General features: G+C 62.0%; 37 protein-coding genes and 1 pseudogene (1 of these 38 only partly in view). 26 read left to right on the top strand and 12 right to left on the bottom strand.

Annotated elements, in window-relative coordinates:
- From speA to HX812_RS13375, 4 genes are all read right to left on the bottom strand, one after another.
- Positions 1-236: the 5' end (the start) of an arginine decarboxylase gene (gene speA, locus HX812_RS13360; RefSeq protein ID WP_033897339.1), read on the bottom strand. 1,678 nt of this gene lie to the left of the window's left edge; only the first 236 of its 1,914 coding nucleotides appear in the window; the start codon lies at positions 234-236; its stop codon lies off the left edge, out of view.
- Positions 237-379: 143 nt separating this feature from the next.
- Positions 380-751, bottom strand: a complete 372-nt coding sequence (locus HX812_RS13365; protein ID WP_012722004.1) for a translation initiation factor Sui1 — start codon at positions 749-751, stop codon at positions 380-382.
- Between the two features lie 182 nt (positions 752-933).
- Positions 934-1,470, bottom strand: a complete 537-nt coding sequence (locus HX812_RS13370) for an NUDIX hydrolase (protein ID WP_038844722.1) — start codon at positions 1,468-1,470, stop codon at positions 934-936.
- A gap of 2 nt (positions 1,471-1,472) precedes the next feature.
- A complete protein-coding gene (locus HX812_RS13375; RefSeq protein WP_370468598.1) occupies positions 1,473-2,450 on the bottom strand; it encodes a DUF2333 family protein in 978 nt (325 codons plus the stop codon).
- A gap of 324 nt (positions 2,451-2,774) precedes the next feature.
- Between HX812_RS13375 and HX812_RS13380 the strand changes: the two genes are divergently transcribed.
- From HX812_RS13380 to HX812_RS13440, 13 genes are all read left to right on the top strand, one after another.
- On the top strand, positions 2,775-4,445 hold the full coding sequence (locus HX812_RS13380; protein WP_038844720.1) for a PleD family two-component system response regulator: 1,671 nt from the start codon (positions 2,775-2,777) through the stop codon (positions 4,443-4,445).
- A gap of 971 nt (positions 4,446-5,416) precedes the next feature.
- Complete coding sequence (locus tag HX812_RS32405) at positions 5,417-6,460, top strand: methyl-accepting chemotaxis protein (protein ID WP_371318430.1); 1,044 nt, start codon at positions 5,417-5,419, stop codon at positions 6,458-6,460.
- Between the two features lie 145 nt (positions 6,461-6,605).
- Positions 6,606-7,061, top strand: a complete 456-nt coding sequence (aroQ, locus tag HX812_RS13390) for a type II 3-dehydroquinate dehydratase (protein ID WP_010213488.1) — start codon at positions 6,606-6,608, stop codon at positions 7,059-7,061.
- A gap of 24 nt (positions 7,062-7,085) precedes the next feature.
- On the top strand, positions 7,086-7,547 hold the full coding sequence (accB, locus tag HX812_RS13395) for an acetyl-CoA carboxylase biotin carboxyl carrier protein (RefSeq protein WP_017136744.1): 462 nt from the start codon (positions 7,086-7,088) through the stop codon (positions 7,545-7,547).
- A gap of 17 nt (positions 7,548-7,564) precedes the next feature.
- On the top strand, positions 7,565-8,926 hold the full coding sequence (gene accC / locus HX812_RS13400) for an acetyl-CoA carboxylase biotin carboxylase subunit (protein ID WP_010213490.1): 1,362 nt from the start codon (positions 7,565-7,567) through the stop codon (positions 8,924-8,926).
- A gap of 249 nt (positions 8,927-9,175) precedes the next feature.
- Positions 9,176-10,054: a 50S ribosomal protein L11 methyltransferase gene (prmA, locus tag HX812_RS13405; protein WP_038844717.1), complete on the top strand. Its 879-nt coding sequence runs from the start codon at positions 9,176-9,178 to the stop codon at positions 10,052-10,054.
- Between the two features lie 30 nt (positions 10,055-10,084).
- Complete coding sequence (locus HX812_RS13410) at positions 10,085-11,317, top strand: DUF3426 domain-containing protein (RefSeq protein WP_038844716.1); 1,233 nt, start codon at positions 10,085-10,087, stop codon at positions 11,315-11,317.
- 185 nt (positions 11,318-11,502) lie between these two features.
- A complete protein-coding gene (gene dusB / locus HX812_RS13415) occupies positions 11,503-12,516 on the top strand; it encodes a tRNA dihydrouridine synthase DusB (RefSeq protein WP_038844715.1) in 1,014 nt (337 codons plus the stop codon).
- The gene (gene fis, locus HX812_RS13420) at positions 12,513-12,833 is read left to right on the top strand and encodes a DNA-binding transcriptional regulator Fis (protein WP_002555375.1); all 321 of its coding nucleotides are present in this window, start codon (positions 12,513-12,515) and stop codon (positions 12,831-12,833) included. Before dusB ends, fis begins: the two co-directional genes overlap by 4 nt.
- Positions 12,834-12,914: 81 nt before the next feature.
- Positions 12,915-14,522 carry a bifunctional phosphoribosylaminoimidazolecarboxamide formyltransferase/IMP cyclohydrolase gene (gene purH / locus HX812_RS13425; RefSeq protein WP_038844713.1) on the top strand — a complete coding sequence of 536 codons (1,608 nt, stop codon included), beginning with the start codon at positions 12,915-12,917 and terminating at the stop codon, positions 14,520-14,522.
- 20 nt (positions 14,523-14,542) lie between these two features.
- A complete protein-coding gene (gene purD / locus HX812_RS13430; RefSeq protein ID WP_038844711.1) occupies positions 14,543-15,835 on the top strand; it encodes a phosphoribosylamine--glycine ligase in 1,293 nt (430 codons plus the stop codon).
- A gap of 100 nt (positions 15,836-15,935) precedes the next feature.
- A complete protein-coding gene (locus HX812_RS13435; RefSeq protein WP_038844710.1) occupies positions 15,936-18,707 on the top strand; it encodes a hybrid sensor histidine kinase/response regulator in 2,772 nt (923 codons plus the stop codon).
- A 165-nt stretch (positions 18,708-18,872) separates the two neighbouring features.
- A complete protein-coding gene (locus HX812_RS13440; RefSeq protein ID WP_003171467.1) occupies positions 18,873-19,469 on the top strand; it encodes a MarC family protein in 597 nt (198 codons plus the stop codon).
- On the opposite strand, the gene HX812_RS13445 is transcribed toward HX812_RS13440, so the two are convergent.
- From HX812_RS13445 to cobG, 5 genes are all read right to left on the bottom strand, one after another.
- Positions 19,466-20,245 (bottom strand): hypothetical protein, encoded by a 780-nt coding sequence (locus tag HX812_RS13445; protein WP_038842879.1) that lies wholly within the window; start codon positions 20,243-20,245, stop codon positions 19,466-19,468. The two genes, HX812_RS13440 and HX812_RS13445, sit on opposite strands and share 4 nt — an antisense overlap.
- Positions 20,246-20,481: 236 nt before the next feature.
- Positions 20,482-22,119 (bottom strand): precorrin-3B C(17)-methyltransferase, encoded by a 1,638-nt coding sequence (gene cobJ, locus HX812_RS13450; protein ID WP_038842881.1) that lies wholly within the window; start codon positions 22,117-22,119, stop codon positions 20,482-20,484.
- Positions 22,119-22,850 (bottom strand): precorrin-2 C(20)-methyltransferase, encoded by a 732-nt coding sequence (locus tag HX812_RS13455; protein ID WP_038842884.1) that lies wholly within the window; start codon positions 22,848-22,850, stop codon positions 22,119-22,121. Before HX812_RS13455 ends, cobJ begins: the two co-directional genes overlap by 1 nt.
- Positions 22,850-23,476 (bottom strand): precorrin-8X methylmutase, encoded by a 627-nt coding sequence (locus HX812_RS13460; protein WP_038842886.1) that lies wholly within the window; start codon positions 23,474-23,476, stop codon positions 22,850-22,852. Before HX812_RS13460 ends, HX812_RS13455 begins: the two co-directional genes overlap by 1 nt.
- Positions 23,469-24,815, bottom strand: coding sequence for a precorrin-3B synthase (cobG, locus tag HX812_RS13465; protein WP_038842887.1), 1,347 nt, complete (start codon positions 24,813-24,815; stop codon positions 23,469-23,471). The genes HX812_RS13460 and cobG overlap by 8 nt, the downstream gene beginning before the upstream one ends.
- Positions 24,816-24,853: 38 nt before the next feature.
- On the opposite strand from cobG, the gene HX812_RS13470 reads away from it, so the two are divergent.
- The 13 genes from HX812_RS13470 (at position 24,854) to HX812_RS13530 (ending at position 37,722) form a co-directional block, all read left to right on the top strand.
- Positions 24,854-26,059, top strand: a complete 1,206-nt coding sequence (locus HX812_RS13470) for a bifunctional cobalt-precorrin-7 (C(5))-methyltransferase/cobalt-precorrin-6B (C(15))-methyltransferase (RefSeq protein WP_038842890.1) — start codon at positions 24,854-24,856, stop codon at positions 26,057-26,059.
- Positions 26,056-26,775 (top strand): cobalt-precorrin-6A reductase, encoded by a 720-nt coding sequence (locus tag HX812_RS13475; RefSeq protein WP_038842893.1) that lies wholly within the window; start codon positions 26,056-26,058, stop codon positions 26,773-26,775. The genes HX812_RS13470 and HX812_RS13475 overlap by 4 nt, the downstream gene beginning before the upstream one ends.
- Before the next feature lie 348 nt (positions 26,776-27,123).
- Positions 27,124-27,426 carry a type II toxin-antitoxin system RelE/ParE family toxin gene (locus HX812_RS13480; RefSeq protein WP_038842896.1) on the top strand — a complete coding sequence of 101 codons (303 nt, stop codon included), beginning with the start codon at positions 27,124-27,126 and terminating at the stop codon, positions 27,424-27,426.
- A gap of 3 nt (positions 27,427-27,429) precedes the next feature.
- A complete protein-coding gene (locus HX812_RS13485; RefSeq protein WP_038842899.1) occupies positions 27,430-27,720 on the top strand; it encodes an addiction module antidote protein in 291 nt (96 codons plus the stop codon).
- 97 nt (positions 27,721-27,817) lie between these two features.
- Complete coding sequence (locus HX812_RS13490) at positions 27,818-28,213, top strand: DUF2946 domain-containing protein (protein WP_038842900.1); 396 nt, start codon at positions 27,818-27,820, stop codon at positions 28,211-28,213.
- A 47-nt stretch (positions 28,214-28,260) separates the two neighbouring features.
- The gene (locus HX812_RS13495) at positions 28,261-28,743 is read left to right on the top strand and encodes a copper chaperone PCu(A)C (RefSeq protein ID WP_038842902.1); all 483 of its coding nucleotides are present in this window, start codon (positions 28,261-28,263) and stop codon (positions 28,741-28,743) included.
- Positions 28,744-28,754: 11 nt separating this feature from the next.
- A complete protein-coding gene (locus HX812_RS13500; protein WP_016976979.1) occupies positions 28,755-29,144 on the top strand; it encodes a DUF2946 domain-containing protein in 390 nt (129 codons plus the stop codon).
- 93 nt (positions 29,145-29,237) lie between these two features.
- Positions 29,238-31,298, top strand: a complete 2,061-nt coding sequence (locus HX812_RS13505; RefSeq protein ID WP_038842905.1) for a TonB-dependent copper receptor — start codon at positions 29,238-29,240, stop codon at positions 31,296-31,298.
- 43 nt (positions 31,299-31,341) lie between these two features.
- Positions 31,342-32,724 (top strand): PepSY domain-containing protein, encoded by a 1,383-nt coding sequence (locus tag HX812_RS13510; protein WP_038842908.1) that lies wholly within the window; start codon positions 31,342-31,344, stop codon positions 32,722-32,724.
- Positions 32,725-32,874: 150 nt separating this feature from the next.
- A complete protein-coding gene (locus tag HX812_RS13515) occupies positions 32,875-34,983 on the top strand; it encodes a TonB-dependent siderophore receptor (protein WP_038842911.1) in 2,109 nt (702 codons plus the stop codon).
- Positions 34,983-35,771, top strand: a complete 789-nt coding sequence (locus tag HX812_RS13520; RefSeq protein ID WP_038842914.1) for an ABC transporter ATP-binding protein — start codon at positions 34,983-34,985, stop codon at positions 35,769-35,771. Before HX812_RS13515 ends, HX812_RS13520 begins: the two co-directional genes overlap by 1 nt.
- A complete protein-coding gene (locus HX812_RS13525; protein ID WP_038842917.1) occupies positions 35,768-36,715 on the top strand; it encodes an ABC transporter substrate-binding protein in 948 nt (315 codons plus the stop codon). The genes HX812_RS13520 and HX812_RS13525 overlap by 4 nt, the downstream gene beginning before the upstream one ends.
- Positions 36,712-37,722, top strand: coding sequence for an iron ABC transporter permease (locus HX812_RS13530; RefSeq protein WP_038842920.1), 1,011 nt, complete (start codon positions 36,712-36,714; stop codon positions 37,720-37,722). The genes HX812_RS13525 and HX812_RS13530 overlap by 4 nt, the downstream gene beginning before the upstream one ends.
- Before the next feature lie 2 nt (positions 37,723-37,724).
- On the opposite strand, the gene HX812_RS13535 is transcribed toward HX812_RS13530, so the two are convergent.
- The 3 genes and pseudogenes from HX812_RS13535 to HX812_RS13545 all read right to left on the bottom strand — a co-directional run.
- Positions 37,725-42,326, bottom strand: a complete 4,602-nt coding sequence (locus HX812_RS13535) for a DUF4329 domain-containing protein (RefSeq protein WP_038842923.1) — start codon at positions 42,324-42,326, stop codon at positions 37,725-37,727.
- A gap of 95 nt (positions 42,327-42,421) precedes the next feature.
- Complete coding sequence (locus HX812_RS13540) at positions 42,422-46,159, bottom strand: hypothetical protein (RefSeq protein ID WP_152514686.1); 3,738 nt, start codon at positions 46,157-46,159, stop codon at positions 42,422-42,424.
- A gap of 988 nt (positions 46,160-47,147) precedes the next feature.
- Positions 47,148-50,540, bottom strand: a pseudogene (locus HX812_RS13545) (DUF4329 domain-containing protein); the annotation flags it as partial.

Here is a 50,540-nt window from a genome sequence, read left to right on the forward strand (position 1 = left end):
AGGATGTCGGGGAAGCGCACCAGCAGCGGCAACGACAGGCCGCTCTTGCGCAGCTCATCGACCTGTTCGTACAGGTCGACCGGCGTGCTGTTCGGGCCGTTCGGACGGACTTCAACGCGACCGGCATCATTGATCGCGAAATACCCGGCCCCCCAATGGCGAATCCCGTAAACACTGCGGCTGTCCGCAACTGTCCATTGGCTGCCATCGTCTTTGCGTGTGCGTCGTACGGACATCGAAGTCCCCTATAAATGAAGTCGAAGGCACCGCCCCTATCTGAGGCTGGCGCAGTCTAAAGAATGAAAATGACGATTTGCCTGCGTGCAAGGTAGGACCCCACGCGCAGGACAGAGTTTAGACACAGGTCGGGAAGAGGCTTTCAGCCGCCGGACTTCTTGGCCTTGTACCCGAGCTTGATCAGCTCGGCCAACAGCAACTCGACGTGATCGCCCTGGATCTCGATGACGCCGTCTTTCAACGCGCCTCCGGTGCCACAGCGTTTTTTCAGCGTCGTGGCCAGTTCCTTCAGGGCTTCTTCGGCCAACGGCACGCCGGTGATGGTGGTCACCGTCTTGCCGCCACGGCCTTTGCTCTCGCGGCGTACGCGGGCAATACCATCGCCTTCAGGGATCAGGGTCTGTTTGCAGGTACACGAATCCACGGGCTGACGACAGTCCGGGCAGTGTCGACCTGCGTCGGTGGAAAATACCAGGCCACCAAGGGCGGCGAAGGATGCGGCTTTTTTGGCCACCGGCAATCCTCTTGGGAGGATGAAGACTGATCGGCACCCGCAAAGCGGTGAACCGACCGCGAAGCCCCACTCAGGCAGGGGCAGCGCTACCGGACCGCCAAGGCGGTTCGGGTGAAAAGTCGCGCAGTGTAACCACAAAAAGCCGACTTGCTAAGAGTCAAATGGCGCCAATTTATGCAACTTTAGCGACGCGAGGCCAGATAACGCCGCAACCCTTCCTGGGCATCCGGGCAGTAAGGCTTTTGCCCAGCTTCTTGCAGGACTGTTTCAAGGGGTAAAAAGCGCGCCTCCATGACCTCTTCCGGCTGTAGGCGCAGTGGCCCGTCCCAGACAGCAGAGTAGGAAGTGCACCAGAGACGGCTTTCGCCATCTTCGAAGTAGAAGTGGTCATGTTCGACCAATTCCACGCCACCGACACCCAACTCCTCTTCCAGCTCGCGCGCTGCCGACACGGCATACGACTCTCCCTGCGCCACCATGCCGCCCGCCGCCGTGTCCCAGAAACCGGGGTACAACGCCTTGCTCAGGGTGCGCCGATGCACACACAGCTCACCCTTGGAGTTGAACAGGAATATGAAGGTGCAACGGCCAATCAGGCCGCGCTGGCGAAGGTCGGACCGCACGAGATGACCGAGCAGGTGGTCCTGCTCGTCGACCCAGCAGATCAGTTCAGCATCGGAAGCCGCGCGGTGTGCGGCCTCCTTTTGAGTAGCGTCCATCATCAACCCTGGTTGAGGAGCTGACGCAAGTCGATCACTGCAGCGTTTGCCCGGGAAATGTAGTTGGCCATCACCAGCGAATGGTTCGCCAGTACCCCGAAGCCACTGCCGTTAAGAATCATAGGACTCCAAACCGGTTCTTGCGAGGCTTCCAGCTCACGAATGATCTGGCGCACGCTGACCGTGGCGTTCTTCTTGGCCAGTACATCGGCAAAATCGACTTCAATGGCGCGCAGCAAGTGCGACAACGCCCAAGCCTGGCCACGGGCTTCGTAGAACACGTTGTCGATCTGCATCCATGGGGTTTCCACCACTTCTTCATCGACCTGCGGCACTTCACCCGGCGCCAGGGCTTCGGTTTTCAGTGCGGTGTTCAGTTTCACCCGGCCGACGCTGGCCGACAGGCGTTGCGACAACGAACCCAAGCGCGTAGCGACGTCGCCCAGCCAGTTGTTCAGGTTGTCGGCACGCGCATAGAACAGCGCGCCGCGCTGGTTCGGGTCGGACAGGCGTGCTTCGTAGCGGCTCAGGGAATTGATGCCTTCCTGGTATTCCGACTCACTGGATGGCAGCACCCAGCTCTTGTTGTCGAAGTTGAAGCGTGGCTCGGCCTTGGCCAAGTCCGCGTCTTCGGCTGACTGCGACTGCGAGCGGGCGAAGTCTTTACGCAGGGCGCGGGTCAGGTCGCGCACCTGCACCAGCACGCCGTATTCCCAGCTCGGCATGTTGTCCATCCACAGGCCCGGCGGGAAGCGGTCGTTGGAGATGTAGCCACCGGGCTTGTTCAGCAAGGTGCCGACCACGGTCTTGAGGGTTTCGACGGTGGTGTAGCCCACCACCATCTGCTTGCCTTCCTTCTCGGCGGCCAGCTGCGCATTTTGCTGCACCGGAAACAGCGCCGGCTCTTCGCTCCAGTACCAGCCCAGGGCGCCGGTGACCAACAGGTACAGGCCGAGCACGCTGAGCACGGCGCGGCTCATCAGCACGGTACGAAAATAGCCGCGGTTGGCCGACTTGGGCTCAGGCGCGGGGCCTTTGGCGCTGCCTGCACGGTTTTTCCAGTCCAGCATGGCGATATCCTTTCAATCACTTGAGTTCAGGGCGTACGTTCAAACACTCCGACCATAACCCTACCGCATCGTGCCCACCCGTGCGGGGCTTTTTACCGTGCGCGACCACCCAGTCAGCAACTGAATACTACCCAGACGCAGTTTATTGACGTATGACACTCATCCTATGGAAAAGAGGTGCTAGCATAGAGCCATCAGTCGACCTCAGCATGCACCCTAACTAGTAGTCAGGATATGACCGAGCCAGAAGACCCCAGCCGTGAGCGTCTCAAGCAGCATTTTGCCCAGCGGGTAATTCATCAGGCACGTCAAATTCTTGAGATCTGGCAGCGCCTGCAACGCAGCGAATGGTCCGGCGCCGACCTCTCGGAACTCAGCGAAGCCAATTTGCGCCTGCTGCGTTTTGCCGAGCGCTTCGAACAGCCGGAGCACAGCCAGTTGGCGCGACACATCGGCGACTCCCTCAGGGCGGTGGACGAGAACCGTGGCCGCCTGAGCAGCCACCTGATCACCGAACTCAACCGCTTGATGCAGCGCCTGTCCCGCACCGGCCTGCGCCAGGGCGACCAGCTCGAACAAACCTTCCTGCCGCCGATGCGCAAGCCGATCTACGTGATGCTGGCCGATCACGACCGCGCCGAGCGCCTGGCCAAGCAGCTGGAATTCTTTGGCATGAGCGCTCAGTCCCTCGACAGCGTGGCGGCATTTCGCGCGTCGATGGCCGAGCGCCTGCCTTCGGCGATTGTGATGGACGTAGACTTCTGCGGCGCCGGTCTGGGCCTCAAGCTCGCCGCCGAAGCCCAGGAAGGCCTGGAGCAAAAGCTGCCGCTGCTGTTTTTCAGCCTGCACGAAACCGATACCCCGACCCGCCTCGCCGCCGTACGCGCTGGTGGCCAGGAATTCCTCACCGGCACGCTGGAAGCCTCCAGCCTGCTGGAAAAGATCGAAGTGCTGACCTGCGTCGCCCAGTACGAACCGTATAAAGTGCTGATCATCGACGATTCGCGGGCCCAGGCGCTGCACACCGAGCGCCTGCTCAACAGCGCCGGCATTGTCACCCGCACGCTGATCGAACCGATCCAGGCCATGGCCGAGCTGGCGGATTTCCAGCCCGACCTGATCATCCTCGACATGTACATGCCCGCCTGTACCGGCACGGAACTGGCCAAGGTCATCCGCCACAACGATCGTTATGTGAGCGTGCCGATCATTTACCTGTCGGCCGAAGACGACCTGGACAAACAGTTGGACGCCATGAGCGAAGGCGGTGACGACTTCCTCACCAAGCCGATCAAGCCGCGCCACCTGATCACCACCGTGCGCAACCGCGCGGCCCGCGCACGCAACCTCAAGGCGCGGATGGTGCGCGACAGCCTGACTGGCCTGTACAACCACACCCATATCCTGCAATTGCTCGAAGACTGCAGCTTCCGCGCGCGCCGCGAGAACAAGCCGCTGAGCTTTGCCATGCTCGATATCGACCACTTCAAGCGGGTCAACGACAGCCACGGCCATCCCATGGGCGACCGTGTGATCAAGAGCCTGGCGCTGTTTCTCAAGCAGCGCCTGCGCAAGACTGACTATATAGGGCGCTACGGCGGCGAAGAGTTCGCCATTGTGATGCCCGATACCGACCTGGAAGCCGCGTGCAAGGTGCTAGACGAGATCCGTTGCCGCTTCGCCGAAATCCACTACCCCGCCCAGCCCCAGGATCTGTGGTGCACCTTCAGCGCTGGCCTGGTGGAGCTGCATGATGGCTGCGACAGCCTGATGATGGCGGCCCAGGCAGACGAGGCGCTGTACCGCGCCAAGGACGCGGGACGCAACCGCGTGCAAGCCGCGCGCACGTCAAAGCAAAGTGCCATCTTTTCACCGGAATTCACTGATTCGGTCATAACCCTGTAACGAAAACGCAATAACTTCAGGCACTTATCTTTTGCCGTCGGTTGAAACCCCGCATGCGCCTGAAGCTGCTGACCAATCTCAACACCCTCCTACTGGTGGCCGTATGCCTGGCGCTGGGCGCGACCCTGTGGTGGTCGCAACGCGCGCTGGAACGGCCGTATTTGCTGATGGAACGCTACCTGGGTTTGTCCCAGGCTTTCCAGAACCAGGCCGCGCGCAATATCGACGACTACTTGGCCAGCGGCGACGCCCTGCGCTTGAGCAGTGCCAGCCAGAGCCTGGAAAGCCTGTTGCAGCATTTGGATGAGTTGCCGGCGGACCTCGCGCAAAACCTGCGCCCGAGCCTGGTGGACCTGGATGCGTTCAGCAAGACCGACTTGCTGGCGGCCGGCAAACTGGCGGGCGACCCGCAAGCCCTGTTGCTGCAGGCCGAGCGCGAATTGGGCGCGAACCTGGAGCAGTTGAGCCAGTACGCCATTGGCGTGAATACCCCGGAGGCCGCCCGTTATCTACCGCCCTTGCTGGCCGCGTCACAACACCTGGGCAAACTGTCCCTGGCCCGCGACAAATTGGTAAGCAGTGGGCGCGCAGAGCTGGCCAATGACGTTGAGCGCGAAGTCGGCAACATTCGCAGTCAAGCCGATGCGCTGGAACAGCTGCCGTTGCTGGGTGTGAAAGCCAGCGCCGAATCCAGCGCCGACGACTTTTCCGCACTGATGGGCCTGGAGAACACCGAGAAAACCGAAGCCCAGGACACAGGCGTCGACCTCAAGCGCGAACTCAACAGCCTGCTCACCCGCTACCCCGCCGAACTCAAGCGCACCCGCGAACAGATCCAGCAACGCACCGACCTGGCCGCCAAGACCCACCAGAAAATCGACACCGTGCAGCAAGCCATCGCCGGTCTGGAACCCGTGGTGCGCGCGCAGCACGGCAAGATCCAGAGCGAAGTGCGTCTGATGCAAGGCGTGATGATCGGCCTGATCCTGCTGATCGCGCTGCTGATCGACACCCTGCAACGCCGCCTGGCGCGGGTGCTGACCAACCTGGCACCGGCCCTGTCGACCTGGGCCGAGGGCGATTTCAGCCAGCCGATTGCCTTGGGCAAGACCAACCGCGAGCTGCACGACATCGAAGCCTCCCTGAACCGCCTGCGGGCTTATCTGGTGGATTTGGTCGGCACTATTCGCGGCAATGCCGAGGAAGTCGCCGGCAGCAGCCGTGCGCTGGCCGAACTGAGCAGCGGCCTGCACGATGGCGCCGAACGCCAGGCCGGGGATACCGCGCAGATCCGTGATTCGCTGGGTGAGCTGGAAGCGACCATCCAGCAAGTGGCGGGCGATGCCAGCCAGGCGGCGGGTGCCAGTCGCAGTGCTGGCCAGGCAGTGGAGCAAGGCCAACGCGTGATCGGCCTGAGCCTGACCGGGCTGCATGCCCTGGTGGGTGAAGTGCAGCAAAACGCACAGATGATCGAAAAACTCGCCGAAGAATCCGCCACCATCGGCGGCGTGCTGACGGTGATCCGCTCGATTGCCGACCAGACCAACCTGCTCGCCCTCAACGCCGCCATCGAGGCCGCTCGCGCCGGTGAAGCCGGACGTGGTTTCGCCGTGGTCGCCGACGAAGTCCGCTCCCTGGCCCAACGCACCGCCGGCGCCACCGCAGAGATCCAGACCCTGATCGCCGGCCTGCAAAGCGCCGCCCATCAATCGGTGCAAGGCATGCGTGCCCAGGTCGAACACGCCGAAGCCACCGCCCAGCAAGCCCAGGCGGCGGACGGCGCGCTGGATGAAATCGTCGGGGCTATCCAGACCATTTCCGACACCGCCGTGCGCATCGCCGATGTGACGGCACAGCAGAGTGGCGCCGTCAGTGAGATTCGCGACAACAGCGAGCGGATTCACCAATTGGGTGAGGATAACTTGCTGCGAATCGGCCAAGGCCGCAGCCAAGGTGAGCACTTGCTGGTGCTGGGTGGGCAGCTCAACACCGCCGTGCAGGCGTTTCGTGTGTAACTGACCGAATCCGGCCTCACAGTCACAAATTTCGCGCTATCCTCGCTAATCGTGCTGCCTACTGCATAGAACTGGACAGTCACAAAGGCTTTGCGGCATAGTCGCCGGGTTCTGCCGTACCCACATCAATAACAAGGAACAGCCGATGGCGACCTTACTGGTTCTTCACGGACCCAACCTGAACCTGCTCGGCACCCGTGAACCGGGCGTCTACGGGGCAGTCACCCTGGACCAGATCAACCTCGACCTGGAACGCAGGGCGCGTGAAGCCGGCCACCATCTGCTCTACCTGCAAAGCAATGCCGAGTACGAATTGATTGATCGCATCCATGCCGCGCGTGGCGAAGGCGTGGACTTTATCCTGATCAATCCCGCCGCTTTTACACACACAAGCGTTGCATTACGTGACGCATTGCTGGCGGTGAGCATCCCATTCATCGAAGTGCATTTGTCGAACGTGCACAAACGCGAAGCTTTCCGCCATCACTCCTACTTCTCCGACGTAGCGGTAGGTGTGATCTGCGGCCTTGGCGCCAGCGGTTACCGACTGGCCCTGGAGGCCGCCCTGGAACAACTTGAACAACCGGCCAAGCGCCCCTGACCGACCCTTGGGAGTTGATGATTCATGGATATCCGTAAAGTTAAGAAACTGATCGAACTGCTGGAAGAATCCGGTATCGACGAGCTGGAAATCAAGGAAGGCGAAGAGTCCGTACGGATCAGCCGCCACAGCAAGACCCCGGCCCAGCAGTTCTACGCGCCACAGATGCAAGCACCGGCGCCGGCTGCTGCTCCAGCCGCCGCACCTGCTGCTGCCGCTGCACCTGCCGCTCCAGCTGCTCCTGCGCTGAACGGTTTCGTGGTCAAGTCGCCAATGGTCGGTACCTTCTACCGCACCCCGGCACCGACCTCGCCTGCCTTCGTTGAAGTCGGCGCAACCGTGAAAGTGGGCGACACCATCTGCATCGTTGAAGCGATGAAGATGATGAACCACATCACTGCGGAAAAAGCCGGCGTCATCGAATCCATCCTGGTAGAAAACGGTCAGCCGGTTGAGTACGACCAGCCGCTGTTCACCATCGTTTGAACCGCGGAGCGCCTTCGATGTTGAAACCTGCGAAGAAACTGCAAAAAGTCCTGATCGCCAACCGCGGCGAGATCGCGCTGCGTATCCTGCGCGCCTGTAAGGAAGAGGGCATCAAGACCGTCGCTGTTTACTCGACGGCCGATACCGAATTGATGCACGTGAAACTGGCGGACGAAAGCATCTGCATCGGCCCGCCACTGGCCACGAACTCGTACCTGAAAGTCTCGAACATCATCGCGGCCGCGGAAGTGACCGGCGCTGATGGCATCCACCCTGGCTACGGCTTCCTCGCGGAAAACGCCGACTTCGCCGAACAGGTGGAAAAATCCGGGTTTGCCTTCATCGGCCCGAAAGCCGAAACCATTCGCCTGATGGGTGACAAGGTTTCGGCCAAGGACGCCATGATCGCGGCCGGCGTGCCAACCGTTCCAGGTTCCGACGGCCCGCTGCCGGAAGACGAGGAAACCGCCCTGCGCATTGGTCGCGAAGTCGGCTACCCGGTGATCATCAAGGCCGCCGGTGGCGGTGGTGGTCGCGGCATGCGCGTGGTGCACAAGGAAGAAGACCTGATCGAAGCGGCCAAGCAGACTCGCTCCGAGGCGGGCGCCTGGTTCGGCAACCCGATGGTCTACCTGGAGAAGTACCTGACCAACCCACGTCACGTGGAAGTGCAGGTGCTGTCCGACGGTCAAGGCCACGCCATCCACTTGGGCGACCGCGATTGCTCGCTGCAACGTCGTCACCAGAAGGTTCTGGAAGAAGCACCAGCACCGGGCCTGGATGAAAAAGCGCGCCAGGAAGTACTGGCTCGTTGCGTCAAGGCGTGCATCGACATCAACTACCGTGGCGCGGGCACTTTCGAGTTCCTGTACGAGAACGGTCGTTTCTACTTCATCGAGATGAACACTCGTGTGCAGGTAGAGCATCCGGTGTCGGAGATGGTCACCGGTATCGACATCGTCAAGGAGATGCTCAGCATCGCCGCCGGCAACCCGCTGTCCTTCACCCAGGACGACGTGAAGATGCACGGCCACTCCCTGGAGTGCCGCATCAACGCCGAAGACCCGAAAACCTTTATCCCAAGCCCTGGCCTGGTCAAGCATTTCCACGCGCCCGGCGGCAACGGCGTACGTGTGGATTCGCACCTGTACAGCGGCTACAAGGTTCCGTCCAACTACGACTCGCTGATCGGCAAGCTGATCACCTGGGGCGCCACCCGCGACGAGGCCATGGCCCGTATGCGCAACGCCCTGGACGAAATCGTGGTCGACGGCATCAAGACCAACATCCCGCTGCACCGGGACCTGGTCCGCGATGAAGGCTTCTGCGAAGGTGGTGTGAACATTCACTACCTGGAACACAAGCTGGCTAACCAGTAAGTGCTCCACCCAACAAAGCCGCCTTCGGGCGGTTTTGTTGTTTTTGGCCGCCGATAACTCAAAGGCCACTGTGGCGAGGGAGCTTGCTCCCGCTGGACTGCGCAGCAGTCCCATTCTTTTAAACAGAGCGGGGCCGCTTCGCGCCCCAGCGGGAGCAAGCTCCCTCGCCACACACTCCGCTCTCGCGTAAACTCCCGCGCTTTCGCGACAGATGTAGTCGCACATTCAATTTTTTCAAAGGTGCCCGCCATGCCTTGGCTGCAAGTCCGTCTCGCCATCAGCCCAGAACAAGCCGAAACCTACGAAGACGCTTTCCTCGAAGTAGGCGCCGTCTCGGTGACCTTCATGGACGCCGAAGACCAGCCGATCTTCGAACCTGAACTCAACACTACCCCGCTGTGGTCCCACACCCACTTGCTGGCCCTGTTCGAAGACGGCACCGATGCCGCCGCCGTGCTGGCCCATATGGAGTTGCTCACCGGCGGCCCGCTGCCGGAGCATCACAGCGAAGTCATCGAAGACCAGGACTGGGAACGCAGCTGGATGGACAACTTCCAGCCGATGCGCTTCGGCCAGCGCCTGTGGATCGTGCCGAGCTGGCACGCCGCGCCTGAGCCAGACGCGGTCAACCTGCTGCTCGACCCAGGCCTGGCGTTCGGCACCGGCACTCACCCCACTACCGCGCTGTGCCTGGAATGGCTGGACGGCCAGGACCTGACCGACAGCCACGTGCTGGACTTCGGCTGCGGCTCGGGGATCCTGGCGATCGCTGCGCTGTTGCTGGGCGCCAAGGAAGCTGTGGGCACCGACATCGACGTGCAGGCCCTGGAAGCCTCCCGCGATAACGCCGGGCGCAACAATGTCCCTGAAGGCAAATTCCCACTGTATTTGCCTGAAGACCTGCCCCAGGTGCAGGCCGACGTGCTGGTGGCCAACATCCTCGCAGGCCCCTTGGTGTCCCTGGCGCCGCAGCTGTCGAGCCTGGTCAAGCCGGGCGGACGCCTGGCGCTGTCGGGCATCCTGGCCGAGCAAGGCGAAGACGTCGCTGCCGCCTACGCCAAGGATTTCGAGCTGGACCCGATCGCCAACCGCGATGGCTGGGTACGCATCAGCGGTCGTCGGCGCTAGAATGAGCGCTTGCCTGAATCGGATAGCCGCATGACCGACAGTTTCGTCACCCAGTGCCCGCACTGCCAAGCACGCTTTCGCGTCAACCACGCTCAATTGAGCGTGGCCCGTGGCGTGGTGCGCTGCGGCTCGTGCCTGCAAGTGTTCAATGCCGCTCGCCAGTTGCTGGAGCAGCGCGACCAGGTGTCCGCGCCTGAACCGCAAGTGCCAGACGTGCCGGTAGAGGTGACGCTTGAGCCAGCGCGAGCCATCAGCCAGAAGCAGTGGACTGCCGAAGAGCTGGACCTGGACAACCTGGACCTGGACGAAGAACTGGCCAAGCTGGAACGCCGCGAGATTCAGCACACGTTGCCGATGGGCGCAGATCGTCGCCAGCCCGGCACTGACCGCCGCCAAAAGGAAGAATCCTTCAGCGCCAGCCGCGACACGGTCAAGGCCGAAGAGGAAAAATGGGCAGCGAGCCTGTTCAGCGAGCCGCCTGAAGAGCGCCTCCACGTCACAGAGGACGAACCGGAACCTGCGATTCAGCAGCGCACCGAACCCTCCATGTCGTTCCACACCGACGATATCGACGATGAGCCGCCACTGCGTTCAACGCCCGACGATGACGACATCGACCCGCCGTTTACGCCGCTGACCCAATCGGCCGATGACGTAGAACCCGAAGAACGCCCCAAACCCCGTCGCAAGCGCTCGCGCGCCGAAACGAGCGTGCAAGACGACCAACTGCTGGACCTCGAAGACGACCCGCTGCACCTCTACGCGCAAAAACGCCCGTCGGGCTGGGGCCGCCGGCTGATCTGGCTATTGCTGGTCCTGATCGCCGCCGCCGGTCTGGCAGGCCAGTACATTGCCTATCAATTCGACGACCTGGCCCGCCAGGACGCCTATCGCCCGTGGTTCCAGCAACTGTGCCCCACACTGGGCTGCACGGTGCCATCACGGGTCGATATCGCCCACATCAAGAGCAGCAACCTGGTGGTGCGCAGCCACCCGGATTTCGCCGGGGCACTGGTGGTGGACGCGATCATCTATAACCGCGCGACCTTCTCCCAGCCCTTTCCGCTGCTGGAGCTGCGGTTTGCCGATTTGAATGGCAGCCTGATTGCCAGTCGTCGCTTCAAGCCCGCCGAATACCTCAGCGGTGAGTTGGCCGGTGTTAGCGAAATGCCATCGCAAACCCCGATCCATATCTCCCTGGACATCCTCGATCCCGGCAACAAAGCCGTGAATTACAGCCTGAGCTTTCACTCGCCCGAGTGAATCGGTGCATGGGTTGAGATTTGACGGCAGGTTATTGACTTTGCCCTGCGCAACCAAACCGGTGGCGATAAAGAAATAACTGTTCAGATTTTATCCAATTCAGCCTTTATCCAGTCATCGAGAGCGGGTATCATGCCAACCCTTTTTCGAACTCTAATGATCCGGCCCCACAACAGGGAAGTCCTATGTCGGCGGTACGCATCGGCCCATATACATTGCAGAACGGCTTGATCCTCGCCCCGATGGCGGGGGTTACCGACCAGCCCTTTCGTCAGCTGTGCAAGCGTTTGGGCGCAGGTCTTGTAGTCTCGGAAATGGTCACCAGCGACATGAGCTTGTGGAACACCCGCAAATCGCGGATGCGCATGATCCACGAAGGTGATCCCGAGCCGCGCTCGGTACAGATCGCCGGTGGCGATGCACAGATGCTGGCGGATGCGGCCCGGGCCAATGTGGAGTTGGGGGCGCAGATCATCGACATCAACATGGGCTGCCCGGCCAAGAAGGTCTGCAACAAGGCCGCCGGTTCCGCCCTGTTGAAAGATGAGCAATTGGTTGCCGAGATCCTGCAGGCCGTTGTCGCCGCAGTGGATGTGCCGGTCACCCTGAAGATCCGTACCGGCTGGGACCGGGACAACAAGAACGGCCTGACGGTGGCGAAGATCGCCGAACAGGCAGGCATTTCAGCGCTGGCGGTGCATGGCCGCACCCGCGCCGACCTTTACACAGGTGAAGCCGAGTACGACACCATCGCCGCGATCAAGCAGGCGGTGTCGATGCCGGTGTTTGCCAATGGCGACATCGACTCCGCCGAGAAAGCCCGGCGCGTGCTGCACGCGACCGGCGCCGATGGCTTGTTGATTGGCCGGGCTGCCCAGGGGCGGCCGTGGATTTTTCGTGAGATCGAGCATTTTCTGCGTACCGGTGAAGTGTTGCCGGCACCGGAGCTGATCGAGGTGGAACGTATTCTGCTAGAGCATCTGGCCGCCCTGCACGCCTTCTATGGAGACGTGATGGGAGTACGCATTGCTCGCAAGCATGTCGGCTGGTATCTCGCAACCCTGCCGGGCGCCAGGGAGTTTCGCGCCCACTTCAATCGTTTGGATGATACGGAAGCACAGTGCGCCAACGTTCGTGAGTTTTTCAGCGAGCGTTACAAGAGCCTGGGGACAGGGGACGGAGAGGGGGTGGCCGCATGACGATGATGACCGAGACTTTAGTGAGTGGAACAACACCCGTGAGCGACAACGTCAATTTGAAACAGCACCTCAACACGCCGAGCGAAGAAGGCCAGACCCTTCGCGGGAGTGTCGAGAAGGCGCTGCACAATTATTTCGCCCACCTTGAGGGCGCTTCCGTCACGGACGTGTACAACCTGGTGCTCTCCGAAGTCGAGGCGCCCTTGCTCGAAAGCGTGATGAACTACGTCAAGGGCAACCAGACCAAAGCCAGTGAGCTGCTGGGCCTCAACCGTGGCACCTTGCGCAAAAAGCTCAAGCAATACGATTTGCTGTAAGCATTCAATCAAACCAGAAAGGCGCCCGCGTAAAACCGGTCGCCTTTTTTGCTGACTCCTTTGCTTTTGATGGAAATTGAAATGACCGACCAGACTACCCGCCTGCCGATCCGCCGCGCCTTGATCAGCGTTTCCGACAAGACCGGCATCCTCGAATTTGCCCGGGAGCTGGAAGCCCTGGGCGTGGAAATCCTCTCCACGGGCGGGACCTTCAAACTGCTGCAGGACAACGGCGTGGCCGCAGTGGAAGTGGCGGACTACACCGGTTTCGCAGAAATGATGGACGGTCGGGTCAAGACCCTGCACCCGAAAATCCACGGCGGCATCCTCGGCCGTCGCGGCACCGACGACGCGATCATGGCCGAGCACGGCATCAAGCCGATCGACCTGGTGGCCGTTAACCTCTACCCGTTCGAAGCCACCATCAGCAAGCCAGGCTGCGACCTGCCGACCGCCATCGAAAACATCGATATCGGCGGCCCGACCATGGTGCGCTCGGCGGCCAAGAACCACAAAGACGTGGCCATCGTGGTCAACGCCAGCGATTACGCCAACGTGCTGGAAAGCCTTAAAGCCGGTGGCCTGACCTACGCCCAGCGCTTCGACCTGATGCTCAAGGCCTTCGAACACACCGCCGCCTACGACGGCATGATCGCCAACTACATGGGCACTGTTAACCAGACGGCTGAAACCCTGTCGACCGAAGGCCGCAGCCAATTCCCGCGCACCTTCAACAGCCAGTTCATCAAGGCCCAGGAAATGCGCTACGGCGAGAACCCGCACCAGAGCGCGGCGTTCTACGTGGAAGCCAAGCCGGCCGAAGTGGGCATCGCCACCGCGACCCAGCTGCAAGGCAAGGAGCTGTCCTACAACAACGTGGCCGACACCGACGCCGCGCTGGAGTGTGTGAAGAGCTTCGTCAAGCCAGCCTGTGTGATCGTCAAGCACGCCAACCCGTGCGGCGTGGCGGTGAGCCCGGACGCTGAAGGCGGTATCCGCCAAGCGTACGAACTGGCCTACGCCACCGACACCGAGTCGGCGTTCGGCGGCATCATCGCCTTCAACCGTGAGCTGGATGCCGAGACCGCCAAGGCGATCGTTGAGCGTCAGTTCGTTGAAGTGATCATCGCCCCAAGCGTCAGCGAGGAAGCCCGCGCCATCGTGGCGGCCAAAGCCAACGTGCGCCTGCTGGCCTGCGGCGAATGGTCGGCTGAACGCGCCGCTGCCTGGGACTACAAGCGCGTCAACGGCGGCTTGCTGGTACAGAGCCGCGACATCGGCATGATCGGCAGCGAAGACCTGAAAGTGGTGACCCAGCGCGCGCCGACCGAGCAAGAGATCAACGACCTGATCTTCGCCTGGAAAGTGGCTAAATACGTTAAATCCAACGCCATCGTCTACGCCAAGAACCGCCAGACTATCGGTGTCGGCGCCGGCCAGATGAGCCGCGTGAACTCGGCGCGTATCGCCGCGATCAAGGCTGAACATGCTGGTTTGCAAGTGGTGGGTTCGGTGATGGCTTCCGACGCATTTTTCCCGTTCCGCGACGGCCTGGACAACGCCGCGAAAGCTGGCGTGACCGCCGTGATCCAACCGGGTGGCTCGATGCGTGATGCAGAAGTCATCGCCGCCGCTGATGAAGCCGGCATCGCCATGGTCTTCACCGGCATGCGCCACTTCCGCCACTGACAGAATTTGAGGTTTTTGACATGAATGTTTTGATCATTGGCAGCGGTGGCCGTGAACACGCCCTGGCCTGGAAAGTTGCCCAGGACCCGCGCGTCCAGAAAGTATTCGTAGCACCCGGCAACGCCGGTACCGCCATTGAAGCCAAGTGCGAGAACGTCGCTATCGACGTACTGGCCCTTGAGCAGCTGGCAGATTTCGCGGAAAAAAATGTATCCCTGACCATCGTCGGTCCGGAAGTGCCATTGGTTGCCGGCGTGGTGGACCTGTTCCGCAGCCGTGGCCTGGATTGCTTCGGCCCAACCGCGGGTGCCGCCCAACTGGAAGGCTCCAAGGCATTCACCAAGGACTTCCTGGCGCGCCACAAGATCCCGACTGCCGACTACCAGAACTTCACCGAGATCGAGCCGGCCCTGGCTTACCTGCGTGAAAAAGGTGCGCCGATCGTGATCAAGGCCGATGGCCTGGCCGCCGGCAAAGGCGTGATCGTCGCCATGACCCTGCAGGAAGCCGAAGACGCCGTGCGCGACATGCTCGCCGGCAACTCATTCGGTGACGCCGGTTCCCGTGTGGTGATCGAGGAGTTCCTCGACGGTGAAGAAGCCAGCTTTATCGTGATGGTCGACGGCAAGAACGTTCTGCCGATGGCCACCAGCCAGGACCACAAACGCGTCGGCGACGGCGACACCGGCCCGAACACCGGCGGCATGGGTGCCTACTCCCCTGCCCCGGTGGTCACCGCCGACGTGCACCAGCGCGTCATGGACCTGGTGATCTGGCCGACCGTGCGTGGCATGGCCGACGAAGGCAATGTGTACACCGGTTTCCTGTATGCCGGCCTGATGATCGACAAAGCCGGTAACCCGAAAGTCATCGAGTTCAACTGCCGCTTCGGCGACCCGGAAACCCAACCGGTGATGCTGCGTCTGCAATCGAGCCTGGTATTGCTGGTGGAAGCTGCCCTGGCCCAGGCCCTGGACAAGGTAGAAGCCCAGTGGGATCCACGTCCGAGCGTCGGCATTGTGCTGGCAGCCGGTGGCTACCCTGCCGATTACGCCAAGGGCGACGTGATTGAAGGTCTCGACGCGGCGGCTACGCTGGAAGGCAAAGTGTTCCATGCGGGCACTGCGCTCAAGGATGGCCAGGTCGTGACCGCCGGTGGCCGTGTGTTGTGCGCCACCGCCATGGGCGCCAGCGTCGACGCCGCGCAGCAACAGGCTTATAAGCTGGCTGCAAAAATCGACTGGAAAGGCTGCTTCTATCGCAAGGACATCGGCTATCGCGCCATTGCGCGGGAGCGTGGCGAAAGCCAGTAAGTCGCTATCCGTTCGGCTAGGCAAGGGCCTCTGGCCCTTGCCGTATGCAGGCCTACCCGCGCATAGTTAACCGTGCATCAACCTACGAAGGGATTTCGCCGTGCGCTGGCTCAGGATCGCCATAGGTTTCACTGTCAGTCTGCTGACACTGCTCTGCTTGTTCCCGGCCCAGGCCGCCGCGCAAGGCAGTGGCTGGGCAGTATTGCTTGATGAACAGGCCGACCTGCAACTGAGCGACATCCGTTCCTCGCGCTACACCAATCAATTCAGCCCCATCGAACTGGACCGCATTACCGCCGCGGAACCGGACGGTGCGTTGTGGGTGCGTTTCAAGCTGCAACCCGGCAGACACGAACAAGTGCTGCGGGTCTTTGCTCCGGATTTGTCCCACCTGAGCCTCTATGTACTGGACGGCGACACCCTGGTGGAGCAGCAGAGCACCGGCACACGCCAGCCCCAGGCGGAGCGCCCATTGCCGAGCAGCGACTTCATGCTGCCGATGCCCCAGAGCCAGAAGCCCCTGGAAGTTTACCTGCGCCTGGTCTCGGAACATGAGCTGCGCCCGTATATCACCCTGGAACCGGCCGTGCTCGCCGCCGCCGACCAGACCCAGACGCTGATCTACGGCCTGCTGTTCGGCTGCCTATTGATGCTGATCCTGCACAACCTCACACGCTTCGCCTACCACCGCTCGCGCAGCAGCCTGTGGCTGGCGGCCTGCGAGATCCTGCTGATGCTCAGCCTCGCGCTGCTGCTGAACCTGATCGGCCCTTGGCTGCCGAACTGGCACGCTATCCAGACCCCAGGCGCCTACCTGGCCCTGCTGCTGACCGCGCCGTGCGGGCTGATGTTTGCCTACCGGTTCTTCATGCCTTTGGGCCCACACCCGCTGAACAAGCTGTTGATGGCCGACATCCTGTTTATCGTGCTGTGCGGCCTGCTGCTGTTGTTCGTCAACACCCTGCCGCTGAACATCATCACCTATGCCCTGGTGGCCCTGGCCGGCTTGAGCATGCTGTTCGTCTCGGCCTACCACTGGCAGAAAGGCTACCGTCCGGCCCGCCTGTTCGTGGCGGCGATGGTGGTGTTCAACATCGGCACGCTGATCATTTTGCCGGCGCTACTGGGCCTGACGATGGTCACGCCCCAGGGCCTGATCGTCACACTGCTGGCGTTTATCTGCCTTAGCGGTCTGTTGATGAGCCTGGCGCTGGGCGAACGCCAGCGTGCGATTGTCGAAGCGCGCTTCAGCCTCAGCCGCGACCTGGCGGCAAGCAATGCCGAGATTGCCGCCAAGGCCGAGTTCCTGGCCAAGATCAGCCATGAAATCCGCACGCCCATGAACGGCGTGCTGGGCATGACCGAACTGTTGCTGGGCACGCCGCTGTCGGTAAAACAGCGCGACTACGTGCAGACCATCCACAGCGCCGGCAATGAACTGCTCACGCTGATCAACGAAATCCTCGACATCTCCAAGCTGGAGTCCGGCCAGATCGAATTGGATGACGTGCAGTTCGACCTCAATGCGCTGATCGAAGATTGCCTGAGTATCTTCCGCGCCAAGGCTGAACAACAGAACGTCGAGCTGATCAGCTTTATCCAACCCCAGGTGCCCCGCGTGATCAGCGGCGACCCGACGCGCCTGCGCCAGGCCATGTTGAGCCTGCTGGAAAACGCCCTGCAGAAGACCGACGAAGGCGAAGTGCTGATCGTCGTCGCGCTGGATGATCGCAGCACCAAGCCGCGTCTGCGCATTGCCGTGCAGGACAGCGGCCTGCCGATGGAAGCCGCCGAACGTGACGCCCTGCTGCACAGCGAACTGCACAGCAAGAACTTCTTCTCCGCCACCCGCCTGAACGGTCACCTGGGCCTGGTCATCGCTCGCCAACTGATCCTGCTGATGAACGGCGAGTTCGGCATCAAGAGCGGCAGCCACCAGGGCAGCACCTTGTGGCTGACCCTGCCGCTGGACCCGGAACGCCTGGAACACCCGACCTCCGACCTCGACGGCCCACTCAAGGGCGCACGGGTGCTGGTGGTGGACGACAACGACACCTGCCGTAAAGTATTGGTGCAGCAATGCTCGGCCTGGGGCCTCAACGTCAGCGCCGTGCCATCGGGCAAGGAAGCCCTGGCGCTGTTGCGCACCAAGGCGCACCTGCGCGATTACTTCGACGTGGTGCTGCTGGACCAGAACATGCCCGGCATGACCGGCATGCAACTGGCGGCGAAGATCAAGGAAGACCCGAGTCTGAACCACGACATCCTGCTGATCATGCTCACCGGCATCAGCAACGCGCCGAGCAAGATCATCGCGCGCAATTGCGGGATCAAGCGCATCCTCGCCAAACCCGTGGCCGGCTACACGCTCAAGACCACCCTGGCCGATGAACTGACCCAACGCAGCAAGGGCAACGTTCCACCTCGCCCGGTCCTCAATACGCCGGCGGCCATCACCGTGCCGACGGATTTCCGCATCCTGGTGGCCGAAGACAACAGCATCTCCACCAAAGTGATCCGCGGCATGCTCGGCAAGCTCAACCTCAACCCCGACACCGCCAGCAATGGCGAAGAAGCGCTGGAAGCGATGAAAGCCCAGCGCTATGACCTGGTGTTGATGGACTGTGAAATGCCGATCCTCGATGGTTTCTCGGCCACCCAACAGCTGCGCGCGTGGGAAGTCAGCCACCAGCGTATTCGCACACCGGTGGTGGCGCTGACGGCGCACATCCTGTCGGAACATAAAGAACGCGCACGCCAGGCCGGGATGGATGGGCATATGGCCAAGCCGGTGGAGTTGTCGCAGTTGCGTGAGCTGGTGGAGTTCTGGGTGGCGCAGCGTCAGCAACGCCCGGAACACGCACCTTCTTGACTTGAAATACAGTCCCCATGTGGGAGCGGGCTTGCTCGCGAATGCGGTGGATCAGTTAAAGATGCATTGACTGACACACCGCATTCGCGAGCAAGCCCGCTCCCACATTTGTTCTCTGTCGCCTGATAGACTTCCCCGACTCTTTCTCTGCCGCGAGCCACTCACATGCTCCACGTGTTATTCAGTGTCTACCTGAAAATGCTGGTGCTCTACAGCCCGTTCTTTGTGCTGTCCTGCTTTATCAGCCTGACCCGTGGCTACTCCAGCAAAGAACGGCGGCGCCTGGCGTGGAAGGTGGCGTTGGCGACCCTGGTATCGAGCGTGTTGCTCTACTTGTTCGGCCGCGTGATTTTCAGCGTGTTCGGCATCACCGTCGACGCCTTCCGCATCGGCGCCGGCAGTGTGCTGTTTATCTCCGCCCTGGGCATGGCTCAGGGCAAGTCGGCGGTGCAGACCGACAACGTGCAGCAGGATGTGACCATCGTGCCGCTGACCATTCCCCTCACCGTCGGCCCCGGCACCATCGGTGCGCTGCTGGTAATGGGGGTGAGCCAGCCGCACTGGGATGACAAGCTCACCGCCATCCTCAGCATCGCCCTGGCCAGCCTCACGGTGGGCGTGGTGCTGTACCTGTCCAACCGTATCGAACGCATTCTCGGTGACCAGGGTTTGCAGATTGTCAGTCGGTTGATGGGGTTGTTTGTGTGCGCCCTGGCCGCGCAAATCATCTTCACCGGTGTGCGCGGTTACCTGGTGCCTTAGATCCGGTACTTGGCGATCGCCAACTGCACTTTGTCGCCCGCACTCTCGCGCATCAGTTGGATCGTCTTTTCGTTGACCACCGAGGTATTCAGCACCAGGTACGTCTGCCCGCTGAAGGCCTCGAACGAGGAGCTGTCCCACTCCAGGAAGGGCAGCCCTACCTGCTTGCTAACGCCATGGCTGCTGTAGGTCACCAGCACCATCATCAGTTCACCGTCCGTTTCGGCACAGGACGCCAGGCCGAAGTCGCCGCCTTGGTGTACCGCGCTGTTGCGTTTGAACAGTTCGAACGTCCCGGGCGCCTGCTTCAATGCGTCCAAAGCATCGGCCGCCAGTTTCGGCAAGGTGCTCAGCAAGTGCCCGGACAATGAGGTCGACGCCAGCAGGGTGGTGATGATATTCAGCGCCGCCCATTGCACGGTCAGGCCCTTGCCGGAACGTGAAACCCGTTCGAAGCGGCTGCGCACCGGCAACCACCCCAGGCTGACCATCACCTTGATGAACTCGTCGTACCAATCCTCGGTACCGCGCTGTACTTTCAACACATCGCTGACGTAGCTGCTGGCCAGCAAATAGCTCTTGCGCACGTATTCCCGATTCAAGCCGGACAAGCCTTCGGCAAACGAGATGACGCCGTTGTTGACCACGGCGGCGTTGAAGTCGTCCTCGATGTCCAACGGCAAAGCCTTAAGCGCTCCAGACGCTCCCGGCAACTTGTAGGCGGCAATCAGCTTGCGCCTTTTTTTATTGTTGATCCTTCTGTGATGTCGCTCCATTTTGGTTCTCCACAAGCACCCCAACTCGGGGCTTATGTCCACCCTAGTCCACTGGCTGGAGCGTTTTCCAGACGACAAACATCCCTTGGCGCACGCCGTCAAACCGTCCCGCCCAGCAATCACGCGGCATGCCTGACAGGCTTCCGGATTTCGTCGCAGAAAAAAGAAAAAGCCCCGGACAACGCCAGGAAAATCCCTGGGTCATTCGGAGCTTTCAGGCCCCCGAGGGGCCCTTTTCAGGAGGCGGGTTTCTCGCCGTACCAGCGCGGCGTGTACACCCACTCACCGCCACCGGCCCGCGGGAAGGTGACGGTGGTGGACGAGCCGATCAGCACCATGGTGCGCATGTCCACCTGCTCCGGCGTCAGTTGCCCCAGGGTAGTGACGCGCAGGGTCTGGCCTGGCCGGCCAATATCCCGGCCCAGCACCACCGGCGTTTCAGGCGTGCGATGAAGTGCGACGATTTCCAGCGCACGTCCCAGTTGCCACGGCCGCGAGCGCGAGATCGGGTTGTAGAACGCCAGCGCCAGATCGGCCTGGGAGGCCAGGTCCAGGCGCTTTTCGATGATCGACCAGGGCTTGAGGTTGTCTGACAGCGACATCACGCAGAAGTCATGACCCAACGGTGCACCGGCCTGGGCGGCGGTGGCGAGCGAGGCCGAAACACCCGGCAGGATTTCCAGGTCGACCTGATGCCAGGCCGGATCACCGGATTCGTGCAGGGCTTCGATCACAGCAGCAGCCATGGCGAACACACCGGGGTCGCCAGACGACACCACCACCACCGAACGACCTTGGGCCGCGAGTTCGAAGGCGTGGCGGGCACGCTGCATTTCTTCGCGGTTGTCGGTGCAGTGCTGCACCTGATCGTCCCGGAAGGGCCCGGCCATGCGCACGTAGGTTTCGTAACCGAGCACGTCGGTACAGCGTGCCAGTTCAGCCTTGACCGCTGGCACCATCAACTCGGCAGCGCCGGGGCCCAGGCCGATCACGGCCAGGCGACCACGCACGCGGCCGACTTGCGACAAGTCCAGGGGTTGCTCGGCAACGTTGATGACGATATCCGCGTCCTGGATCACGCTGGCAAATCGCAGCGGTACTCCCAACACCAACGCTGCCTCATGCAACGACGCTTCGGCCATCTGCGTATCACTGGCCAGCAGGCACGCCAGGGACTGCACGGCGATGCCCGCCTCATGCAACGCCGTGCGTACACGCTCAGCCAGTTGCGCGCCGGGCTTGCAGGTCACGCTGACGTTCTTCGGATAGATCAGCAATTCATCGGCGGCAGGCATGCGCGCGTTACTGCCCACATGAATCGCCAGGCGTGCCTGTTGGTCCTGGGGCAGGTTGACCTGGTCCAGCCACGGCGCGGCGCCTTCAATGCGCACGCTTTCGCCGGCCAACAGGTCGGAGACGAAACGCTTGCCCAGCTCCAGGTCGCCCAGTTCATAACCCGCTGGCGGATTAAGCAGGCAGGTGCCGAAACGCAGTTCGCCACTGGTGGTGATCGCAGCGGCCACGTTCAATGCAGCAGCGATTTCGCGCGCCATCACGTTCACGCCGCCGAGGCCGCCAAGCAACGGCACCACCGCGCTGCCGTCTTCGGCCACGGCCAGCACGGCGGGCTCTTCGCCTTTTTCCAGCAGCAGCGGCGCCAAGGTACGAATAACGATACCGGCCGCGCACAACGCAATCAGCGGCGTACCTTGCTGATACAGCTGGCGCAGGGTCGCGCCGAATTCACTGTAGGCTTGGTCCGCACCGTCGACCCGTCCGGCCAGGCCGTGGATCAACGCGCCGGGGTAGACCTGCTGGATCTTGCGCGCTGTGGCCAGGCTGCCCTGGCCCAAAATAACAATCGCCGGGCTCATCAACCTTGCCACCGTTCACCGGGCACGATGATCAGCGAGAAGTAAGGGGACGACGACGGGTCGACCTGTTCCAGCGGCACGATCTTCTGGTTGGCCATGGTGGCGCGCTCCACATACAGCGCCCGCCCGGCCAGGCCGAGCTCTTCCAGCACCTGGCGCACTTTCGGGAAGTTGCGACCCAGCTTCATGATCACGGCCGCATCGGCATCCGCCAGGCGGCGCTTGAGGTCGTCATGGGGCAACACGCCCGAAAGCACCGACAGGCTCTGGTTGCGATACACCAACGGCGCGCCCAGCACCGAGGCACCGCCGAGCATCGAGCAAACACCTGGAATCACCTGCGCTTCATAGCGCTCGGCGAGGCGGTCGTGCAGGTACATGTAGGAACCGTAGAAGAACGGGTCACCTTCGCAGATCACCGCCACGTCACGGCCGGCGTCCAGGTGTGCGGCGACGTCAACGCTGGCGGCGTCGTAGAAATCGCTGATCACCTGCTCGTAGGACATCGGCGCCGGCAACACTTCGGTGGTCACCGGGTACACCAACGGCATCAGCGTCTGTTGCGGCACCAGGTGGTCTTCGATAATGCCAAAGGCGTTGCCCTTCTTGCCCTTGGCCACGAAGTACGCCACCACCGGCGATTCGCGCAGCAGGCGCAGGGCCTTGAGGGTGATCAGTTCCGGGTCACCGGGGCCCACGCCCAGGCCGATCAAACGTCCACGTGTCTGCATTATTCGACCTCCGTGGCCAGGGCATTCACCGCAGCGGCCGCCATGGCGCTACCGCCCAGGCGGCCCTGCATGATCACGAACGGCACGCCACGGCTGTCGGCGGCCAGCATCGCCTTGGACTCGGCGGCGCCGACAAAACCCACCGGGAAGCCGAGGATCAACGCCGGTTTCGGCGCGCCCGCATCGAGCATTTCCAGCAGGTAGAACAACGCGGTCGGTGCATTGCCGATCACCACCACGCTGCCTCCCAGGTGCGGGCGCCACAGCTCCAGTGCGGCAGCGGAACGGGTGTTGCCCAACTCCCGCGCCAGCTCCGGCACGCTGTCATCACGCAGGGTGCAGATCACCGGATTATTGGCCGGCAGGCGTGCGCGGGTCACGCCTTCGGAGACCATCCGCGCATCGCACAGGATCGGCGCGCCCGCAGCCAGCGCATCGCGCCCGGCCTTGCCCGCCCCTTCGGAGAACTGCAGGCCGTCGATGGCGTCGACCATGCCGCAGGCGTGAATCACCCGCACCGCGAGTTTTTCCAGATCGGCCGGGATGCGGTCCAACTTGGCTTCCGCGCGAATAATGGCGAAGGAGTTGCGATAGATCTCCTGACCGTCGCGGATGTAATCAATCATCGGTGTTGCTCCGTGGGCGGGCGCGCAGCAGGGCGCCCGTCGCTTCAATAGAAAGGTTGCGTGCGTGCAGCCGGCCGAAACCGGGGTGGGCTGCCTCGCGAAAATAGAGGTCGTAGTGGCCGGGGCTCACGGCCAACAAGGTCACCGGCGCAACGTGCGCAGCGGCACAGGAACGCGGGCAGCCGGACAGGTGCACGTTGTGGTCAGTGCTCAAGGCAGCGAGTTGCACCGCGTCGGCCTTGGTGTCGGCCAGGGCCTTGCCGCAACCGCTGGAGCCGGTGCAGGCGATCATGCGCGCCAGGGGCTGGTCGATTGAACACAGAAAGCCAAGCTGCGCCAGGTGTTCGGTCACAGCGTGCGGTTTTTCGACGTTGGGCAGCAGCACGCCCTGCCAGGGGGTGAAACGCAGCGTGCCGTCGCCGTATTCGCTGGCCAGGTGCGCAGCGCCCTTGAGCATCGTCGCATCCAGGCGACCCAAGGGGGCGATGGCGGCGATGTAGAGCTTGTTATTTTGATGCTGTGGATAAGTGCCCAGGTGCAGCAAAGCGCCACTGGGCGGGCGGTTGAAGCCATCGGAGGGCAGCAGCGGCAGTGTTAGACGACTCAATAAGTTATCCACAGACAGATGCCGCATACGCGTCTGTTCCGGCGTGGCGATGTCCAGAAATGCTTCCAGCACGGCCACCACCAGTGCATGGCCCTGGTCCAATGGCACGGCGGCCAGCGGCGCATCCAGCCCCGGACAACCCGCCAGGCCAAAGGCCAGAAGCGTCTCGCCCTCCCGCACGAACGCCGACAGCCACAGGTCATGGTGATGTTCGAGCATCGCCAACGCCTCACCGCCATCCAGTTGCACGGCGAACTTGGCCGACAGCTCATGGAAACGCGGGTGGCTCTGCAGGGTATTCAGGATCTGTTCGGCCAGCGGGCGCGTATCGAAGAGCATCTGCGGATCGATCCCGGCGCTCGGACTGAGCATCAGGTTGCGCACGTCGTCGCCAGCCGCGTTATTGGGGCCGAGGTCGGCCGCCAACAGCATCGCAATCAGCGCGCTTTCTTCAGTGCCAATCCCACGAATCTGCAGATTGGCGCGGTTGGTCGCCTCGATCACCCCGCCCGCATAGGCCTGGGCGGCATCCGCCACCGCGTGGGCTTGGGCGGCAGTGATCGAACCACCGGCCAATTTGATCCGGCAGATGCCGCCGTCCAGCGCCTGGACAATACGCAGCAACCCCGGACAAGCCGAGGGGCGCAAGGTATTCACAGCGGGCGTTGGGTTCACGGGGCTACCGGTTGATGGGTAAAGGCGCGGTATTATGCCTGCTTTGTCCGGCGGCATGAAAAGCCTGCCCGTCGGATGTCGTTCAAGGAATCTTTATGTCGCCCTGGCTGACGGTTGTAGGCATCGGTGAAGACGGCTTCAAGGGGCTGGGCAGGAATGCCCGGCATGCCCTGTTGCGCGCCACGCGGATTATAGGTGCTCAGCGCCAGTTGGACCTGTTGCCGGTGTGTATTCGCGGCGAGCGGGCGTTGTGGCCGAGCCCGTTTTCCCTGGAGCCGGTGCTGGCTCGGCGTGGCGAGCCGGTCTGTGTGTTGGCCAGTGGGGACCCGATGTTCTATGGCGTAGGCGCTAGCCTCGCGCGACAGGTGGCAGCTGAAGAGTTGCTGATTTTGCCGGCGCCTTCGTCGGTGTCGCTGGCAGCGGCTCGCTTGGGCTGGCCGTTGCAGGACGTGGTGACGTTATCCGTGGTCGCCCGGCCGCTGTCGGCGCTGAATGCGCATCTGGCCAGTGGCGTGCGGATGTTGGTGTTGAGTAATGACGGGCGCAGTCCGGCGTTGATTGCCGCTTTGTTGGCTTCGTGCGGGTTTGGGCCGAGCCGCTTGAGCGTGTTTGAACATTTGGGCGGCGCGCATGAGCGGCGCATCGACGGGCTGGCTACGGATTGGCAACACGCGTCAGTCGCCGATTTGAATCTGGTTGCCATTGATTGCGTAGCCTCCGGCGAAACACCCCGTCTGTCGCGCCTGGCGGGCCTGCCGGATTCAGCCTTCAAACACGACGGCCAACTGACCAAACGCGATGTACGCGCCATGACCCTCGCCCGCCTCGCGCCAATGCCTGGCGAACTGCTGTGGGACGTGGGCGCGGGCAGCGGTTCCATCGGTATCGAGTGGATGCGTGCGCACCCGAGTTGCCGCGCCCTGGCGATTGAAGCCAATGAGGGCCGCCAAGGACTGATCGAACACAATCGCGACGCCCTTGGCGTGCCCGGGCTGCAATTGGTTCGCGGCAAGGCGCCCGAGGCGCTGAACGGACTGGAAGCCCCGGACGCCATCTTCATCGGCGGCGGCGTCACCCGCGACGGCGTACTCGACACCTGCTGGCAACACCTGCGGCCGGGCGGGCGCTTGGTCGCCAACGCCGTGACCCTGCAAAGTGAAATGACCTTGATGGAGTGGCGCGCCCGGCATGGCGGCGAACTGACGCGTATCCACGTGGCCCAGGCGCAGCCGCTGGGGGAATTTGACACGTGGCGCCAGGCGTTGCCGATCACCTTGCTGGAAGTGGTCAAGCCACTATGAAGCGCATCCTTCTGCTGGGCGGCGTGACTGAGGCGCTGGCTATCGCTCGCACATTGGGCCCGGAACATATCTACAGCCTCGCTGGCGTTGGCCGCGTGCCCACCGACCTGACCTGCCAAGTGCGGGTCGGTGGTTATGGTGGCGCTGAGGGCTTGGCGCAGTTTGTTCGGGATGAAGGGATTAGCCTGATTCTCGACGCGACCCATCCGTATGCCGCGCAGATCAGCCGCAATGCTGCCGAGGCCGCGCAGTTGAGCGGCGTGCCATGTTGGGCCTTGCGCCGCCCGGCGTGGCAGCCGCAGGCGGGAGATGATTGGCGCGAGGTCAGTGATTGGGCCGCGTTGATTGAAGCGCTCAAACCCTTCAAGCGTCCGCTGTTCACGCTGGGGCGCGAGCCGTTGCAACACCTTGATGAGATCCCGCCGGAGCAGTTCTGGACGCTGCGTGCACTGGATGTTTATCCGGGCAATGAACGCTGCGAAGTGATCGGCGCGCGCGGGCCGTTTTTGATCGAGGATGAGCGGGCGTTGTTCGAGCTGCGTGGGATTGATGTGCTGATCAGCAAGAACAGCGGTAGTACGGCAACGGAGCCGAAGCTGGAGGTAGCAAGGGAGCTTGGGGTGCCAGTGTTGGTGTTGAAGCGGCCCGTTCTGGCTCAGGTAGATCGAGAATTTACCACCATGCCTTCTCTACTACAGGCAATCAACACTCTCTAACCACCACAAATCCCTGTGGGAGCGGGCTTGCTCGCGAAGGCTGTGTGTCAGTCACCAAATCTATTGGCAGACACTCCGCCTTCGCGAGCAATTGCGCCAGCTCAATCAATTGCGCAACGCCGAGCAATTCCTCTCGTTTCAAATAACCCGAAAAATGACCAACCATTTGGCCTTCTCATAAAAGCCGAATCCGCCTACAAACACTTCCGAACCAGCTGGCTGGCTCAGCCAAAAGCCCCCGCCCTAACCTCTCTCCTCGCGAATTCGCACCAGCATCCGCGATGGAGATGCACTGTTTTCACAGTGCGTCGCACTTGCCACGATGTATCCCAAGGAATACGATCCGAGATGATTGATTTCAATGAAACCATTGAGTTTGTCCAATGGCTGGAGGCCGTTCGGGATCCATTCGCAAAAGTGCGTGTTGTGAAGAGAATACGAATGGCAGAAGCCGGAAACTTCGGTGACTGTGAGCCTGTAGGTGATGGAGTGTCCGAGATGCGAATCCACTACGGTCCTGGGTCTCGCGTTTACTTCACTCGTCGAAACAAGGCGGTTTATCTGCTGCTAGTCGGTGGTGACAAATCAACACAAAGCCGGGACATCAAGCGTGCAAAGCAAATTGCATTAAACCTTGGCAATGAGGAATGACTCATGAGCGAATCCTATACTCGCTTCGACGCGGCAAAATATTTGAAAACCCCTTTGGAAATGGCCGCCTACCTGGAGACCTGCTTTGAAGACGATGCAGGCGATGGTCTTTTGATTCGCACCGCTCTCAACGATATCGCCCGCGCCCAGGGCATGACCCAAATCGCCCGCGACGCCGGTCTCGGCCGCGAAAGCCTATACAAAGCCCTCTCCGCCACTGGCAATCCCGAATTCACGACTATCATGAAAGTCATGAAAGCGTTGGGCCTGAAGCTTCACGCCACAGCGATCTGATAGCACTGCGACACCAAACCACACCAGCCCTTTTTACTTATCCCCTACGATCAGGCTAAATACCCGCCTGATCGTTTAACCCTACGGATTGTCCGCCATGGCCCGTCAACGCTTTGCAATCGCCTGGATCGCCTGCCTTGCAGTGCTGTTCAACGCCTTTGCCATGCCGCTGGCCAGCGCGATGCAGCAATCCCAGGACCCGGTGCAGCAATTGTTGTGGGGCAGTTTCTGCTCGTCCAATGGTGCGACGCTCAAGACCATCGCCCTGGGCCAGCTGGAGATTCCGGCGCCGCAGCAGGATGACCACTCCACCATGCAACATTGCTGGTGTTGCTCGGGCTCGGCGCCATTGGTGGCGTTGCCGGGGCATGTGCCGCAGTTGTACCTCACCCCATTCAGTACCTCCCAGAGCTTGCCGCCGCCCCGGCTGCAAAGCCCGACCCCGCGCCAGCAATGGCCGAGCCTCAACCCCCGCGCCTCTCCAGCGGTCTGATTTTCTTCGCAAGTGAACTGCGTTTAGAACCGTTCTGGAGAACTGCCATGCTCAAATCTTCCCTGCTTCTGGCTGCGTTGCTGCTGCCGGTGTTCAGTGCTGCCAATGCCGAGGACTACAAGGCCGGCGACCTGGTGGTCAGCGAACCCTGGTCCCAGGAGTTGCCGCCGAATGCGCCCACCGTCGCCGCGTATTTTGTGATTCATAACACCGGCGAATCCCCGGACCGCCTGCTCAGCGTCGAAACGCCAGTGGCGGAAAAGGCCGAGCTGCACGAACACGTCATGCAGGGCGACCTGATGAAGATGCAACAAGTGCCCAGCGTCGCCGTGCCGGCCAAGGGTGACCTGACCTTCGCGCCCATGGCGTACCACGTGATGCTGTTGGGCCTCAAAGACCGCAGCCTGTTGGCCGACGGCAAGCAATTCCCGCTGACCCTGACCTTCGAAAAAGCCGGCAAGGTCGAGGTGGACGTGTCGGTGCAGAAAGTACCGCCGATGGCCGGCCACGCGCACAAGCACCCGCAATAGGCTGACATTCGATGGGCGCCCCTCGCGCCAGGCTCTCCCCGCACGCCCGCGTAAGGCGCGGCGGTTGGATCAGCCTGTTCGCCATGCTGATGATTTTTATCGGTCCGCTGATTTCCCAAGCGATGCCGATGGATCATCACGCCGGTATGTCGATGGACATGCCGATGGACCACGGCGACTCCCATCACCCCAAAGCCCCTGACGAACACCACGCCCTCTGGTCCAAGTGCGGCTATTGCGACCTGCTCTACAGCTGCCCCGCCCTGCCCGGCGGCGTTTCAACCTTCACCCTGAGCAGTCCGCCACCCGCCAACGCCCTCACCCCCGCCACGCGCCTGGGCCATGCCCGGCAGAGCATCTTCCCCGGCGCCCGCAGCCGCGCGCCGCCCATCGCTTCGTAAGCACTTCACAGCGTTACTTCACCCCGGCCGACTTTAGACAGACAGCCGCAGGCTGCTGGCCGTGTTGTTTACGATTGATTGATGGAATTTGTCATGTCCAGGTTTTCTGCTGACACCCGTTTGGGACGTACTCCCGTGTTCGCCGTTCTGTGCGGCGCACTGCTGGCTCCGCTGGCTCACGCCGACGAAAATGAATTGAGCCCCACCGTCATTACGGCGATCGCCCCCAGCTCACCGCTGACTGTGATCACCAACCCGAAAGACCCGCGCCAGCCGGTGCCCGCCAGCGATGGCGGCGACTACCTCAAGACCATCCCCGGCTTCGCCCTGGTGCGTAACGGCGGCACCAATGGCGACCCGGTGCTGCGTGGCATGTTTGGCTCGCGCCTGAACATCCTTACCAACGGCAGCATGATGCTCGGTGCCTGTCCCGGCCGCATGGATGCGCCCACTTCGTACATTTCGCCAGAGACCTACGACAAGCTCACCGTGATCAAAGGCCCGCAAACCGTGCTCTGGGGCCCTGGCGCCTCGGCGGGCACCGTGCTGTTCGAGCGTGAACCGGAGCAATTCGGCGAGCTGGGCACGCGACTCAACGCCAGCGTGCTGGCCGGTTCCAACGGGCGCTTTGACAAAGTCATCGATGCCGCTGCCGGGGGGCCACTGGGCTATGTACGGGTGATCGGCAACCAGGCCCATGCCGATGACTACAAGGACGGCAACAACGACACCGTCGCCTCGCGCTACGACAAGTGGAACGGCGACGTGGCCGTCGGTTTCACCCCCGACGCCGACACCCTGCTGGAACTCACCGCCGGCCGTGGCGATGGCGAAGCGCGCTACGCCGGACGCGGCATGGATGGCTCGCAGTTCCTGCGGGAAAGCCTGGGGCTGCGTTTCGAAAAATCCAACATTGGCGAAGTCCTCGACAAGGTCGAAGCCCAGGTCTACTACAACTACGCCGACCACGTGATGGACAACTACAGCCTGCGCACGCCCTCGGGCACCGGGATGATGGCCGGGCCTATGGCGTCCAACGTCGATCGCCGCACCCTCGGCGCGCGGATCAAGGCCACCTGGCGCTGGGCCGATGTGCAGCTGATCAGCGGCCTGGATGCGCAGACCAACGAACATCGCCAGCGCAGCAGCATGGGTATCGATACCTACAAGGACCTGCCACGGGTCAAGGATGCCAATTTCCATAACTACGGCGTATTCGGCGAACTCACCTGGTACGCCGCCGACCGCGAACGGCTGATCACCGGTGCGCGCCTGGACCGCGCCTCGGCCAAGGACTTCCGGCAAAGCACCGGCTCCGGCATGATGACGCGGCCCAACCCGACCGCCGACAACACTCGCGCCGACACCTTGCCTTCCGGCTTCGTGCGCTATGAACACGACCTGGCCGACAGCCCCACCACCCTCTATGCAGGCCTGGGCCACTCGGAACGTTTCCCCGATTACTGGGAGCTGTTTTCGCCCAACACCGGCGCGAGCGGTTCAGTGAATGCTTTCGACGGCGTGAAGCCTGAGAAAACCACCCAACTCGATTTCGGCGCGCAATACAAAGCTGAAGACCTTGAAGCCTGGGCTTCGGGTTACATCGGTCGGGTGCAGGACTTCATCCTGTTCGACTACCGGCCCGGCATGATGGGCACCACCTCCCAGGCCCGCAACGTCGACGCGCGCATCATGGGCGGCGAACTGGGTGCGGCGTACAAACTGACGCGCCACTGGAAAACCGACGCCACCCTCGCTTACGCCTGGGGCAAGAACAGCAGCGACGGCAAGGCGCTGCCACAAATGCCGCCACTGGATGCACGCCTGGGCCTCACCTACAGCGAAGATGACTGGAGCGCCGGCGCGCTGTGGCGTGTGGTCGCCGCACAAAACCGCATCGACCAGAACAAGGGCAACGTGGTCGGTAAGGACTTCGACAAGAGTGGCGGTTTTGGCGTGTTCTCGCTGAACGCGGCGTATCGCATCAACAAGCACTTCAAGGTCAGTACCGGCGTCGACAACCTCTTCGGCAAGGCCTACGCCGAGCACTTGAACCTGGCCGGTAACGCCGGGTTCGGCTACCCGGCCGGTGACCCGCAAGCCATCAAGGAGCCAGGGCGCACGCTCTGGACCAAAGTCGATATGAGCTTCTAAAAGCATCACGGACATAAAAAATTAATGCCTTGCGGAGCCCCTGATGAACACTCAAAAGATTTCCTTCTACAACCTGGCCTGGCGCTGGCACTTCTACGCCGGCCTCTTCGTCGCCCCTTTCATGGTGTTGCTGGCACTGACCGGCATCATCTACCTGTTCAAACCCCAACTCGACCCGCTGATGTACGGCGACCTGCTCAAAGTCCAGACCGCCGAGCACGCCCTGAGCGCCGATGAGCAACTGCAACGCGCCAAAACCGCCTTCCCCAACGCTGCGATCAGCAAATACCTGCCCCCTGCCGACAGTACCAGCAGCGCACAATTCGTGATGCACAACGGAGGCCGCGAAGTGACCGTGTTCGTCGACCCCTATCGCGGCACGGTCCTCGGTGAGCAGGACTCGAAATACAACCTGCAAGCCATCGCCCGCGCCCTGCATGGCGAGCTGATGATCGGCACCGTCGGCGACCGCCTGGTGGAACTCGCCGCCGGTTGGGGCGTGATGCTGGTGGTGTCGGGCCTGTACTTGTGGTGGCCGCGTGGTAAGTCCTCGGCGGGTGTGCTCTGGCCGCGTTTAAACAGTCGTGGCCGGGTGTTGTGGCGCGATCTGCATGCGGTCACCGGTTTCTGGGGCGCGTCCTTGTTGCTGGTGATGCTGCTCAGCGGCATGACCTGGACCGGCTTCTGGGGCAAGCAATACGCCGACCTGTGGAACACCTTTCCGGCGGCAATGTGGAACAACGTGCCGCAATCGGATCAGCAGGCGCGCGTGCTCAATACGGCCAGCCAACAGACCGTGCCCTGGGCCATGGAAAACACGCCGATGCCGATGTCCGGCGACCACGCCGAACACATGAACCACGGCGCCATGCACTCGGGTCCGGCGGCGCCCACCTTGCGCTTGCAGCAGGTGGTCGACCTGGCCAATGCACGTCACGTCGAGCCCGGCTACAGCATCACCTTCCCCACCACCGCCGAAGGTGTATTCACCGTCGCGGTGTTCGCCAACGACCCACGCAATGACGCCACCCTGCACGTGGACCAATACACCGGCAAGGTGCTGGCCGATGTGCGTTGGGAACATTACAACCTGGTCGCGCGGGCCACCGAGACCGGCGTGATGCTGCACGAAGGCAAGATGTTCGGCTGGGTCAATCAGCTGATCGTGCTGCTGATTTGCCTGATGATTTTGCTCAGCGCGGTCAGCGGTGTGGTGATCTGGTGGAAGCGGCGGCCTCAAGGCGGGCTGGGCGTTCCACCGCTGCGTCATGACCTGCCGAAGTGGAAAACCGCGATGGTGATCATGCTCGCCCTGGCGATCATTTTTCCGCTGGTGGGTGCCTCGTTGATCCTGGTGTGGGCATTGGACCGCCTGGTGCTTTCACGTTTTTTTGCGCAACGTGAATCCGCCTCAGGTTCTGCATGAAGCAGGCGAGATGCCCGGCACAGAGCCTTTCTGTAGCCTTGCGCGGACTTTGGCCGCGCTGCGAATAAGTGTTAACTTATAACACTTTCTGCGTTATCGTTGCTCGCCGCACCCTGCGGCGAGTACCCCTCCAAGAAGACTGATCGACCGATGAACAAGTACCTTGCGTCCGGGCTGTGCCTGCTCGCCCTGCATCACAACGCCCAAGCCCTGACCCTGCCCGCCAGCCCCATCACCGCGCCCGCTGTGGATGACGAACGCGTCGACCTCAAGACCCCGACCACCGCCGGCTCGCGCTTGAACCTCACGTCGCTGCAAACCCCTGGCAGCGTCGAAAGCCAGACCGGCGCGCAGATCCGCGAACGCGGCGATGCCAGTGTGCAAGACGCAATCTCCCGCGCCACCGGCATCAGCCGTACCGGCACGCCGGGCGATGGCGGCACCTCGTTGTCGGCCCGTGGCTTTACCGGCCAGGGTTCGGTGATGCAGCTGTACGACGGCAACCGCATGTACATGGGCATGGGCACCTCGACCTTCCCGGTGGACACCTGGTCGGTAGAGCGGGTGGACGTTTTACGCGGCCCAGCCTCGGTGCTGTATGGCGAAGGCGCCACCGGTGCAGTGATCAACACCGTGCCGAAAAAGCCGTTTGCAGGCGAGATCGAAAACCATATCCGCCTGGGCTACGGCTCTTATGATCGCCAGCAGCAAGCCCTGGACAGCGGCGGTTCGCTGACCGACACCCTGAGCTATCGCCTGAACCTCAATCGCCTGCGCAGCAACGGCTTTATCGACCGTGGCGACTCCAGCAGCGACTTCGTCAGCGGCGCCCTGCGCTGGCAGGCAGCGGATAACCTGAGCTTCACACTGGCCAGCGACTACGGCGACCAGCGTCCGCAGAACTACTTCGGCACGCCGTTGATCAACGGCCAATTGCACAAGGGCCTGCGCGACAAGAATTACAACGTCAGCAACGACACTCAGCACTACAACGACCAATGGACACGCCTGACCAGTGAATGGCAGATCAACGACAGTGTCAGCGCCACCAACGAGCTGTTCTACCTGAAAAACCAGCGCCGCTGGCAGAACGCCGAGAACTACAACTTCACCAACGGCCAGCTCACACGCAGTGGCAACTTTGGTATCAAGCACAATCAGGAGCAGGTGGGCGACCGCCAGACCTTCACCTTCAAGCACACGCTGTTCGGCCTCGACAGCCAGACTGTGACCGGCGTGGAGTACAACCGCATCCGTTTCCGCCTGGCCAGTAACTCGCCGTTCAACGATGTACTGCCCAGCGGCCAGCCGATCGATATCAATCACCCGGTGCCTGCGCCGTTCAGTAGCCAAAACGCGTTCGCGCCACTGTTCTCCACCACCACCAAAACCGTCGCCGGCTTCGCCGAAAACCGCCTGCAACTCACCGACCAACTGTCGCTGATCACCGGCATCCGTCGCGACTATGCCCATGTTGACCGCGATGATTTGCGCACAGGTGCCCAGTCCGACAAAACCCTCACCGGCAACAACTGGAAAGCCGGCCTGGTCTACGCGATCACGCCCGACACCTCGGTTTACGGCCAGTATTCCACCAGCACCGACGGCGTCGGCGGCCTGATCTCCCTGAGCCCAAGCCAGCAGCAGTTCGACCTGTCCACCGCCAAGCAGACCGAAATCGGTATCAAGCAAGCCTTCTGGGACCAACGCGGCGAATGGACCTTGGCGGCTTATCACATCGTCAAAAAGAAACTGCTCACCGACATTCCGGGTGACCCGGACCATCAGCAACAAGTCGGCCAGCAATCTTCCCGAGGCCTGGAAGCCAGCCTCGACCTGCAACTGCCTCACGCCTGGGCCCTGCAAGCCAACGCCGCAATCGTGCATGCGCAATACGACGACTTCAGCCAGGACGTCAACGGCGTGCAGGTCTCCCGCGACGGCAACCGCCCGGTGGACGTGCCGCGCCGCACCGCCAACCTGTGGCTGAGCAAGGCCGTGACCGACGACATCCGCGCCGGTGCCGGTGTGCGTTATGTCGATGCCCGTTATGCCGACATGGCCAACCAGAACGAGCTGCCGAGCTACACCGTGGTCGACGCCAGCGTGTCGTGGCAAGCCATGCGCAACACCACCCTGGGCCTGCAACTGAACAACCTGTTCGACCGCACCTATGCCGTCAGCCAGTACAACGACGGGCAACAGTGGATCCTCGGCGAGCCACGCTCATTCTTCGTGACCGCGGACTACAGCTTCTGATGACTTCACTCACCCTCACCGACCTGGCCTGGACGCCGTCGGACCACGGCCACTGCCATCACCGGTTCCACCTGCGTGATGCGAGCCTGCAGGTCGGTGCGGGAGAGTTCGTCGGGCTGATCGGCCCCAATGGCAGCGGCAAGACCAGCCTGTTGCGCTGCGCCTACCGGTTCAGCAAACCGGAACAGGGTGATGTGCGGCTGGACCATCAGAACCTGTGGAAGCAGAGTTCAAAATGGTGTGCGCAGCGCATCGCGGTGGTGCTACAGGAGTTTCCCGACGCCTTTGGGCTGCGGGTCGATGAAGTGGTCGCCATGGGGCGCACGCCGCACAAGGGTTTGTTCGATGGCGACACGCTGCACGACCGGCAGTTGATCCAGCAGGCCCTGGAGTCGGTGGGCATGCAAGGCTTCGAAGACCACGCCTTCGCCACCCTCTCCGGCGGCGAAAAACAGCGTGTGATCCTCGCCCGCGCCCTGGCCCAGCAACCGCAACTGCTGATCCTCGACGAGCCCACCAACCACCTCGACCCACGCTATCAGTTGGAGCTGCTGCGGCTGGTCAAGCGCCTCAACATCGGCACCCTGGCGAGCATCCACGACCTGAACCTGGCCGCCGCGTTCTGTGACCGCCTGTATGTGATCAACCACGGACGCATCGTCGCCAGCGGCACGCCCCATGAAGTGCTGACCGCCGAGTTGCTGCGCGAGGTGTTTGGCGTCGAAGCACTGATCGACACCCACCCTTTGTCCGGCTACCCCCGAATCACCTGGATAACCCAACCATGATCCTGCGCTCCCTGCTGTCTCTCGTGTTGCTGTTCGGTACTGCACAAGCATATGCCGAAGCGACCCATTACCCGGTCACCATCAAAAGCTGCAACCGCGACGTGACCTTCCAGGAAGCGCCAAAACACGCGGTCAGCCATGACATCAACATGACCCAGATGATGCTTGCCCTGGGCCTCAAGCCGCGCATGGCCGGCTACAGCGGCGTGACCGGTTGGAAGTCAGTCACCCCGCAAATGGCCGAAATCCTCGGCGGGCTGCCGGAGCTGGCGAGCAAATACCCTTCGGTGGAAACACTGCTCAACGCCAACGTGGATTTCTTCTTCGCCGGCTGGGATTACGGCATGCGCGTGGGCGGCGACCTCACGCCAAGCACCCTGCAACCCTTGGGCATCAACGTATATGAGCTGACCGAATCCTGTGCCTTCGTGATGAAGCGCCCGGCCGCGACGCTGGAAGACACCTATAACGACCTGCGCAACCTGGGCAAGATTTTCGACGTGCAGGACCGTGCCAACACGTTGATCGCGCAGATGCAGGCGCAGATAGACGAGGTGCAGAAAGACCTGCCCACCGACAAGCCACGGGTGTTCCTCTATGACAGCGGCGAAGACCGCGCCATGACCTCCGGCCGCCTGGGCATGCCCCAGGCGCTGATCGACGCGGCCGGTGGGCGCAATATTCTCGATGACGTGGAGGCCAGCTGGACCCGCGTCAACTGGGAAACGGTGGTGGAGCGCAACCCGCAGGTGATCGTGATCGTCGACTACAGCGAAATCACCGCCGAGCAGAAGCAGGCCTTCCTGCTGCATAACCCGGCGCTGCAAGCGGTGGACGCGATCAAGAACCAGCGCTTCATCGTGATCCCTTACGTGCAGGCCACGCCGGGCATCGATAACGTGCTGGCCGTCGAGACACTGGCCAAGGGGTTCCACGGCGAATGATCAGCCGTCGCTATGCCTTGCTGCTCATCGTTCTGGCTGCGGTGCTGCTGGTCTCTTGCGTCCTCTCGCTGGGCTTCGGACCGGCGCGGGTGCCGGTGGACGTGGTGTGGCGAATCGTGGCGTACAAGGCCTTCGGTATCGGCGAGGTGAATTGGCCTGCCGGGCAGGAACATATCGTCTGGTTGATCCGCGTACCCCGCATGCTACTGGGCGCGTTGGTGGGGGCTGGGTTGGCATTGATTGGCGCGGTGTTGCAGGCCGTCACGCGCAACCCGCTGGCCGACCCGCACCTGTTGGGCGTCACTTCCGGCGCCACCTTGGGCGCGGTGATCGTGGTGCTGCATGTGGGAGAAGTCATCGGCCTGCTGACCTTGCCTATCGCCGCGTTCATCGGGGCATTGGCGAGCATGCTGGTGGTGCTGGCGGTGGCCAGCCGCAATGGGCGGCTGGAAAGCGATCGCCTGTTGTTGTGCGGGGTGGCGGTGTCATTTGTGATGATGGCGGCGGCCAACCTGTTGCTGTTCATGGGCGATCATCGCGCGGCCTCTGCGGTGATGTTCTGGATGCTTGGCGGCCTGGGCCTGGCACGTTGGGACCTGCTGGCGATTCCCGCCGCCACGGTCGTGTTGGGCCTGCTGGTGCTGGTGGGCATGGCCCGCCCGCTGAACTCGCTGATGGCCGGCGAACAGACCGCCGTGACCCTGGGCCTGAATGCGCGCAACGTGCGGCTGAAGGTATTTCTGGTGGCCTCGCTGATGACCGGCGTGCTGGTCTCCATCAGTGGCTCCATCGGTTTTGTCGGCCTGATGATCCCGCACATTGCCCGGCGCCTGGTGGGCGCCGAGCATCGACGGTTACTGCCGGTGTGCGGGCTGCTCGGCAGCCTGTTCCTGGTCTGGGTCGATGTGGCTGCGCGCACGCTGATCGCCCCCGAAGACCTGCCCATCGGCGTGGCCACAGCGGCGATTGGCGGGTTGTTTTTTATCGGGTTGATGCGCAGGCGCTGAGATTAGAGTTCGTCTTTTGCACGCCCATACCAGGGCTCGCCGGCCTCCCCACTGACCGTTGCCCATTCGCCCCCCAGCACCCCTCGCCTTTTCCAGAACGTGTCAGTGATCAATACCGACAAGCTGCCCAAACGGCACAAATGACTGACCAATGCACTGGGCGCAGGCGCAGGCCGAGCGCTAAGCAGTGTCGACTCCGCGCTGGACACTGCGGGTACGTACTTGAGCAGGCCACCCCCCCGGCAAGAGAGATAGATGCATTGGGCGTCGGGAAGATTGCTGATGTGCACAGACAGGTAACTGTTCAGGTCCTGACTGGAGACAAAATTGGGCAGCAGACTGATGTCCAGTGGTTTGAGACTGCTGGTGTACGGGATTGATTTGAAGAACGCATGCACCGCTGCAATTTTGTAGTCATGCAGGTCGTTATTCGCCGGTACGTCGAACCCGGCGCGCCCGGGCCAGAAGAACCACTCCAGCGTACTGTTGCCGAACCCGGGCCGATCTTCCACCGGGTCAATCGCAACAAACCCCTTTAGTCGCGGCGGCTCCAGCAAGGCTCCCAGATACGTCTTGGCGTGGAACGGTGCGATCAACTGCTGGGCATAACGCGCGGCGTCATCGGCAAAAAAGAACAGCGGCCCGCAGAACGAATGGAAGTAGGGATCACTGGTAAAGGAGTGGGGTGGGCGTTTGGGCTGCCACTGCGCAGTGACACGCTCCTTGCGCCCCCATATTTCACTGGTGAGCCGGATTTTCAGCTCGCCGATCTCAGCCAACTTGCCGACATAGTCACGCACAGTCAGCGTGCCATCGTGCAATTGCGTGGTGTCATGACTCACCTTGCTCAGGCGTTCCGACACAGACGCCGCCTTGGGCACGGTATACCCAAGCAGTGCGCCGTCAGCGCACAGCAGGTACAACGGCAACGTGTTCCCGTTGCGAGGTGTGGTCATGAACTCCAACGCTTTGGCGATCTTCGCCGGTGCGAAAAAATGCTTGGCCATGGCATCGTCAGCCGCAGCGATCGTTTCGGTCGACGCACACAAATACACGCCAGCAATCGAATAACCCTGAGGGACTTGTCCGTCACGAAAGATCGCCCTCAGATTCTCATGGCTATCTCTGAGCAGGGGCTGGGTGGCCATATATAACTCCCGCCCAAAGGCCTTGAGTACATAGCCGACAGCAACACGAGCCTGCGGCTGCCAACGGCGCTGGACGTAGCGCATGGCATCCATGGCGCGGGTAAACATCGGACCGCACGGCGAGTCGGCAGCCGTCGAGATAACCTCCCATGGCTTGGCCGGGTAGGGGTTCAGTGCAAACCTGGGCCTTAACAGCCTAGGGCTACCCCACAAGGTATCGCCCTGCACCACGCGCAACTCGCCGGCGCGGACAACGCTTTCGACGAAGTCCTGAGGCAGCAGGGCTTGGGTACGCATTTTCTGTTCGGCGAAGTTGTCAACGAAGTCGCCTGTGTAGCGGCCATTCAAATTCAGGCTTTTTTTGAGCTGCGCCTCATCAATGGAGTCTGACAACCGATAGCTGAGTATTGAACCGGTGGGTCCGAATACGTATTGGCGTTTGATTTCAGTGGTCTGGCGCAACAGGTGAGCCAGTACCTCAGTGGGAATCATGCTTTGGTAAACGGCTTTTTGCCTCGGCGAAAGCAGTATGGGTACCTCTCGTTCCGGCAAGGATCGGTAGCTGGCGACGAGGGTACTGCCGCCTGGATAAAGCCCGGTGGCAATCGTCGCATCCGGGTAGACCCAGCTCAGTGTCGCACCCTGGGGAGGAATCAGCAGGGGCTCTGTCGCGACAAACAGCCCATTGAGCAACTGCAGGATGACCCCGCCATACGTGCGCTTATGCCCATTGCCCACCAATGCCTGCGCGTGGCGCGCGGCGTCGTCGGCAAACGCGAAGCACGGGGTCAAGCGGCGTGGCGCAATGTGTCCGTAACCGTTCCAGGCAGTACCGACCAACCCCGCCTTGTCCCAGTACTGGCTGACACGTACCACTTGCAGGTCACCTCTGGCCGCCCAGTCCCGGATAAACGTCTGCGGTGTCTTCGCGCCGGACGTCAGTTGGGTCCTTGCTTCTCCAAGTAACTGGTCGGCCACGCCGCCCTTTTTCACGTTTATGGGTGACGGTGTGTAGCGTAATAGCGCGCCATCGAGCATGGAAAAGTAAATTGCCAGGCCTGTCTCTCTGTCCTCCAGGGCTTGAGTGAGCGAGGCCAACAATACGTCCGGCATGACGAAATGCTGCGTCAACCAACCAGAGGCTCCCGCCAGCCAGTGAGGCGACCATTGCTGAGAGCGGAATAAGGCATGCAGCTCAAACCCCTCGGGCAGTTGGTAGAGGTCCCGGCGGTGTACACGGGGAAACAGGCTGCCGAGCTTGAACAGACTGTCTTCGGAACGCGCACCCACCACTTCGGTGGCGATGAACTGCGCTCGGCTTTTATGCTTGAGGATGAAGGCGAAGCACGCCTGCTCAGGCAACCGACGCCCTTGCACCCGCCCTTGCAGGTCACGGGCCGCTTCATCGGGGCTGGCAAAGATACCGCCATAGGTCACGTAATCCGGCGCACCGGATCGCGGTGCATAGGTGAAATTGGCCGACCAGTCGCTGTAGACCACCGAGCGCGGCCCCCACAACGCATTGCCCTGAATAATCTTCAACTCCCCCGCCACGGCCAGGCGCCGCACCCAATCGTCAGGCCGGATTTCTGCGCGATCGAGGCGCCGCCCCAGGCTGTTCTCTCCGGCCTGAGGGCCAAGGTTGGCCAGCAACAACGCTTCTTCAGGCGACTGATTCGGCGTGTACTCCAATAGGCAATCCTCAGCACCGGACAGGTACGCCACCCGCCGATCCTGAATGATCGAATACATTTCCTCGGTGGAAAACACCTGCACGTTGATCAAGGCTTCGTCCCGTGACCAGCCGCGCTGCGCGACCCAATCGGGGTCGACCATCGACAGCGCCGTGTGGGAGCCATAACGAGCATGCAGTTCGTAAGACTCTGGCGGAATCAGCGGGCCGGGTTCGTTCACCGGAAAAAACAGCGTGGACGCAAAAGGATGCACCACACTTTCCAGCGGTTGAGTGATCACAAAACGACCATCCGTGCCCTTCAGTACATAGCCGCCGTAGTAGAAACTGCGTTGATGGCCGATCTGCTCATGGGCATACACCGCCGCGTCGCGGGCGGAGAAAAACCCGTGACTCAGGGTTGCCGAGTAGAGTGCGCTCAACAACGCAGAGCGGTTGTCCACCCTGCCGACCTCACGCCACAGCCCGCCGGACTGCACCACCCAAAGCGGCGTGGCGTCGATCACCCGGCGCACAAAGTTGCGCGGGCTCAAGGTGCCTGCAGCCAGTTCCGCCTGGGCGCCGTTATCATTGATCGTGCCGTCACTGGCGCGCTTGAACAGTTCGGTGGACAAGGCCGCCGAAGGTACGTTGAGTTGAAGCAGCGTGTTGTCCAAGGCGCGCATGTACAGGTCCAGCCCACGGCTCGGAGCGTGCAAGGCCTCAGTGCTTTGCCCCTGTTGAATCGCCGCGACCATCTGGGCCGGGGAGAAGAACGCGCTGGCGAGCCAGCCTTCCAGGGCCGACACCTCCTCTTTGACGTTCCAGGCGCTGAAGTAAATGGCCTCCAGGCGATAGTCGGCAAGCAATTGCGGTGTACCGTCAGCCGCTTTCGGAAACACGCCGTCCAACGCAAACAAAGGTATTCGCCTGGGGGATGCCAGCGTTGCCACGTAGCGTTCCTGGGTGAGGTGCTTGAGCACAAAACCGACCTGCCCCTCTGGCGCCGGCGAAGGCAGCGCGGCCATCACCGCCAGCTCCGCCTGGTCGTAGACACTGGAACACAACGGCTGCTCGGTGACCTCGGCGGAGGTAAAGGGTTCGAACACCACCCAATCGGTGGGTACCCGCCCGACGGAGCCGCCCCACCACTCGGTGGGCACGATAAAGCTCAGCGAGCCGAAGCTGGCAACCTTCTTGATGAACTCATCAAAGGGGCCGTAAACCCCGACAGGGTTGTTGGCGGGTTTCCCGGCCTGCACCCACAACGCAAAACTGAACTCCGCCCTCGAACCGCTGGGGGCGTGGCGAATCAGGGAACCGTCCGGGCCGGACAAGTAAGCCGACGGGAAAAAGTCGCGATCATGCACATCCGAGTAAAAATCCGTACCGGAGAAAAACCCCAGGAACGCTTTTGTCATGCGCTCATCGAAACTGGGGTTCCGGCTCATGATCAGCGCATGTTGCGCAGGATGGGAGTGGTAACTGGCCACACAGGTATAGCCCCGTGGCTGTTGATAGTAGCCGTCAGCTCCCACCGCCAAAATATCGCGCAGGTCAAATTGCATGGCCCCACTTTGGAACGGGTAAGTCGCGAAATACAGGCCGGCTGAATCGCGCAGAATCACCCCGCCGTACTCCACATCACGGCGTTCGCCGATGTGCAGATGCGCCCAGTAGGCAGCATCGGCCTCCTTGATAAACGCCGGGCTCAGCGTGGGCAGCTTGTCAGCCCCGCGGTTCGAACTGGCAGCCCGCTCTTCGCGGGACAATCTGATAGCCATGACAACTCCTTGAAAGAATGCCGAGGCACAACGCCCGGCCCCTGATTGTCAGGGCCGGGCGCGGTTTCAGATCGGTAGATAGATAGCTTGCGCCGTCAGAGTTCGTCCCTGGCAGGGTGCCCGGGTCGAATGTACTGGCGTGGAATTTCTTCACCGTTTTGCTTCGTCCATTCCACTTTCAATACGCCCCGACGCGGCCAGTAGTCGTCAGGCTCCAGTATCCGCAAGACGCCATCGCTGGCTAGCCGAGCAAACCACTGCGCGGGAGGGTAAGGCGTTGGGTCGAGGAGTCCGTCGGCAAACAGCTGCCCTTCGCGCTCCGTCCAGCCGGGCTGGTAGTTGAGCAAGGCGCCCTGGCGTGTCGATAGATAGCAAGAGCCGCCCCGGACCCCACCGGCCCGTAACAGGTTGCGGTAAAAACCCAATGCTTCTCGCGACGCAAAATGCTCACTCACCCGCCGATCCTCGGCACTGTCCCCCTCAACGGCAGCCCTGGCCTTGAAGAACAAGTGGGCCGCGTAAAGCTTGAAGCCCGTGGGGTACGCCGGCACTGGTGGGGATGGCGCCAACAAGGTACTTTCGTACAAAAACAGCCGCTGGGACGCGTACGACTCTACACCCTGGTCGACCTGTGGCTGGGCTGCCAGGAACGCAGTACCCGCCGCGTCCTCCAGCACCAGCCCGATGAACTCGCCCGACGTAACGGCCCCAAGCCGGTGACGAGCGTCGCGGGCCGCGTCATCCGGGTGGGAAAAGACCGGCCCGAATCTCAGTGCAGGGTCTATTGCCAGTGCCGCACGACGCGGCATCCAATCACCCGTGACCCGGCCTTTGATGCTCCATATCGGGCTCGTTACCAGCACCGTCAGCGGCACGCCCACCGCGACCTGGCGTACATACGCCAGCGGCAACAACGCGCCCCGGCTCAAGCGCGTCAGGTCGCTAGCCGCCGCGTTCATATCCATCCCGACGGGCACGCCATTGCTGGGCTCCAACTGCAACCACGCGCCGTCGGCACACCCCAGGAAAACCGGCAAATACCCTTGCTTTTTCGAGCCCCGGATACCCCAGGTTCGAGCCAGGTCGATGGGCGAAACAAAATTCCGGTACAACGCGCTATCGGGCAAAATTTCCGGCTGCTCCGGCGGGCACAGGTACAGCCCCTTCAACTCAAAGCCATCCGGCGGCGCGCCATTGAACAACAACCGCTCCAATTTCAACGGTTCCCAATCGACCAGCGTCGTCAGGCTGGCCACGTACCGTTCAGCGTGACGGGCCTTGAGTACCACGCCATAGCTCAATGCCTGGCGAAGGTCATTTTGCTGATGGGCCCACTGCAACGCATCTGCCATCTGCACAAAAATCGGGCTGAACGGAACATCCACTGTCACCCCGGCCGCCTTCGTCAGCCAACTTTCAACACGCCCCGCGTGGCCCCACGAACCGCTGCCCGTGACGACGCGCAATACCAGCGCGCGGGCGACCCGATCAATATATTCGTGGGGCTGGAGCGTACCGTCGCGCAAGGAACGTTCGATCGCGTTGTCCAGCGGCTCGGCGCCGGCACGCACGCCCAACAACCCGGCGAGGGAGTGCTCAAGCGCTCCCCCTTGGGTTGCCACACTCAACAAGGCGCCATTGGCACACATCAAGTATTCCAGGCCGGTAAACCTGTGCGGTTCGAGGGGGGACCGATTAAGCATCGCGCCGAGGAAATCCGTCGCCCACATGTTCTGGTACAGCTCCCGCTCGCTGTCACTCAATACAAAGGGCAAATGCCCAGGCACGCGCGAATGATAGCGGGCCACCGCTGTGCTACCGCCCAGAAACTGTGACTGGTCAACCAATGAGTCCAGGCGAATCCAGCCTGGCGCAAAGTCCTCCACGTACACCGCGACCGGTTCCGTGGCGGTAAACAAACCGTCGGTCCGCCGCAGGATCAGCCCGCCGTAAACCTGATCACGCGCGTAGCCCATGCGCGTCTGTGCATAACGCGCGGCATCATCGGCACTCGCAAACACCGGGGCGAGCTGACGCCGGTTGATTTGTGCAAAAGGGACCCACTGGCCGCCCACTCGCCCTGGCTCGTCCCAGCACTCGCTGGTCGTCAATACCGTCAGTTGCCCATCCCGTGCCGCATGGTGCACGTACGCCTGTTCGGTCAGCGTCAACCCGAGCTTGGCCGGGAGCGCACGCGGATCGACGGCGCCCTTTTCGTCCTGAAACAACCACGAGGGTTCATCGCCGGTACGGTACTCCAGCAAACTCCCGTCGAGCGGCGACAGGTAAAGCGTCAGGCCTTGCAACGGGTTCAAGCGACGTACGCCCTGCTGATCGAACAGCGCGTGGTAAAAATCATTGGCACCGATAAAGTGCCGGACTAACCAGGCGGCATATCCGATCAGGCTTCTAGGCAAACGGCTGGCTCGGTAGTAGACGCTATGCACCGCAAATGACTCGATCAACGCTGGCGCACCGAACTCACTGGCGTGGTGCAGGCGGTCCAGCACCTCTCCCGGTACCGTCTGCGTGGCGACGAATTCATCGAGGGTCTTGTGCTTGAGCACAAAGCCCAGGCCGCAAGCGTCGATGGCGTACGCCCGGCGCCCACGCTCACAGGCCTCGGCAACAGCCTCGCTGGCGCTGGCAAAGACCGGCCCCAGCTCGGGTTGCGCGGGCACCCCATGACGGTCAAGCACGTGAGGGGGCGACCAGTCGCTCTCGACCTTGCCAGGAGGCCCCCACAACGCGCTGCCCACCACGACCCGCAACTCACCCGCCAGGCCGAGTTCCAGCACGGCACCACTCGGGACCAGGTTCCGGGCCTGCAATTGCTGATGCAGCTGGCTGCCGCCACTACCCGGCGCAGTCAGTTCGAACAACGACGTGCCAGGCCCCGCCGTGAACGCCTGGAAGGCCAGCAGGCTATCTGGCGACCCGGACAAATAAGCCATCGGAATGGCAGTGCCCAGTGCGAGTATTCGATGGATATCGGTGTCCATGAACATCTGCGCCGCGACTCGCGCCTCCACCCCTTCCCACGTCTGCCCCACCGTCTCGCTGCGCGCGCGCGAACTGTATAGGCCATACAGGCTCAACCCCTCGGGCAACTCGACAGGCACACCGGCACTGTCGACGGCGAAAACCCGGCTCAAGTCGAAGCGGCCAGCGGAGTTCGCTTGCGGCAGCGTTGCGACGAAGCGCTGCTGCGCGTTCTTGAGAATCAGGCCGATGTACTCACGCTCCCTGCGACTACCGATCAGTCTATGGGCATACCGCGCGGCATCGTCTGCCAACACAAACACCGGGCTCAAGCCCGCAAACACATGCTGTGCGGGCCGCTGCCACTGCGCGTTGATCCGGCCGGCGGTCCGCCACAGCGCGCTGGTTTTCAATACGCTCAGATCGCCCGCAGCAGCCACTCGCCGTACGTACGTTTCAGCCGTCAGGCGCCCGCTGTCCAACTCGGCTTGCAGGCCGTTATCAACACTGTGCCCGGGCACCTGGTCCGCATTGTAGAGTCTGGATTCAGCCGTCGATCCGGAAAAGGTGTAGCGCAACTGCGCACCGTCCAAGAGGCTGATGTACAGCGAACTCACGGCAATTTTGCCGAGGTATTTCCTGTAGAGCGCATGGGCCAATGTCTGGGGCTGAACAAACCGCGCATAGAGCTTTGGATCTTGCACTGTCGGCGGTACAGAGACAGCGCCAGCAAACACATAGAACGCCTCGAAGTAAAAATTGATCGGCAAGTAGAACCCGCCGTCGGTGTCGGTGAGCAAGATCCGCAGGGGGTCAAAGTCCGCCGGCCGAGCCTCTATCGGTTCAGTCACAGTAAAGGACCCTGAGCTCAGGTTCTTGAGTAAAAAACCCGTTTGCTGAAGCTTTGGCCTGTGCAACATCAAACGATGAGCAGCCGCCACGGCCCCCTCGGCAGTCGGGTAAACCTGGCTGAAATACGGCTGGTACACGAGCGTCTGCGGGCTCGCCGTAAACGCTTGCCACTGCGCAGTCAGAGGCCCCCGCCATCCCGCCCAGATTTCAGAGGTCACCACTACCGACACCTCACCGTATTCCATCAGCTTTCGGACATAATCTTCCACGGGTGTGCGTTCCAAAGGCAGCGACAGTCCTTGCTCCTTCGGTGGGGCGGTCATGACCGCCTCAGCGGGCATGTGAGACACGAATCTAACCAGCGAGCCCTCTGGACTACCGGTGAAAAACAGCAGGCCATGCGAATGGGACGCCACGACCTCAGTGGCACTGGGAATACTCTGGGTCAGTGCAATGCGCCGCGCCGTCCAGCTTGGCCGCAAACGCTGTATTTCAGCGCTACGGTCCACATCGTGAAAATAGTATCCGGCGTAGCGATAACCTTGCGGAAGCTGGCGGTCCCGGGCGGATTCCATGGTGATGACATCCGCAAACAGAAAGTCCTGCAACGTGCCTTGGACGGGTTGAGTGGCAAAAAAAACGCCGTCTGAAGCCCAGAGAATGTAACCGCCCATAGACCTCCCCAGGGGGGTAGGCAATTGCCCCATAGCATAACGAGCAGCATCGTCCGCCATAGGGAAGGGTGGACCCAGAGTGCTCGCCAATACAGTTTCAGTGGGCTTCGGCATGACGTAATCCTTTACTTGATCGTGGTTGAGACCGGGCATCACGTGTTGCACGCGTGTAGGGTTCGTCCATGAATGCACCTCATCATCAAGATTCGAAAAAACAGGCCCGCGCTTCACAGTGCCGGCCTGAACATGTCCTCATCTTGAAAGCGGCGCCCCCAAGTGGGGTGCTACATAAATAACCGCCTGCGCAAGCGCCTTACTGCCGTCGCAGCGCCATCAAGAACCGCGACCACACTTGCCCGCGCGGCTGCCAGAACTTGTCCGGTTCCAGGACGAACAACTTGCCGGAACTGGCCAGGGTGGTGATGACTTGGCTGGGCTTGTCGCTGAGGTGGTACGGCCAGTCTTCACGCAGCAGCTTGCTTTCACTCTGCTGATAACTGGGCAGGTACACCAACAACGCGCCGTTACGTGGAGTGACGTAGTAGCGGGCCCCCACCACGTTATCGGTGCGCAGCATTTCTACAAACGCCCTGATTTCCTTTTGCGCGACAAAATTGATCGCCAGCGCCTGCTCATGCCGGTCGCTCAGGGCTTCGCGCTCAGGTTCAAGCTTGTAGATCTGCTGCACGCCGATTACGTGATAGCCCGCCGGGTATTTGGGTGATGGCTTGGGCTTGCGCAGGTTCATCACATCACCGAACAAGCGCTGGTACGCCGAGGTGGCGGCACGTAACCCCACCTCCACAATCGGCCCATTGTCCAGCACGGGCTCGGTGACCCAAAACGTGCTGGAGGGGGCTGTCCCATTGCCCAGGATCGCCGCCAGCCAGGCGTTGTTTACATCATGACGCAGGCGCCGCCACAGGTAGCGCGCCGCATCGTCGGCATGGGAAAACAGCGGGCCCAGGGCGACTCGCTCGTGAGCCCCTGGGTTGTAGGCGATGGCTTCACGGTCTTTCCAGCGCTGCGTGACCGGCCCCTGGCTCGCCCAGACACCCCCGGTGACCAGCACCTCGAGCAAGCCTGCGCGGGCAACCTGGCGCACGTATTCGATGGGGTTGTACGGACCGTTGAGTTTTTTCACATAGGCCTGCAAACGGTTCTGCGAATCCCAGTCACTGTCATGCACCGTCGCCTGGTACTTGAGCAACCCACCGTCAGCACACGACAGGAACATCGGCAAGAAGGTGTCACCGCTGGCTTTGTATTCGCGCACGGCATTCAGCGCGCCGCGCAACAGGCTTGGGTTGACAAACGCCGCATAGACCGGCGAAGCGCCCAGCTCAGGCGGTTGCAGGGCCGGCGCGTGCACATACAGCCCCTGCAGGCTGCACCCGCGCGGCAATTGCCCGCGCGGCCACACGCGGCTGGCGGGGAACTGCAGACCGTCGCCCCACACCGGCAGGCTGGCCATCCAGTGCCCGTTACTGGCCTTGATGATAAAGCCGAAGGTCAGTTCGCTGCGGTCTCCCGCCAGCTCATGCACGTAACGGCCTACGTCATCGATATGGCCGAACACCGGGCTGAGGGCGCGGTCGGCGGTGGCAAAATTGCCCCTGTGCGGCGCGACAAAACCATGGGCCGGCTGCCAGCCTCGCGGCAGTTGCTGCGCTGCCCCCCATAGTTCACTGCCTTGCACCACCTGCATCGTGGCCGTCTTGAGTACTTGGTTGACGAACTCGGTGGGGGTTTTACGGGCTTCGCGCAATTGCTCCTCGATCAGGTTGCTCTGTGGGTCGTGGGGGGTGACGCTGGCCGGGGCCAAGGCCTGTTGCAACGCCTGGCGAGCCAACGCCATCTGGCTCTTCTGTTGGGTCGTCAAGAGGTCGCTGTCGGGGTAATCGCAGTTGAAACCGATCAATGAGCCGTTGAGCCCAAGCAAGTACTCATGGTTCCACAAGTGATTGCAGGCGAACGCCTTGGCCAGCACCGCGGTAGAAAACATGCCGCGATAGACCGCCAGTTCGTCCTCATCCAACAGAAACGCCGGCAGCGTATCCACCCGCGAGCGATAGCGCGCGACCAGGGTCATGCCCGGCGCCAGGCGATCCAGCGGCACGTCCTCGTCAGGCAGAATCCATTTGGGGTCGAAGTCTTCCGTGGGCACCGGCATCGGCTCAGAGGCCACGAACAAGCCGTCCTGACGCTTGAGGATCAGCCCGCCGAAGACACGTTCCCGTCCAGGCCCCAAGCGCATCTGGGCATACCGCACCGCATCGGCCTGGCTAAGGAACGCCGGGCTCAACACCCTGCGATTGAAGTCGGCGTAGGGCAGCCAATCCACCGTGAGCGTGCCGGTTTCATCCCAGCACTCATTGGCGACCACCACACTCATATTGCACTGCACCACCACCTGTTTGACGAACGCCTGAGCCGTCAGCAGGCCGCTGGCCAAGCGTGTATGCACGTCCTCGAATTGGCCGGATGCGTGTTTTTGTGGGTCGAACAACGTCGTCGACACTGGCGCCTGAAAGCGTAGCAACGCGTTATCCAGGGTCGAGATAAACACCGGCAAGCTGGTCTCGCTGCCCGCCGGGCGCCAACGTTTGGCGGCGAGGAACGCGGTGTACAGGTCGGCGGACGAAATGAAATGCGCCGCCAGCCACTGCTGCGGGTTCGACAGCCCTTGGGGCGCCCACTGCCGGGCATAAAACAGCGCATGCAGCGCGAAGCCCTCGGGGTACGTATAAGCACCGTCATCCCCAGTGGCGAACAGGCTCGACTGGCTGAACAACGGAATATCCCGGTCACTTGGCACACGTTGGGACACCACGTATTCAGCCTTCTGCGCATGCTTGAGCACAAAGGCGAAGCAGGTTTGCGTCGAGGCGTGACCACGAGGCACACGGCCGTGCGCATCGGCCATCGCCTCCTCGGGGCTGGCAAAGACCGCACCGAACGCCACCTGCTGCGGCGCTTCGTGTGCACGCGGCGGCGCAAACGCCTGCCAATGCAGGGCCAGCGCACCCGGCGCGCCCCACAGGCGGCTGCCTCGCACAATGCGCAAACCCAGGGCCGCTAACAGGTTGACGCTGTTCTCGGGCCGGACATCGCCAGCACTGCGCCGCCGCATCATCACACTGCCGTTGGCGTCCGGCTCAAGTTGCTTGAACAGCGCCAGTTCAGCGGCGGAACCACTGAGGTCGTACCCGAGCAGCGCGTCTTCGGCGCTGGACAAGTACGCCACCGCGACCTGACGACGGTTACCGATGAGGTAGCGCAGGTCATCATCGCCAAACAGCTGCCAGTCGACATAAGCCTCGTTGCGCGACCAGCCGTAACGCGCCATGCGCGTGCGATCCAGCAGCGCGAGCGCCGTGCACGACGCGTACTGCCCGTGCAGCGTGAAACCCTGCGGCACGATCAAGTGACCCGCGTGATCCGTCGGGAACAGCGCGCCCAAGTTGAACCGCTGCCCATACGGACACAGCCAAGGCAGAGTGGCGACAAAACGTTGCCCGGTGGTTTGCAGGATCACCCCGCAATACTGCGCATCACGCTGATGGCCAATCTGCTCGTGGGCAAACGCCGCCGCGTCGTCGGCGCTCAAGAAATGGCGGCTGAGGGTCAACTTCGGGTAGCGGAAAAACGGCACCCAGGTGCTATCGACCGTACCGTCGACATCCCACATCGAACCTACCTGCTG

Origin of the sequence: Pseudomonas sp. IPO3749 (assembly GCF_013386605.1) — a bacterium.
Classification (GTDB): domain Bacteria; phylum Pseudomonadota; class Gammaproteobacteria; order Pseudomonadales; family Pseudomonadaceae; genus Aquipseudomonas; species Aquipseudomonas azotoformans_A.

Bases quoted from the DNA above. Each gene is read 5' to 3' on its own strand.
- HX812_RS13370 (WP_038844722.1), bottom strand. From the start codon at position 1,470: ATGGACGCTACTCAAAAGGAGGCCGCACACCGCGCGGCTTCCGATGCT.
- HX812_RS13375 (WP_370468598.1), bottom strand. From the start codon at position 2,450: ATGAGCCGCGCCGTGCTCAGCGTGCTCGGCCTGTACCTGTTGGTCACC.
- HX812_RS13380 (WP_038844720.1), top strand. From the start codon at position 2,775: ATGACCGAGCCAGAAGACCCCAGCCGTGAGCGTCTCAAGCAGCATTTT.
- HX812_RS32405 (WP_371318430.1), top strand. From the start codon at position 5,417: ATGATCGGCCTGATCCTGCTGATCGCGCTGCTGATCGACACCCTGCAA.
- aroQ (WP_010213488.1), top strand. From the start codon at position 6,606: ATGGCGACCTTACTGGTTCTTCACGGACCCAACCTGAACCTGCTCGGC.
- accB (WP_017136744.1), top strand. From the start codon at position 7,086: ATGGATATCCGTAAAGTTAAGAAACTGATCGAACTGCTGGAAGAATCC.
- accC (WP_010213490.1), top strand. From the start codon at position 7,565: ATGTTGAAACCTGCGAAGAAACTGCAAAAAGTCCTGATCGCCAACCGC.
- prmA (WP_038844717.1), top strand. From the start codon at position 9,176: ATGCCTTGGCTGCAAGTCCGTCTCGCCATCAGCCCAGAACAAGCCGAA.
- HX812_RS13410 (WP_038844716.1), top strand. From the start codon at position 10,085: ATGACCGACAGTTTCGTCACCCAGTGCCCGCACTGCCAAGCACGCTTT.
- dusB (WP_038844715.1), top strand. From the start codon at position 11,503: ATGTCGGCGGTACGCATCGGCCCATATACATTGCAGAACGGCTTGATC.
- fis (WP_002555375.1), top strand. From the start codon at position 12,513: ATGACGATGATGACCGAGACTTTAGTGAGTGGAACAACACCCGTGAGC.
- purH (WP_038844713.1), top strand. From the start codon at position 12,915: ATGACCGACCAGACTACCCGCCTGCCGATCCGCCGCGCCTTGATCAGC.
- purD (WP_038844711.1), top strand. From the start codon at position 14,543: ATGAATGTTTTGATCATTGGCAGCGGTGGCCGTGAACACGCCCTGGCC.
- HX812_RS13440 (WP_003171467.1), top strand. From the start codon at position 18,873: ATGCTCCACGTGTTATTCAGTGTCTACCTGAAAATGCTGGTGCTCTAC.
- HX812_RS13445 (WP_038842879.1), bottom strand. From the start codon at position 20,245: ATGGAGCGACATCACAGAAGGATCAACAATAAAAAAAGGCGCAAGCTG.
- cobJ (WP_038842881.1), bottom strand. From the start codon at position 22,119: ATGAGCCCGGCGATTGTTATTTTGGGCCAGGGCAGCCTGGCCACAGCG.
- HX812_RS13455 (WP_038842884.1), bottom strand. From the start codon at position 22,850: ATGCAGACACGTGGACGTTTGATCGGCCTGGGCGTGGGCCCCGGTGAC.
- HX812_RS13460 (WP_038842886.1), bottom strand. From the start codon at position 23,476: ATGATTGATTACATCCGCGACGGTCAGGAGATCTATCGCAACTCCTTC.
- cobG (WP_038842887.1), bottom strand. From the start codon at position 24,815: ATGCCGCCGGACAAAGCAGGCATAATACCGCGCCTTTACCCATCAACC.
- HX812_RS13470 (WP_038842890.1), top strand. From the start codon at position 24,854: ATGTCGCCCTGGCTGACGGTTGTAGGCATCGGTGAAGACGGCTTCAAG.
- HX812_RS13475 (WP_038842893.1), top strand. From the start codon at position 26,056: ATGAAGCGCATCCTTCTGCTGGGCGGCGTGACTGAGGCGCTGGCTATC.
- HX812_RS13480 (WP_038842896.1), top strand. From the start codon at position 27,124: ATGATTGATTTCAATGAAACCATTGAGTTTGTCCAATGGCTGGAGGCC.
- HX812_RS13485 (WP_038842899.1), top strand. From the start codon at position 27,430: ATGAGCGAATCCTATACTCGCTTCGACGCGGCAAAATATTTGAAAACC.
- HX812_RS13490 (WP_038842900.1), top strand. From the start codon at position 27,818: ATGGCCCGTCAACGCTTTGCAATCGCCTGGATCGCCTGCCTTGCAGTG.
- HX812_RS13495 (WP_038842902.1), top strand. From the start codon at position 28,261: ATGCTCAAATCTTCCCTGCTTCTGGCTGCGTTGCTGCTGCCGGTGTTC.
- HX812_RS13500 (WP_016976979.1), top strand. From the start codon at position 28,755: ATGGGCGCCCCTCGCGCCAGGCTCTCCCCGCACGCCCGCGTAAGGCGC.
- HX812_RS13505 (WP_038842905.1), top strand. From the start codon at position 29,238: ATGTCCAGGTTTTCTGCTGACACCCGTTTGGGACGTACTCCCGTGTTC.
- HX812_RS13510 (WP_038842908.1), top strand. From the start codon at position 31,342: ATGAACACTCAAAAGATTTCCTTCTACAACCTGGCCTGGCGCTGGCAC.
- HX812_RS13515 (WP_038842911.1), top strand. From the start codon at position 32,875: ATGAACAAGTACCTTGCGTCCGGGCTGTGCCTGCTCGCCCTGCATCAC.
- HX812_RS13520 (WP_038842914.1), top strand. From the start codon at position 34,983: ATGACTTCACTCACCCTCACCGACCTGGCCTGGACGCCGTCGGACCAC.
- HX812_RS13525 (WP_038842917.1), top strand. From the start codon at position 35,768: ATGATCCTGCGCTCCCTGCTGTCTCTCGTGTTGCTGTTCGGTACTGCA.
- HX812_RS13530 (WP_038842920.1), top strand. From the start codon at position 36,712: ATGATCAGCCGTCGCTATGCCTTGCTGCTCATCGTTCTGGCTGCGGTG.
- HX812_RS13535 (WP_038842923.1), bottom strand. From the start codon at position 42,326: ATGGCTATCAGATTGTCCCGCGAAGAGCGGGCTGCCAGTTCGAACCGC.